General features: G+C 59.9%; 49 protein-coding genes (2 of these 49 cut by a window edge). 19 read left to right on the forward strand and 30 right to left on the reverse strand.

The genetic code is table 11. The features are described 5' to 3' along the window. The 4 genes from bioF to htpX form a co-directional block, all read left to right on the forward strand. A protein-coding gene (bioF, locus tag I6G90_RS01800; protein ID WP_197929479.1) for an 8-amino-7-oxononanoate synthase crosses the window boundary here: on the forward strand, window positions 1–773 show its 3' portion. 424 nt of this gene lie to the left of the window's left edge; 773 of the gene's 1,197 nt are visible here — the last part of the coding sequence; its start codon lies off the left edge, out of view; the stop codon is at window positions 771–773. Beyond that, window positions 766–1,581 (forward strand): malonyl-ACP O-methyltransferase BioC, encoded by an 816-nt coding sequence (gene bioC, locus I6G90_RS01805; protein WP_197929480.1) that lies wholly within the window; start codon window positions 766–768, stop codon window positions 1,579–1,581. The genes bioF and bioC overlap by 8 nt, the downstream gene beginning before the upstream one ends. Window positions 1,582–1,641: 60 nt before the next feature. Next, the gene (gene bioD / locus I6G90_RS01810; protein WP_197929481.1) at window positions 1,642–2,319 is read left to right on the forward strand and encodes a dethiobiotin synthase; all 678 of its coding nucleotides are present in this window, start codon (window positions 1,642–1,644) and stop codon (window positions 2,317–2,319) included. Window positions 2,320–2,432: 113 nt separating this feature from the next. After that, window positions 2,433–3,305 carry a protease HtpX gene (htpX, locus tag I6G90_RS01815; protein WP_005344374.1) on the forward strand — a complete coding sequence of 291 codons (873 nt, stop codon included), beginning with the start codon at window positions 2,433–2,435 and terminating at the stop codon, window positions 3,303–3,305. A 77-nt stretch (window positions 3,306–3,382) separates the two neighbouring features. Here htpX and I6G90_RS01820 read toward each other — a convergent pair whose 3' ends face one another. Together I6G90_RS01820 and I6G90_RS01825 are read right to left on the reverse strand one after the other, a co-directional pair. Next, a complete protein-coding gene (locus I6G90_RS01820; protein ID WP_197929482.1) occupies window positions 3,383–5,095 on the reverse strand; it encodes a methyl-accepting chemotaxis protein in 1,713 nt (570 codons plus the stop codon). A 221-nt stretch (window positions 5,096–5,316) separates the two neighbouring features. Continuing rightward, a complete protein-coding gene (locus I6G90_RS01825; RefSeq protein WP_197929483.1) occupies window positions 5,317–7,119 on the reverse strand; it encodes an MOSC N-terminal beta barrel domain-containing protein in 1,803 nt (600 codons plus the stop codon). A 126-nt stretch (window positions 7,120–7,245) separates the two neighbouring features. Here I6G90_RS01825 and I6G90_RS01830 point away from each other — a divergent pair, with 126 nt between their 5' ends. From I6G90_RS01830 to yciA, 6 genes are all read left to right on the forward strand, one after another. Then, the gene (locus I6G90_RS01830; RefSeq protein ID WP_197929484.1) at window positions 7,246–7,998 is read left to right on the forward strand and encodes a substrate-binding periplasmic protein; all 753 of its coding nucleotides are present in this window, start codon (window positions 7,246–7,248) and stop codon (window positions 7,996–7,998) included. A gap of 176 nt (window positions 7,999–8,174) precedes the next feature. Then, a complete protein-coding gene (locus I6G90_RS01835) occupies window positions 8,175–9,821 on the forward strand; it encodes an NAD(P)-binding protein (protein WP_197929485.1) in 1,647 nt (548 codons plus the stop codon). Beyond that, window positions 9,818–13,393: a pyruvate:ferredoxin (flavodoxin) oxidoreductase gene (gene nifJ, locus I6G90_RS01840; RefSeq protein ID WP_197929486.1), complete on the forward strand. Its 3,576-nt coding sequence runs from the start codon at window positions 9,818–9,820 to the stop codon at window positions 13,391–13,393. The genes I6G90_RS01835 and nifJ overlap by 4 nt, the downstream gene beginning before the upstream one ends. A 208-nt stretch (window positions 13,394–13,601) precedes the next feature. Continuing rightward, window positions 13,602–14,537, forward strand: coding sequence for a DUF2971 domain-containing protein (locus I6G90_RS01845; RefSeq protein WP_197929488.1), 936 nt, complete (start codon window positions 13,602–13,604; stop codon window positions 14,535–14,537). 168 nt (window positions 14,538–14,705) lie between these two features. Next, window positions 14,706–15,524, forward strand: a complete 819-nt coding sequence (locus I6G90_RS01850; RefSeq protein ID WP_197929490.1) for an NAD-dependent epimerase/dehydratase family protein — start codon at window positions 14,706–14,708, stop codon at window positions 15,522–15,524. 59 nt (window positions 15,525–15,583) lie between these two features. Further along, a complete protein-coding gene (gene yciA / locus I6G90_RS01855) occupies window positions 15,584–15,988 on the forward strand; it encodes an acyl-CoA thioester hydrolase YciA (protein WP_042061418.1) in 405 nt (134 codons plus the stop codon). Here the strand turns inward: yciA and I6G90_RS01860 are convergent, their stop codons facing one another. After that, window positions 15,989–16,213 (reverse strand): hypothetical protein, encoded by a 225-nt coding sequence (locus I6G90_RS01860; protein WP_042061420.1) that lies wholly within the window; start codon window positions 16,211–16,213, stop codon window positions 15,989–15,991. It lies immediately after the preceding gene. Between the two features lie 106 nt (window positions 16,214–16,319). Between I6G90_RS01860 and I6G90_RS01865 the strand changes: the two genes are divergently transcribed. Then, on the forward strand, window positions 16,320–17,165 hold the full coding sequence (locus I6G90_RS01865) for an endonuclease/exonuclease/phosphatase family protein (protein ID WP_075114512.1): 846 nt from the start codon (window positions 16,320–16,322) through the stop codon (window positions 17,163–17,165). Between the two features lie 105 nt (window positions 17,166–17,270). Here the strand turns inward: I6G90_RS01865 and I6G90_RS01870 are convergent, their stop codons facing one another. The 9 genes from I6G90_RS01870 to I6G90_RS01910 all read right to left on the reverse strand — a co-directional run bounded on the left by I6G90_RS01870 (window position 17,271) and on the right by I6G90_RS01910 (window position 28,217). Beyond that, window positions 17,271–17,534, reverse strand: coding sequence for a GrxA family glutaredoxin (locus I6G90_RS01870; RefSeq protein ID WP_005359380.1), 264 nt, complete (start codon window positions 17,532–17,534; stop codon window positions 17,271–17,273). Window positions 17,535–17,664: 130 nt separating this feature from the next. Next, window positions 17,665–19,101 carry a D-alanyl-D-alanine carboxypeptidase/D-alanyl-D-alanine endopeptidase gene (dacB, locus tag I6G90_RS01875; RefSeq protein WP_197929492.1) on the reverse strand — a complete coding sequence of 479 codons (1,437 nt, stop codon included), beginning with the start codon at window positions 19,099–19,101 and terminating at the stop codon, window positions 17,665–17,667. Window positions 19,102–19,220: 119 nt separating this feature from the next. Beyond that, window positions 19,221–20,981 (reverse strand): DEAD/DEAH box helicase, encoded by a 1,761-nt coding sequence (locus I6G90_RS01880; RefSeq protein ID WP_197931136.1) that lies wholly within the window; start codon window positions 20,979–20,981, stop codon window positions 19,221–19,223. Between the two features lie 114 nt (window positions 20,982–21,095). Beyond that, window positions 21,096–22,133, reverse strand: a complete 1,038-nt coding sequence (locus I6G90_RS01885; protein ID WP_197929494.1) for an HlyD family secretion protein — start codon at window positions 22,131–22,133, stop codon at window positions 21,096–21,098. A gap of 3 nt (window positions 22,134–22,136) precedes the next feature. Next, window positions 22,137–22,475: a DUF3302 domain-containing protein gene (locus I6G90_RS01890; protein ID WP_033138938.1), complete on the reverse strand. Its 339-nt coding sequence runs from the start codon at window positions 22,473–22,475 to the stop codon at window positions 22,137–22,139. A gap of 220 nt (window positions 22,476–22,695) precedes the next feature. Continuing rightward, on the reverse strand, window positions 22,696–24,117 hold the full coding sequence (locus I6G90_RS01895; RefSeq protein WP_139407531.1) for a carbon starvation CstA family protein: 1,422 nt from the start codon (window positions 24,115–24,117) through the stop codon (window positions 22,696–22,698). 139 nt (window positions 24,118–24,256) lie between these two features. Beyond that, window positions 24,257–24,961: a two-component system response regulator BtsR gene (gene btsR / locus I6G90_RS01900; protein WP_163128251.1), complete on the reverse strand. Its 705-nt coding sequence runs from the start codon at window positions 24,959–24,961 to the stop codon at window positions 24,257–24,259. Next, a complete protein-coding gene (locus I6G90_RS01905) occupies window positions 24,958–26,628 on the reverse strand; it encodes a sensor histidine kinase (RefSeq protein ID WP_197929496.1) in 1,671 nt (556 codons plus the stop codon). The genes btsR and I6G90_RS01905 overlap by 4 nt, the downstream gene beginning before the upstream one ends. 353 nt (window positions 26,629–26,981) lie before the next feature. Then, entirely contained in the window at window positions 26,982–28,217 is a 1,236-nt protein-coding gene (locus I6G90_RS01910) for an HD-GYP domain-containing protein (protein WP_139407535.1), read from the reverse strand. A 229-nt stretch (window positions 28,218–28,446) separates the two neighbouring features. On the opposite strand from I6G90_RS01910, the gene I6G90_RS01915 reads away from it, so the two are divergent. Then, window positions 28,447–30,072: a phosphoethanolamine transferase gene (locus I6G90_RS01915; protein ID WP_197929498.1), complete on the forward strand. Its 1,626-nt coding sequence runs from the start codon at window positions 28,447–28,449 to the stop codon at window positions 30,070–30,072. A 70-nt stretch (window positions 30,073–30,142) separates the two neighbouring features. Here the strand turns inward: I6G90_RS01915 and nagC are convergent, their stop codons facing one another. From nagC to nagB, 3 genes are read right to left on the reverse strand one after another with little or no spacing between them, the layout of a single operon-like run. After that, entirely contained in the window at window positions 30,143–31,357 is a 1,215-nt protein-coding gene (gene nagC / locus I6G90_RS01920) for a DNA-binding transcriptional regulator NagC (protein ID WP_042057499.1), read from the reverse strand. A 4-nt stretch (window positions 31,358–31,361) separates the two neighbouring features. Then, the gene (nagA, locus tag I6G90_RS01925; RefSeq protein ID WP_111806542.1) at window positions 31,362–32,507 is read right to left on the reverse strand and encodes an N-acetylglucosamine-6-phosphate deacetylase; all 1,146 of its coding nucleotides are present in this window, start codon (window positions 32,505–32,507) and stop codon (window positions 31,362–31,364) included. A gap of 9 nt (window positions 32,508–32,516) precedes the next feature. Continuing rightward, window positions 32,517–33,317 (reverse strand): glucosamine-6-phosphate deaminase, encoded by an 801-nt coding sequence (gene nagB, locus I6G90_RS01930; RefSeq protein ID WP_139709121.1) that lies wholly within the window; start codon window positions 33,315–33,317, stop codon window positions 32,517–32,519. Window positions 33,318–33,590: 273 nt separating this feature from the next. On the opposite strand from nagB, the gene nagE reads away from it, so the two are divergent. The 3 genes from nagE to glnS all read left to right on the forward strand — a co-directional run bounded on the left by nagE (window position 33,591) and on the right by glnS (window position 39,870). Further along, window positions 33,591–35,069 (forward strand): N-acetylglucosamine-specific PTS transporter subunit IIBC, encoded by a 1,479-nt coding sequence (nagE, locus tag I6G90_RS01935; RefSeq protein WP_197929500.1) that lies wholly within the window; start codon window positions 33,591–33,593, stop codon window positions 35,067–35,069. A gap of 122 nt (window positions 35,070–35,191) precedes the next feature. Next, the gene (locus I6G90_RS01940) at window positions 35,192–37,855 is read left to right on the forward strand and encodes a beta-N-acetylhexosaminidase (protein WP_197929502.1); all 2,664 of its coding nucleotides are present in this window, start codon (window positions 35,192–35,194) and stop codon (window positions 37,853–37,855) included. A 353-nt stretch (window positions 37,856–38,208) separates the two neighbouring features. After that, the gene (glnS, locus tag I6G90_RS01945) at window positions 38,209–39,870 is read left to right on the forward strand and encodes a glutamine--tRNA ligase (RefSeq protein ID WP_075112111.1); all 1,662 of its coding nucleotides are present in this window, start codon (window positions 38,209–38,211) and stop codon (window positions 39,868–39,870) included. A 117-nt stretch (window positions 39,871–39,987) separates the two neighbouring features. On the opposite strand, the gene fur is transcribed toward glnS, so the two are convergent. Continuing rightward, on the reverse strand, window positions 39,988–40,416 hold the full coding sequence (fur, locus tag I6G90_RS01950; protein ID WP_005334301.1) for a ferric iron uptake transcriptional regulator: 429 nt from the start codon (window positions 40,414–40,416) through the stop codon (window positions 39,988–39,990). 242 nt (window positions 40,417–40,658) lie between these two features. On the opposite strand from fur, the gene I6G90_RS01955 reads away from it, so the two are divergent. After that, on the forward strand, window positions 40,659–41,132 hold the full coding sequence (locus I6G90_RS01955) for a DUF4442 domain-containing protein (protein WP_197929504.1): 474 nt from the start codon (window positions 40,659–40,661) through the stop codon (window positions 41,130–41,132). Window positions 41,133–41,222: 90 nt separating this feature from the next. Here the strand turns inward: I6G90_RS01955 and fldA are convergent, their stop codons facing one another. The 4 genes from fldA to I6G90_RS01975 are packed head-to-tail and all read right to left on the reverse strand — an operon-like array spanning window position 41,223 to window position 43,163. Then, window positions 41,223–41,747 (reverse strand): flavodoxin FldA, encoded by a 525-nt coding sequence (fldA, locus tag I6G90_RS01960; protein ID WP_005334298.1) that lies wholly within the window; start codon window positions 41,745–41,747, stop codon window positions 41,223–41,225. A gap of 39 nt (window positions 41,748–41,786) precedes the next feature. After that, window positions 41,787–42,083: a LexA regulated protein gene (gene ybfE, locus I6G90_RS01965; protein ID WP_005334297.1), complete on the reverse strand. Its 297-nt coding sequence runs from the start codon at window positions 42,081–42,083 to the stop codon at window positions 41,787–41,789. A gap of 20 nt (window positions 42,084–42,103) precedes the next feature. Continuing rightward, window positions 42,104–42,325, reverse strand: a complete 222-nt coding sequence (locus I6G90_RS01970; protein WP_033138903.1) for a DUF2788 domain-containing protein — start codon at window positions 42,323–42,325, stop codon at window positions 42,104–42,106. Between the two features lie 55 nt (window positions 42,326–42,380). After that, on the reverse strand, window positions 42,381–43,163 hold the full coding sequence (locus I6G90_RS01975; RefSeq protein ID WP_232254399.1) for an alpha/beta fold hydrolase: 783 nt from the start codon (window positions 43,161–43,163) through the stop codon (window positions 42,381–42,383). 274 nt (window positions 43,164–43,437) lie between these two features. Between I6G90_RS01975 and seqA the strand changes: the two genes are divergently transcribed. After that, complete coding sequence (gene seqA, locus I6G90_RS01980) at window positions 43,438–43,947, forward strand: replication initiation negative regulator SeqA (protein ID WP_197929506.1); 510 nt, start codon at window positions 43,438–43,440, stop codon at window positions 43,945–43,947. Between the two features lie 58 nt (window positions 43,948–44,005). Then, on the forward strand, window positions 44,006–45,655 hold the full coding sequence (pgm, locus tag I6G90_RS01985; RefSeq protein WP_197929507.1) for a phosphoglucomutase (alpha-D-glucose-1,6-bisphosphate-dependent): 1,650 nt from the start codon (window positions 44,006–44,008) through the stop codon (window positions 45,653–45,655). Between the two features lie 102 nt (window positions 45,656–45,757). Here the strand turns inward: pgm and mltB are convergent, their stop codons facing one another. The 10 genes from mltB to I6G90_RS02035 form a co-directional block, all read right to left on the reverse strand. Beyond that, window positions 45,758–46,840, reverse strand: a complete 1,083-nt coding sequence (gene mltB, locus I6G90_RS01990) for a lytic murein transglycosylase B (RefSeq protein ID WP_139407548.1) — start codon at window positions 46,838–46,840, stop codon at window positions 45,758–45,760. Between the two features lie 132 nt (window positions 46,841–46,972). Then, window positions 46,973–47,587: a CDP-alcohol phosphatidyltransferase family protein gene (locus tag I6G90_RS01995; protein ID WP_197929508.1), complete on the reverse strand. Its 615-nt coding sequence runs from the start codon at window positions 47,585–47,587 to the stop codon at window positions 46,973–46,975. A 14-nt stretch (window positions 47,588–47,601) separates the two neighbouring features. Continuing rightward, complete coding sequence (locus I6G90_RS02000; protein ID WP_197929509.1) at window positions 47,602–48,252, reverse strand: ATP-binding cassette domain-containing protein; 651 nt, start codon at window positions 48,250–48,252, stop codon at window positions 47,602–47,604. A gap of 23 nt (window positions 48,253–48,275) precedes the next feature. Then, the gene (locus I6G90_RS02005) at window positions 48,276–49,910 is read right to left on the reverse strand and encodes an ABC transporter permease family protein (protein WP_197929510.1); all 1,635 of its coding nucleotides are present in this window, start codon (window positions 49,908–49,910) and stop codon (window positions 48,276–48,278) included. A 77-nt stretch (window positions 49,911–49,987) separates the two neighbouring features. Next, window positions 49,988–51,172 (reverse strand): ABC transporter substrate-binding protein, encoded by a 1,185-nt coding sequence (locus I6G90_RS02010; RefSeq protein WP_197929511.1) that lies wholly within the window; start codon window positions 51,170–51,172, stop codon window positions 49,988–49,990. Window positions 51,173–51,189: 17 nt separating this feature from the next. Next, window positions 51,190–53,343 carry an FAD-dependent oxidoreductase gene (locus I6G90_RS02015; RefSeq protein WP_197929512.1) on the reverse strand — a complete coding sequence of 718 codons (2,154 nt, stop codon included), beginning with the start codon at window positions 53,341–53,343 and terminating at the stop codon, window positions 51,190–51,192. Further along, a complete protein-coding gene (locus tag I6G90_RS02020; protein ID WP_197929513.1) occupies window positions 53,343–53,924 on the reverse strand; it encodes a carboxymuconolactone decarboxylase family protein in 582 nt (193 codons plus the stop codon). The genes I6G90_RS02015 and I6G90_RS02020 overlap by 1 nt, the downstream gene beginning before the upstream one ends. 25 nt (window positions 53,925–53,949) lie before the next feature. Continuing rightward, complete coding sequence (locus I6G90_RS02025; protein WP_197929514.1) at window positions 53,950–54,624, reverse strand: DUF1499 domain-containing protein; 675 nt, start codon at window positions 54,622–54,624, stop codon at window positions 53,950–53,952. 180 nt (window positions 54,625–54,804) lie between these two features. Next, entirely contained in the window at window positions 54,805–55,083 is a 279-nt protein-coding gene (locus I6G90_RS02030; protein WP_005334269.1) for a peptidylprolyl isomerase, read from the reverse strand. Window positions 55,084–55,213: 130 nt separating this feature from the next. Continuing rightward, window positions 55,214–55,591 carry a hypothetical protein gene (locus tag I6G90_RS02035; RefSeq protein WP_197929515.1) on the reverse strand — a complete coding sequence of 126 codons (378 nt, stop codon included), beginning with the start codon at window positions 55,589–55,591 and terminating at the stop codon, window positions 55,214–55,216. A 515-nt stretch (window positions 55,592–56,106) separates the two neighbouring features. On the opposite strand from I6G90_RS02035, the gene tamA reads away from it, so the two are divergent. Then, on the forward strand, window positions 56,107–57,671 hold the 5' portion of the coding sequence (gene tamA, locus I6G90_RS02040) for an autotransporter assembly complex protein TamA (protein ID WP_197929517.1). It continues 211 nt past the right edge of the window; 1,565 of the gene's 1,776 nt are visible here — the first part of the coding sequence; the start codon lies at window positions 56,107–56,109; its stop codon lies off the right edge, out of view.

Consider the following 57,671-nt stretch of genomic DNA (forward strand, 5'->3'; position numbering starts at 1 on the left):
AGGAGATGGGCAGCCAGCTGCCCTGCAAGATGAAGCGTTTTGGCCACAACGATATGGCGGCCCTTGAGCGGCAGCTTGAGCCGAATCGCGGGCTGATTGTCTCTGAAGGTGTGTTCAGCATGGACGGGGATCAGGCTCCCTGGCGCGAGCTCGCCGCCCTGGCTGCCCAAAGCGGCAACTGGCTGATGATCGACGATGCCCACGGTCTCGGCGTGCTGGGGTCCGAGGGGCGCGGCACCCTGGCGGCGCAAGGGGTTCCACCTGCCAGCGTACACATCCAGATGGGCACCTTTGGCAAGGCGCTCGGTGTGGCTGGCGCCTTTGTCGGCGGTAGTCGCGAGCTGGTGGAGTATCTGGTCAACTTCGCCCGCCACTATGTCTACAGCACCCATATGCCCGCCGCCCAGGCGTGCGCGGTCAGCACGAGTATCGAGCTGGTGCGCGCCGCCAACGAGGCCCGCGCTCATCTTGGCCAGCTGATCGACCGCTTTCGGCAAGGAGCAGAGGGGCTGGGTTGGCAACTCGGTGCGAGCGACACCCCGATCCAGCCGCTGCTGGTGGGGGAGAGCAGTGCAGCCCTGCAACTGGCCGAGCGGTTGCGCGAATGCGGCGTCTGGGTGAGCGCCATTCGCCCGCCCACGGTGCCGGTCGGTACCGCGCGACTGCGCATTACCTTGAGCGCGGCTCACCGCGAGCAGGATGTGGATCGCCTGCTCGATGCCCTCGGCCCCTGTTCGGGCAGTGCCACTTCGGAGGGCATTCATCATGGATGAGCGCTTCCAGTCGGTGGACAAGGCGCAGCTTGCTCGCCGTTTCGGCGCCGCCGCTCGTCATTACGATGCCCACGCCCGCTTTCAGCAGGAGGTGGGGCAGGCGCTGCTGGAATGGATGCCGGACAGGCCAGTTGGCACTGATCTGACGGTGAGCGGGCTGGATCTGGGCTGCGGCACCGGTTTTTTCTTGCCCCAACTGGCGAACCGCTGTCACCAGTTGGTGGGGCTGGATCTCGCCCCCGGCATGCTGGCGCAGGCCGCCCTGCGTGGCAGCGGCGCCCGCCTGCTCTGTGGCGATGCAGAGCAGCTTCCTTTTGCCGATAACGCGTTCGACTGGGTCTTCTCCAGTCTGGCGTTGCAGTGGTGCGAGCGTCCGGCTCACGCCTTTGGCGAGTTGCTGCGGGTGGTCAAACCGGGCGGCCAGATCTTTTTCTCGACCCTGCTCGATGAGTCGCTCTGGCAGTTGCGAGCCGCCTGGCAGCAGCTTGATGGTCGCGCCCATGTCAATCGCTTCCTCAGCCTGCCACAATTGGAGCAGGCGCTGGCTAGCGCCGGGGTATCTGCTGCCGAGCTGCGTTGTATCACCTGGGAACTCGCCTATCTTGAATTGCCGCAGCTGTTGCGCGATCTCAAGGGGATTGGGGCCAATCAGGTCAACGACAATCAGGGGCGCGTCGCCCCGGCCGGTCTGAGCGGTCGCGCCAGATTGCAGCAGCTGGCTCAGGCGTATGAGGCGTTTCGCCAGCCCGATGGCAGGCTGGTCGCCAGTTATCGAGTGTGCCTCGGCCGTCTCAGCAAGCCTCGCTGAGCGCCGGGAATCGCAGTATGTGCAGGGCAGTGTGCTACTCCCTGCCAAGGAGAGAACCGTATGAAATCATTCTTTATCACCGGCACCGATACCGATGTGGGCAAGACGCTGGTGGCGCGCACCCTGCTGCGCGAATTCAGCGCACAGGGGATCAAGTGCGCAGGCTACAAGCCGATCTCGGCGGGGTGTGCCCGCACTCCGGACGGGCTGCGCAACCTCGATGCCGTCCTGTTGCAGGAGGCGGCGAGCCTGCCGCTGCCCTACGAGGTGGTCAATCCGTTTGCCTACGAGCCACCGATTGCGCCCCACATCGCCGCCAGCGAGGCGCGTCAGCCCATCACCCTGGATGGGTTGAGCGATGGGCTGCGCAAGATAGAGCAGGCTGGCGCCGAGATCACGGTGGTGGAGGGGGCGGGGGGCTGGTATCTGCCGCTCGATCGCAAGCATCTGCTGTCAGACTGGGTCAAGCAGGAGAACATGGCGGTGATCATGGTGGTGGGGGCCAAGCTGGGTTGCCTTAACCATGCGCTGCTTACCTTTGCTGCCATTCGCAACGATCAGTTGCCGGTGGCGGGCTGGGTAATTAATCGACTCCATGGTTCCATGAGTCATTATCAGGAAAATCTGGACACCCTGAGGGGCTTGCTGCCAGCCCCCTTCCTCGGTGAAATTCCGTTTATAAACAATCCGCTTGAAGCCAATTTGCAGGGGCGTATCGATATCTCGCCGCTACTGTGACGGCATATTCAGCGAACATTCATCGAATCTCCCTAGAATGTCGACATTAACATGATCAGGTGGGGATCCCGAGTGGTCCCCGGTCATGTCCTTTATCTTCACAAGGAGTCTATATGAAGCGAATTATGCTATTCCTGGTGACCAACCTGGCCGTCATGCTGGTGCTGGGGGTGGTACTCAATATCCTGTTCTCGGTTCTGGGGATCAACAAGTCCAGCATTTCCGGGCTGTTGGTGTTCTGTGCCGTGTTCGGTTTTGGGGGTTCCTTTATCTCCTTGCTGATGTCCAAGTGGATGGCCAAGCGCAGCTATGGCGTCCAGGTCATCGAGCAACCCCGTAACGAGACCGAGCACTGGCTGGTGAGCACTGTGGCTCGTCAGGCCCGCGAAGCGGGTATCAAGATGCCGGAAGTGGGGATCTACGACTCGCCCGAGATGAACGCCTTTGCGACCGGTGCCCGCCGCGATGATTCGCTGGTGGCGGTCTCCTCCGGCCTGCTCTACAGCATGAGCCGTGACGAGGCGGAAGCCGTGCTGGCCCACGAAGTGAGCCACGTGGCTAACGGCGACATGGTGACCCTGACCCTGATCCAGGGGGTGGTGAACACCTTCGTGATGTTCTTCGCTCGCATCGTGGCTGGCGTTATCAGCAACTTCTTCAGCTCCAACAATGAGGAAGAGAGCAGCAGCAGCGGCGGTTTTGCCTACATGATCACCGTGTTTGTGCTGGAGATGCTGTTCGGTATTCTGGCCTCCATCATCGTCATGTGGTTCAGCCGTCAGCGCGAATTCCGTGCCGATGCCGGTGCCGCCAAGCTGGCCGGTCGTGACAAGATGATTGCCGCCCTTGAGCGCCTCTCTCGCGGTGCCGAGCCGCAGCTGGAAGGCTCCATGATGGCCTTTGGCATCAACGGCAAGCGCTCCATGAGCGAGCTGTTCATGAGCCACCCGCCCATTGAGCAGCGCATCGCCGCCCTGCGTGGTTGATAGATGCTGGATGACAGGGGATAACCCCGAATAAAAAAACGGCTGCCTTTTGGCAGCCGTTTTGCTTTGCAGCATGTTTAAAGTTTGAAGTGCCCCATCTCCTGGCGCAGCACCCGTGACAGCTGCTTGAGCTTGGCCGCCTCTTGCGACACGTGACGGGCGGCATCCCCCGATTGCTCGGAGAGAGAGGTGATGTTGCCGACGGTAGAGACCACCTCGTTGGCAGCGGTGGACTGCTCGCGCAGGGTGTGGCTGATCTCCCCCATCAGGCCGGTGAGGTTGGAGGCGTGGCTCTGGATGCTGGCGATCGCCTCGCCGGTCTGGTTGGCCAGCGTGACCCCGCGGGAGACGTTGTTGACCGTGTTCTCCATGCTGCGGATGGAGGCATCCGCCCCGCTCTGGATCTTGCTGATCATCCCGGTGATCTGCTGGGTTGACGCCGCCGAGCGACTGGCCAGATTGCGCACTTCGTCGGCCACCACCGCAAAGCCACGGCCCTGTTCACCCGCCCGCGCTGCCTCGATGGCGGCGTTGAGCGCCAGCAGGTTGGTCTGATCGGCAATGCCGCGGATCACTCCGATGATCTCTGAAATCTGCTGGGTATGACCGTTGAGCTCAGAGATGGTGCTGGCCGCTTCCCCTACCGTGGTGGAGATGTTCTCGATGCTGCCGAGGGTCTCCTTGATAACGCCGGATCCCTCCTCCAGGGTATTGGCGGAGACCTTGCTCAGCTCGTCGGCATGGGTGGCATTGTCGGAGAGGTGGCTGATGCTCACCACCAGCTCCTCGATGGCTGCGGCCATGGTCTGGGTACTGGTCTGCTGGGAGGTGGCGAACTGGGCGGTCTGTTCGGCGATCTGGGCGATGCTGTCGGCAGAGTCGGACAACTCTTCGGTGGAGTGGGAGACCTTGGCGATGATCCCTTTGAGGGTAGTCTGCATGCCGCCGAGCAGGCCGATCAGGCTCTCTTTCGAGCCTTGCGGCACCTTGATGGGGCGCGAGAAGTCCCCTTCCGCCAGCAGATGGAGATCGGTCTTGAGCTGTTCGACCGAGGTGCCCACCAGATCGAGCAGGGAGCGATAGGTGCGCCAGAGGCAGAACATCAACACCAGACCGAGGGCGATAAAGAGATAGCGCAACATATCGGTATGGGAGATGGCGCTCTCGACCCCCTCCTGGTTGCGCTGCTCCATCATCACGTAAAAGTCATCGATGGGGGACATGATGCGCCCCTTGTTCTGGTGATAGGCCTTGTCATGCATCATGGCGATGGCCTGTTGCTGGTTGGCGGAGAGATCGCCCTCGGTCTGCTGCACCAGCTTGAAGGCGGCCACCTCGGTGTTGACCAGCGCATCCGAGTTGTTTTTGGCTTCGTTGAGTTTGGCGAGCTCCCCGTCGGTAAAACCGGCATCCTTCATCAGGTCGATCAGGCCGCGGCGCTGGTTGCTATCGGGTCGGGGATTCTGACCGTTGGCGGCGACAAAGTCCCAGTAGATACGGTTGTAGCCTTCCGGCCTCGGTTGCTCGCCGTTGCGAATGGCCAGGATCCGCATGTACTGCTGCTCGTAGGCGGGATCCTTGGTGATGACATAGGTGCGACCGAGTCGGGTCAGATCATCGGAGGATTGGCGCAGCTCATCGGCCAGCAGGTAGGAGACATATTGTTGCCGATAGCTCTCTTCCAGCTGTTTCCCCGCCCAGCTGTAGGCGAAAAACACCAGTGACAGAAGGATCAGGGTAATAACGGATAGCAGCAGGTTGAGCTGAAAGGCGGGCTTGTTCTGTTCCATGGTGGAGCGTCCTTATTCTCATCAGGGAGCGTCTTGTGGCGCATTGCCAAGTCAATGGCTGGCAAGGCTTTTTGCTCTGTGATTATAGGAAGGGAAAGCTTGCTCCGAGGACGATGAACGGAAATAAGCAGAAACCGGGCGGTGGCATTGGCAAAAAAATGACCGGGGTCAATTCCCCGGTCATCTGAGTGAGAGTGAGTTAACGCGGCCCGATCACCAGATCACAAGATCTCCAGATCGGTCAGCGGCACGGCGCAGCAGGTGAGGATCTTGCCCTCGGCCCGTTCGGCGGCGGTGATGGCGGGGGCATCGGGGTGATCCACCTCGCCCGAGACCAGCGTCTGCTTGCAACTGCCGCAGATCCCGGCGCGGCAGCTCCAGGGCAGCTCTACGCCCTGTTTGTTGGCCTGATCCAGCACGGTACCCTGATTGTTGCCGGTGAAGGCCTGGGTTCCGATGCGCAGTTGCAGCGCCTGATGGGGGCGGGCTACCGAGAGAATGGCGCCGCCAAAACTCTCCTGGCGGATGCGCTCGGCCGGAACGCCGAGGGCCGCAACTTTGGCGGCAGCATCGGCCATAAAGCCGTGGGGGCCGCAGATAAAGACCTCTTTTGCGGCCAACCCGTTGATCCGTCTTAGATGCTCATCATTGAGTCGCCCTTGCAGCCCCTGCCAGTGATTGTCGGGCTGGCTCAGGATAATGGTCAGGGTCATCCCCTGCTGCGCCATGGCGTGCAGCTCGCTGGCGGCGGGAATGTCGGCTTCGCTGCGGCACAGGTGCATAAAGTGAACGTCTTCCAGCTCCCCGCGCAGGGCCAGGGTGCGGGCTATCGCCAGCATGGGGGTGACGCCTGAGCCTGCGGAGAGCAGCAGGAGATCGCGCTCGCGGCCCAGATGAAACTCGCCAGCAGGGGAGGCGGCCAGCAGCCGATCACCTACCTGCAACTGCTGGTGCAGCCAGTGGGAGATGTGGCCACCCGCCACCTTCTTGACGCTGATGCTGCAGCGTTCAGGCTTTTCCGGCGTGGAGCTCAGGGTATAGCGCCGCTGAACTCGCTCGTTTTTGATATCGATACTGATGGGCAGATGCTGGCCCGGCAGGTAGTCGGGCAGCGGCTCGCCATCGGCCGCCTCGAACCAGAAGGTCTCCAGATCCCGCGCCAGCGGTTCACGGGCCACGCAGACCAGCGCCCGCTTCTTCGGTGCGGCGTTGGGGTAGACAGGGGGGCGTGTCGTCTCCAGCACCTCGATCTCGCCGCCCGCCTCGATCCACCCTTCGTTCAGCGCCACCAGATTCTGGCCGAAGTAGACCTCGCCATCCTCGCCACGGCGGTAGCGGGTGAGGGTCGCCAGCGGCTCTTTCAGGGCGTTGAACCGATCGGTACCCGCTTCCACCGTGGTCATGATGCAGCGGCTGCAGGGCTTGACCACCTGAAACTCCACCTCGCCGATGCGGATACGCACCCAGCTGTCCTCCTCGAAAGGGCGGGTGCCGCTTGCCACCAGATTGGTGCGAAATTGACTCATCTGGTGCAGCGCATCGGAGCGCAGGTTGAGATCCTCGATGGAGGCCTGGCTTATCAGCAGCAGCGGATAACCGTCGGCAAAGCTGACCCGAGTACCGGTCTTTTCACGAAAACGATCAGAGGTTTCACCGAGCCACAGTAGTTGCACCGGTTCCCCTGTCACCCGGCTCAGCCAGCCATCGGCTTTTGGGTCGGTATGCAGGGCGGTGAAGCGGTCGCTCCAGACGCCGGTGGCCTGCGGGGCGCGGCTGAAGTCGGCCTCTTGCAGGGTGAGCGGTTCAAAGCCCGGATAGCGCAGTTGCAAACCGCCATCGATGGGGGTTGCGACGACCTGCTGCAGTTGGGGATGGGTGCGGGCGGTGATAAAGGTGCCGTCCGGCTTGACCACCATGTAGCGGCGATCCCCGGCGAGCCCCTCTTCGGTCACCCGGGCGCGAGCCAGTGGCATGCCTGCCGTCGATTTGATGGGGTAGAGGTGAATGCTGGCTAGCCTCGGCATGTCCGGATCCTTGTGAAGTGGCTGTTTTCGTTCGGGAAGGGGGCAACATAGCGGTTCCGTGGCGATCCGGCAATCCTTTCACGGCGGCAGTCTATAGTTGGAAAAACAGTACAAGAGGGCATCGGGATGAAAATGAGCTGGTTGCTGGCGGGGAGCCTTTTTTGCCACGGGCTCTGGGCGCAGGAGCTGACCCTGACCACGGGGGAGTATCCGCCCTACTGCTCCGAGACGCTGAAATATCAGGGGCTGATCCCCCATATAGTGAGCGAGGCATTCAAGAGTGAGGGGGTGAGCGTCAAGTTCCAGTTTTTGCCGTGGAAGCGGGCCTTTCGCTTGTCGGAGGAGGGGGTGGTGGATGGCACTGTCCACTGGTATGAGTCGAGCGAGCGGCGCAAAAGCCATCTCTACAGCGATCCCATCCTGAGCGAGACCTATGTCTGGTTCTATCTCAAGTCAGTTCCACTTGAATGGAATGAGTACCGGGATCTGGCAGAACGCAGGCTGGCTGCGGTCAGTGGCTATACCTACAATGCAGATTTTTTTGCAGCCATCGAACAGGTGCCGCTGCAGGTGCAGTTCGTCACCCGGCTGCGCCAGAGCTTCGATCTACTGCTTTCCGGCCGCGCCGACCTGACCCTGGAGAACATCGATGTCGGTTACTACTCCCTGCGTCAGTTCTACCCGGCCAGCACGGTCGATCTCTTTGCAACCCATTCAAAACCCGTGATGAAAGTCGAAGGTCACCTGCTGATCAGCCGCAAGCGCGAGAATGCTGACGAGCTGATCCAAACCTTCAATCGGGGGCTCGCCAAACTGAAAGCCAGCGGTCAGCTGGAGAAGATGTTACTTGAGTCACGTTCTGGTCTCTATGAACCATAAAGTGCAACATTTTTTGATCCTGATTCGCTAATCAGTACAAAAAAGCCGCCATTATCGACTCAGTTCCCAGTTTCTAACGCTTTCGCTTCTTCCCTCTCTGGCCACCGTCTGCTTCGGCTACACGGTATCAAGTGCTATCTGAGCGGGCCTGTTACCCAACAAGAAGAAAGCAATGTATGAGCAAACAACTGGACATGACCCCATTGCCGGATCTCTCCCTGAAAACGGGAACAGGCCCGGTGCGTACCCGGCTACCCGTCTGGCGGCCGGCCCTGCCACCCTGCAATCACGTCTGCCCGGCCGGAGAAAATATCCAGGCCTGGCTCTCTTTGGCGCAGGCCGGCCGTTTTGAGGCGGCCTGGCAGACCCTGATCGAAGAGAACCCCTTGCCCGCCATTCATGGCCGGGTCTGCTATCACCCCTGCGAGAGCGCCTGCAACCGCGGGCAAGTGGATGAATCCGTCTCTATCCACGCCATCGAGCGTTTCCTCGGCGACGAAGCGCTGGCCCGTGGCTGGCAGCCTGCGCCACCTGCCCCTGCCAGCGGCAAGAAGGTGCTGGTCATAGGCGCTGGTCCCTCCGGCCTCTCCTGTGCCTGGCACCTCAATCGGCTCGGCCATCAGGTGGAGATCCGCGAAGCGGGGCCGCTTGCTGGCGGCATGCTGCGCTTCGGTATTCCCGCTTACCGTCTGCCCCGCGACGTGCTGGATCAGGAGGTGGCCCGCATCGTAGCGGCTGGGGTGACCCTGACCCTCAACCACAAGGTGGAGGATGTGCTGCGCGAGCGTGATGAGGGGGGCTTTGACGCCGTCTTTATGGCCATCGGTGCCCATCTGGCCAAGCGGGTCGATATTCCGGCCCGCGAGGCGGGCAAGATCCTCGATGCGGTGAGTTTCCTCGAACAGGCCAGTCTGGCCGAAGAGCAGGGCTTGCCGCCCCCAAAATTGGGGCGGCGAGTGGCCATCTATGGCGGCGGCAATACCGCCATGGACGCGGCTCGCACCGCCCGCCGCCTCGGGGTTGAAGAGGCGATGATCATCTACCGCCGCGACAGGGATCATATGCCTGCCCACGCCTTCGAGGCCGATGAGGCCGAAGAGGAGGGGATCAAGATCAACTGGCTGCGCAGCATTCGCCAGCTCGACAACACCAGCATCGAAGTGGAGGTGATGGCGCTGGATACCGAGGGCAAGCCGGTGCCCACCGGCAAGTTTGAAACTCTCGAAGCGGATTCCCTCATTCTGGCGCTCGGTCAGGAGGTCGATCTCTCGGTGCTGGAGAGCATTCCCGGCGTGCGGGTCAACAAGGAAGGGGTCGTACAGGTGGCGGGCAACCTGATGACGGATGTGCCGGGTCTGTTTGCGGGCGGCGACATGGTGCCCTCCGAGCGCACCGTCACCATCGCCACCGGCCATGGCAAGAAGGCGGCGCGCCATATGGATGCCTGGCTGCGCGGTCGCCACTACCACAAGCCGCTCTCCTACCCGCTGGTGGGGCCGGAGCAGTTGCAGCTCTGGTTCCAGACCCACGCCCCGGCCAGTAGTCAGCCGGTCAAACCGGCGTGGGCGCGGGACGACTTTGGCGAGATCATCGGCGGGTTGGATGAGGTGGCCGCCCGCTACGAGGCGGCGCGCTGCTACTCCTGCGGCAACTGCTTCGAGTGCGACGGCTGCTATGGCAGTTGCCCCGAGCAGGCCATCGCCAAGCTGGGGCCGGGCAAAGGCTATCAGGTGGATGCAGCGCGCTGCACCGGCTGCGGTGCCTGTCACGATCAATGCCCTTGCCACGCCATCGAGCTGCGCCAACCGGAGGAGTCCCAATGAAACATGAACTGATCATGGTCGATGGCAACGAAGCCGCGGCCCGGGTGGCGTACCAGCTGAGCGAAGTGTGTGCCATCTATCCCATCACCCCGAGCTCGACCATGGCCGAGCTGGCCGATGCCTGGGCGGATGAGAAGCAGACCAACCTCTGGGGCAATATCCCCACCGTGGTGGAGATGCAGAGTGAAGGGGGGGCGGCCGGTACGGTACACGGCGCCCTGCAGGCGGGGGCGCTCGCCACCACCTTCACCGCCAGTCAGGGGCTGATGTTGATGCTGCCCAACATGTACAAGATCGCCGGTGAATTGACCGCGGCGGTGTTCCATGTGGCTGCACGCTCGCTGGCGGCGCAGGGGCTGTCGATTTTTGGCGACCATCAGGATGTGATGGCGGCACGTAGCACCGGCTTTGCCATGCTCGCCTCCGGTTCGGTGCAGGAGGCGCAGGACTTGGCCTTGATTGCCCACAGCGTCACCCTGCAGTGCCGGGTGCCCTTTATCCACTTCTTCGACGGCTTTCGTACCTCCCACGAGGTGAACAAGATCACCGCGCTACATCGGGATGAAATTCGCGCCCTTATCGACAACGACTGGGTACGGGCCCACCGCGCGCGGGCGCTGAACCCGGATCATCCGGTGATGCGTGGCACCGCCCAGAACCCGGACACCTATTTCCAGTCCCGCGAGAGCGTCAACCCCTTCTACGAAGCGGTACCGGCGCGGGTGCAGCAGTGCATGGACAACCTCGGCGAGCTGACCGGTCGCCACTATCGGCTGGTGGAGTATCACGGCGCGCCCGATGCCACCGATGTCATCGTGCTGATGGGCTCGGGGGCGGCCACCGCCCGCACGACTGTGGATTGGCTCAACCGGCAAGATCGCAAGACCGGGGTGCTGGTCATTCGTCTCTATCGCCCCTTCCCGGTACAGGCGCTACTCGATGCACTGCCCGCGAGCGTGCGCCGCATCGCAGTGCTGGATCGCACCAAGGAGCCGGGGGCGGGCGGCGAGCCGCTGTTGCTGGATGTGCAGAGCGCCCTCATCGACGGCTTACAGCGCGGTCTTATCAAGCGCCTGCCGTGGCTCAGTGGCGGTCGCTACGGCCTCTCTTCCAAAGAGTTCACCCCCGCCATGTGCGCGGCGGTGTTCGAGGAGTTGGCATCCGATGCGCCGCGCCCCCGCTTTACCGTGGGGATTGTCGATGACGTGTCGGGCCTCAGTCTGGCCTGGCACCCCATCGGCGATCTGGAGCCTGCCAGCCGGGTGCGGGCACTGTTCTTCGGTCTCGGTGCCGACGGCACAGTCGGCGCCAACAAGAACAGCATCAAGATCATCGGTGAGCTGGAGGGGTTCCACGCCCAGGGTTACTTCGTCTACGACTCCAAAAAGTCGGGCTCGCGCACCGTCTCCCACCTGCGCTTTGGCCCCGAGCCCATCGACGCCCCCTGGCTTATCGAGCAGGCGAGTTTTATCGGCTGCCACCAGTGGGGCTTTGTCGAATCGGTCGATCTGCTGGAGCACGCCGCGGAAGGGGCGACCCTGCTGCTCAATGCTCCCTACGAGGCTGACAAGGTGTGGGGTCAGCTGCCCGAGCGGCTGCGCGCCCGTATCCGCGCCCTCAATATCCAGCTCTACTGCATCGATGGCGATCGGGTGGCCGAGCAAAACGGCATGGGCAATCGCATCAACACTATTATGCAGACCTGCTTCTTCGCGCTGGCCGGGGTGTTGCCGCGGGACGAGGCGATTGCGCTGATCAAGGAGAGTATCGAGAAGAGCTATGCCCGCAAGGGGCCCGAGGTGGTGGCGCGCAACTTCGCGGCGGTGGACGACACCCTGGCCCACCTCCATCAGGTGGTCATCCCGGGCGGTGAGGAGCAGATCAGCGACTATCCGCTGCCACTGGCACCGGGCGGCAGCGAGTTTGTCCAGCGGGTCACCGGCGAGATGTTGGCGGGGCGCGGCGATCTGATCCCCGTTTCCATGCTGCCGGTGGATGGCACTTACCCCACCGCTACCAGCCGCTTCGAGAAGCGGGATATCGCCCGCGAGATCCCGCTCTGGCACTCCGATATCTGCATCCAGTGCGGTAACTGCGTCTTTGTCTGCCCCCACGCGGCGCTGCGGGCCAAGTTCTACCATCAGGACTGGCTGGCAACCGCCCCCGAGGCCGCCCAGTCGGTGCCCGTCACCGCCAAGGGCTTCCCCGACAGCCGTTACACATTGCAGCTCTATCCGGAGGATTGCACCGGCTGCGGTCAGTGTGTGCAGGCTTGTCCGGTGCGGGTCGGGGCGGATGAGGAACACGAGGGTGAACGCGCCATCACCATGATGGACAAGGCGCCGCACCTCGCTGGCCAGAAACAGGCGCTGCGCTGGTTCGAGAGCCTGCCCTGGCCTGCCCGCGAGCGGGTGGATTTCTCCACGGTGCGCGGTGCCCAGTTCCTCGAGCCGCTGTTCGAATTCTCCGGCGCCTGCGCCGGTTGTGGCGAGACCCCGTATCTCAAGCTGCTGACCCAGCTGTTTGGCGATCGCATGCTGGTGGCCAACGCCACCGGTTGCTCCTCCATCTATGGCGGCAACCTGCCGACCACGCCGTGGGCCAAGAACGCAGAAGGGAAGGGGCCCGCCTGGTCCAACTCCCTGTTCGAGGACAACGCTGAGTTCGGCTTTGGCTTCCGCCTCACCGCCGATCAGCATCACGGTCAGGCGGTGGCAGCCTTACAGGCGATGAAGGGGGAGCTGGGGGAGGCATTGGTCGATAGCCTGATCAATGCTCCGCAGCGGCTGGAGTCGGAGATCCGCGCTCAGCGCACCCGGGTAGCGCAAGTGCGCGAGCGGCTGGAGGAGGTGAAATCTGGCAAGGCCCGCGAGCTGCTCTCGCTTATCGACCAGCTGGTGCGCCGCTCGGTCTGGATCATCGGCGGCGACGGCTGGGCCTATGACATCGGCTCGGCGGGGCTCGATCATGTGCTCGCCTCCGGGCGCGATGTGAACGTGCTGGTGATGGATACCGAGGTCTACTCCAACACCGGCGGCCAGATGTCGAAATCGACCCCGCTCGGTGCTGTCGCCAAGTTCGCGGCGGGGGGCAAGACGCTGGCCAAGAAGGATGTGGCATTGCAGGCCATCTCCTACGGCAACGTCTATGTTGCCCGCATCGCCTTTGGTGCCAATCCGCAGCAGGCGCTGCAAGCCTTGCGTGAGGCGGAAGCCTATCCGGGCCCGTCGCTGATCATCGCCTACAGCCACTGCATCGCTCACGGCATCGATATGGAGTTGGGCCTGACCCAGCAAAAACGCGCCGTGGCCTCCGGCCACTGGCCGCTGATGCGCTACAACCCGGTACTGCGACAAGCGGGGCAGAACCCCTTCAGTCTCGACAGCCTGCGCCCCTCTATCCCCCTCGCTGAATATCGGCAGGAGGAGACCCGTTATCGGGTGCTGGCCCAGAGCCACCCTGAGGAGGCCGAGCGGCTGATGCTCGTAGCGCAAAAAGTGGCGTGGCAGAAGTGGGCCACCTACGAGGAGATGGCCACTCGCGAAGCCAGCCATTTCCATCCGCCGGTGTGAGTATGAAGTGAGTGACATATAACCAAGCGGGCCATTGGCCCGCTTTTTTAGGTTAAATAGAAAACAGGAAACCTACATATCCCTGAGTTGGGTTAGCAATAATGATTTTTAAAAATTGAAAACAAACAAAAACTGAATTAATGTGCTGGCATGATTGATAAAACCCTAGATAAAATAATTTTTATCTGTTTAGGTCATAGGGGGAAATATGGATTGGTTTCAAAAATATAAAAAGTTGGTGTTTTCTAATACCACATCTGTAGAGCTAATTAACAAAGCTATTTCTCTTAAATATGAACATATACCTAAAGTTCTTTATAAGTATCGCTCGGTAAATGATAACTCTATAAGGAATTTATTGGATGACACAATATGGTTATCAGACCCGAAAAACTTTAATGACCCTTATGATTGCTCATTTCATTACAATGTAGATTTAGATCCTGACGATAGGGATCTGATTTTATCAATGGTTCAAGGGAATGGTTTATTGAGTCGGTTCACTGAAGAGCAAATTCAATCAATTTCAGAAAACAGTCATCCAATGGTCAGACTTCTTGAACTTAGCTACCCAGATGAACCGGATTTAGGTCGTATGTATGGGGAGGCTATACGTAGTGTAATGAAAGATCGAGAAAAGTCACTTATTCGAGAAACTTCAGAAGGGTTCAAACAGGCATTCAAAATTTGTTGCTTTTCTGAAAACCCAAAATCCATTCTTATGTGGTCACATTATGCTGATTATCATAAGGGTTTTTGTATTGGTTATGATTTTAGTGAATTAGGAAATGAAGACTTAAGAACTAGATCGATTTATCCTGTCATTTACTCTGATGAAATGTTTGATGCTAGCAATGTTTTTGGTGAAAATAAAAGCATAAGCAATATACTTTATATTAATCAAGTTGCGCTTATGAAAAGTACAGAGTGGGCTTATGAAAAAGAATGGAGGCTTGTATTTAGCAATATGGCATTACCAAAAGAAATGCCTTATATTATGCCAAAGCCAAAACATGTTATTTTAGGTGCAAAAGTATCCTCGATTGATGAGGCCAGAATCAGAAAAATATGTGAAATTAAAGATATAGAAGTATTTAAAATGACTATGTCACATAACCAGTTTCTCTTAAATATTAAAAAGTGAACCTTATCAAATGTGTTTATTTTCGATTTAACTAATGAGCTGGTGCGAGATGTTGCATCTTGGCGGCATTTGTCTATCTGTAGGCAGTAGGAGAGTTGGCCAAGGCTTCCTTTTCCTACCAAGGCAGGTAAGCTGCGGGGCAAATAGCGTCAAGCAGGAGAAGGGACGATGACAGAGCAATATATCGCCGGGACGATCGGCATTCTGGGTGCGGGGTGGCTGGGGCTGCCGCTGGCGCGTGCCTTGTTGGCGGCAGGCAAGCCGGTGGCGGTGACGGTCAGCAGCGCCGAGAAGGCGGCCCGTCTGCAGGGGGAGGGGATCGCTGCCCATCCGCTGACGATTTCTGCCCATATGTCGGATGCATGGCCCATCCCCTGCGAGAGTCTGGTGATCTGCGTACCGCCCAGCAAGACCGATGACTACCCGCAGGCGGTGGCAAGGGCCTGCGCGTTGGCCAAAGCGAGCGGCACCCGGCGGGTATTGTTTGTCAGCGCCACCTCGGTGTGGGGCGCAGGGCAGCAGGAGGGTGAAGAGCCCAAACCGCGTCATGCCCGTGGCGAGCGGATGCTGGCGGCGGAGCAGGCGGTGCTGGCGGCCGGTTTCGAGGCGGTGATGATAGTGCGCCCCTCCGGCCTTTATGGCCCGGATCGCCATCCCGGCCGTTTTCTGGCGGGCAAGACCCTGGATGGCGGCGCCCAGTCGGTCAATCTGGTCCATCTGGACGATGTGGTGGCGGCTTGCATGCTGCTGCTTGAGCGGGGCAAGGACGGGGATGTCTTCAACCTGAGCGCGCCGGTGCATCCGCGCCGCGAGCAGTTCTACCCCTTTGCGGCGCGCCAGCAGGGGCTGCCCGCGCCCGTCTTTATCGAGCCTGCCGGTGAATTTCAGCCCATCGACGGTCAGCTGATTTGCCAGCAGATGGGATTCAACTATCGCTGGCCCGATCCGGCCCACTGGTTTGCCGAGCTGGCCGCCTCGGGCAATTGAGGTTTGCCAAGGGGGTGATCGCCCCCTATCATGCCGCCATCCATGAGAGAGAGGCGGTAATGATGGTAGATACAAAACGTCACCCCGATGGGGAGTTGTTGCTGAGAACCCTGGCAATGCCAGCCGATACCAACCCCAATGGCGACATCTTTGGTGGCTGGATCATGTCCCAGATGGATATAGGTGGGGGCATCATGGCCAAGGAGCTGGCAAAAGGACGTATTTGTACCGTATCCGTCGAAGGCATGACCTTTCACAGTCCGGTCAAGGTGGGCGATGTGGTCTGCTGCTACGGCCGCTGCATCAAGATCGGCCGCAGCTCCATGAAGCTGAAGCTGGAGGTGTGGGTCAAGCCGGTACTGCGGGAAAACGACGCCCAGCGTTACTGCGTGACCGAGGGGGTCTTTACCTATGTCGCCATCGACGACAACGGTAAATCCCGCCCGGTTCCGGTCAGCGTCTGATCAAATCAGCCGGGCATTGATGATGGATATTTCCTGCTCAAGCCCGGTTTTTTGCCGTATCATGCGTTCCAGCATCTCTTCTGAGCCCACATATTGCAGGGTGTCAAACAGGCAGAGATCGCATTGAGGGTCCCGTCTTATCTGATAGACGGTGGCCAGCTCCACTTGATGACAATTTCCTTGTTGATCATAAAACGTCACGCAGTACCGAAGTTCTCTCGCCATTGACAGGCTCCTTCTGGTTGGGTGGAACAGGGACTATCAGCTTAGTCGGCGTGGATGACGTTTGTGATGGTCGCAACAAAAAGCAAAGGCGGGCGGTTGTTAGCCAATGAAAAATAGTTATCGCATTCTTGGCACCTCCCTGCTGACCCTGGGGTTGGTAGGTTGTTTTGAGGTGCCGGATCAGAACCATCTGGTCACAGCTCAAGGGATTGTGCCGGGACTCGACTGCCAGCGTCCGCCGCTGGTAGCGTTGGCGACCACGGCGCTGCCCCGTGAATTCGGGGTGACGGTGTGGAATCTCTACAAGGGCCAGCGCAAGAACTGGCGCGAAGGGATGGACAGTTATGCCAAGGGGCAGGATCTGGTGTTGCTGCAAGAGTCGGCCACCCGTCCCGAGATGCTCGACTGGCTACGCGCCGGTGATTTCCAGTGGCAGCAACTGCAAGCCTTTACCCAGGGCGGCGTGTCGTTCGGGGTGATGACGGTGGCCAAGACCCCGCAGGCGTTTGTCTGTGGCGTGCGCTCCCCCGAGCCCTTGCTGCGCATTCCCAAATCCGGGCTGGTGAGCCTCTATCCGCTGCAGGGCGACCCTGACGGCGTGCTGGTGATCAACCTCCATGCGGTCAACTTCGAACTGGGGATGGCCACCTTCCGCGAGCAGCTCAACGATCTGACTGCCTTGGTACGCCGCCATCAGGGGCCGGTTATTCTGGCCGGTGATTTCAACACCTGGAGCGACAAGCGCCAGTTCTGGCTGAACAAACTGGTGGACGAGCTGGGCTTGCAAGAGGCCGTGCCGGTGCCTGATCTGCGCCGCACTGCGTTTGGCCGCCCGCTGGATCACCTCTACTACCGCAATCTGGACTTGGTCGAGGTGAGCTCACCGGCCACCGATTCCTCCGATCACAACCCCATCATTGCGCGCTTTGCCGCCCAGTCGGTGACCCCCTGATCGGGGATGATGTGCGCGTGTCGCTCATAAAAAATCCGGCGCCTGATGGCGCCGGATTTTTTTATACGCTCTGGCGGTTAACCCGCTCGGGCTGAGCCGCAGGCATTACTGGTAGAGACCCAGATTCTCTTTGGCGTAGGCTTCGAAATCGGTGCAGCCACCGATGTGCTGTTCGTCCAGGAAGATCTGTGGCACGGTATTGACCGGCTTGCCGGCGCTCTTGGCCAGATCTTCTTTGGTGATCCCTTCGGCATGGATATCCACGTAGCGGAATTTGAAGTCATCGCGCTGTTCGGTCAGCTGCTCGGCGATCTGTACGGCACGGACACAGTAGGGGCAACCCGGGCGACCAAAAATCACTGCAAACATATTTTCTCTCCGTTCTTTAAGCCGTTTTGCTATGGCCGTTGATATGAGGCAGGCAACAGCATAGCCCTGCCTCGTGGCGACTTGAAGCCGAAATTATCGATACCGTGATTCGAGTGGGCCTATTACGGCATCACTGCGGCTCGGCGATCTGGATCGGTTGCTGCTGATAGATGCTCTCCAGCACCCCCTTCTCGAATACGGTCCAGGGCCACGGTGCCTTGCTGGCACGGTAGCGCTCATGGGTGGCCGGATCTTGCGACAGACCGCGCTGGAACATCACGAACGCCTTGCGCTGGCCGCCAGCGGTGTCGATAAAGCCCACCAGATTGGAGGTGCCGGTGATGGTGCCTGTCTTGGCGTGGACCTTGTTCTTCATCATGGGGGCGGTGACACTGCGGCGCCACGCCAGAGTGCCATCCACCTGGGAGCTTGGCAGCAGCTTGATCAGGCCAAGCTCGGCATCATTTTTCTGGATGAAGTTGAGCACCGACAGCATCTGACGGGCGCTGATGAGATTGTGAGCAGAGAGGCCGGAGCCGTCGGCCAGGGTGGCGTTACCCAGATCGATACCGTTCTTGGTCAGAATGGCGCGTACCGCCATGGTGCCGCTGCGATAGCTGCCCGGCTTGTTGTAGTAGTGGCGCCCCACGGTTTTGAGGAAGGTATCGGCGTAGAGGTTGTCCGATTTCTTCAGCATTTTGGCGAGCATCACCGGCAGGGAGACCGAGTAGTGGGTGCCCAGTGTCTCGGCGCCGACCGGTGACTTGTGGGTGACTCGCAGCAGGCCATCATGCTTGATGCCCGCCCGGTTCATCGCCCAGCGGATATTGTCCCAGCCCCAGGCTTCCACATCGTGGATGGCAAAGCGCAGCCCCTGCGGCTCCTTGTTCGGGGTGATGCAGCCCTTGAGCTCGTAGAAGTTACCCTTGGCCATGTCCACTTCCAGCGCGCAGAACTGGCGCGCCATGTCGCCGTAGCTCATCACCTCCACGTTATCGGCTCCGATGCCGATGGGCACGCCGGTAGCCACGTTGCCCACTGCCGGTTTGCCAATCTGGGTGGCGGTGATGGTGCCGTAGGCGCAGTTCTTGTCGATGATGACCGACGAGACCGGTGCGGCGAAGCAGAGGGTCTGATCCCCCCACGACCAGCCGTTACCGCGCTCGTAGCCGTTGTAGGCGCCGGTGTTGACGTAGACATTGCCCTTGATGCTGCTGATGCCGAGCTGTTTGAACAGGGCCAGCAGATCCATGCGGGAGAGGGTGGGGTCACCGACGAAGTTGATCCAGATATCGCCGTTGATGGTGTCACCCTGTTTGGCGCCAGGCTGGGCCTGAATGTCGGTGGCGAAGCGGAAGTCGGCACCGAGCTCAAGGCGGGCTGCCAGTGCGGTGAGCACCTTCATGGTGGAGGCGGGGGCGATCATCTGATCCGCATGGCGGGCGAACTCCACGCCGTTATTGCCCTGCACTATGATGGCGTACTGGCCACCCTGAGGGGGCGTCAGCGGGGCGGCCTGAGCCGCCAGAGAAAAGAGAGCACAAAAACCAATCAACAGCCGCTGCATAACATCCTCTAACGTGACGAAGGGGCCCGGCAGTGGTGCCGACCCTGATAATTCAACCTGTCGATGCGGGATCGACGGGGGTAACGCAATTCATGGGATTGATGCCGGTCGCTTGGCCATCACGCCATCGAGTTGGCGGTGCGATAGCGACCCTCATAATCAAAAATCTTCTCTTTTATTTGCCAGAAGCGACCCGATTTGCGGGCGATGACAAAATCCGGATGACGGAACTGGCTTTCTGCCGCCAGCACGCTCGCCAGGGTGGTGAATTCGGGCTCCAGCCCCGGGGCGGGCCAATGATGACGCACAAAGTGCTGTTGAAACAAGCGTTGTGCGCCCGGGGAGTGAAAACCGAAGTATTCGCTGAGGGTCAGACCATCCTCATCGTGATAGGTCACCTCCAGCCGCTCCCCCTGTTTGCCGCGCCCGGCGGTGAGGGTCAGCCCCGCACAGCGGATCACCATGCAATCCTTGAGATTGAGCGCCTCTTTAAGCTTGTCGTCCGGATCCACCAGCAACTGATCGCAGCTCTGGCAGCGGCGGGCTGCAATGTCGTTCTCTGCGCCGCAGCCCGGGCAGATCTTGGCGCGAAAGCGGTAGTCGCACTCCTCGCGATTGCCCTCGTCATCTTCAAACAGCCCCTGACAGCGGCGGCCGTAGTGCTCGATCACCTTGCCATCCTCGTCGGTCTTGCCCCAGAAGGTGTTGGCAAAGCCGCAGGCGGGGCAGGGCACCTGCACCGGCTCGGTACCGGCGTGAGGGCGGGGTTCCCCCACTTCGGGGGCGAACAGGTTGAAGTTGTTGCCCGCATAGTCGAGCACCAGACAATCCTCCTTGCCGGGCGAGAGGCGCAGGCCCCGACCGACAATCTGCTGATAGAGCGACACCGACTCGGTGGGGCGCAGCATCACGATAAGATCGACATGGGGGGCATCGAAGCCGGTGGTGAGCACCGCCACGTTGACCAGAAACTTGATCTCCCGTGCCTTGAAGGCGCTGATAAGGGCATCGCGTTCCGGCCCCGGGGTCTCGCCAGTGATAAGGGCTGCACTCTGGGATTGGGCCTGCAACAGCCCCTGAATTTCCCGGGCGTGCTCGACGGTGGCGGCGAAGATCATCACCCCCTGCCGGTCGGCGGCATACTCCAGCACCTGACTCAGGATATGAGGGGTAACCCGCTGCTGGCGCTTGAGCTCGCCGTTAAGATCCGCCTCGCTGAACAGGCCGTTCTCCCGAGCCACCAGCTTGCTGAAGTCGTAGTGGACGATGGGGGCATCCACCATGCGCGGCGGCGTCAGGTAGCCGTTTTTCACCATGAAGCGCAGGGGCAGCTCGAACACGCAGTCGCCAAACAGTCGCTCGCCGTGGCTCTTGACCATGCCGTGGTAGTGGCGTCGGTAGATCCAGCCCAGCCCGAGCCGATAGGGGGTGGCGGTGAGGCCGAGGATCTTGAGGGCGGGATTGGCGGCCTTGAGGTGGTCGATTACCTGATGGTACTGGCTGTCGTCATTGAGCGAGACCCGGTGGCACTCATCGATGATCAGCAGCGAAAACGCCCCGTCGAAGGCCGCCAGATTGCGGGCTACCGACTGCACCGAGCCAAACACCACCTGGGCGTTTGCCTCCTTGCGATCCAGCCCTGCGGCGAAGATGTCGGCTTTGAGCCCCCACGCCTCGTATTTGGCGTGGTTCTGCTCCACCAGCTCCTTGACGTGGGCCAGCACCAGCACCCGACCGCGTGCCTTGCGGGCCAGTTCGGCGATCACCAGACTCTTGCCCGCACCGGTGGGCAGCACCACCACGGCGGGGTCCGGGTGTTTGCGAAAGTGGCTGATCACGGCGTTGACGGCGTCGGTTTGATAGGGTCTGAGAACGAACATGAGGGTGTGGCGTTTGGACATGGTGCGGCGCAGGATGGCGCCATTATAGGGATCTTGCCGCCACAAAAACAGCGGGCCGGCATGATGCCGGCCCGCTGGGAGGGATTGTGATGATTAATGGAACGGGAAGATGTAGTTCATCCAGCTTGCCATGCGCAGCAGTATTTTCCGCATCACCGAGACGTGATGGAAGTAGTGGGTATAGATAGCCGCCTGACCACTGGCACCGGCGATCACCTGATACTTGGGCCACTCGGGGTCAGTGATGGAGATCACTACCGGCAGACGACCCGGACGCACTGCTGTGGTCTGATCCAGCAGTCCCAGGTTGGCCTGTACGTTACCGGCGGCAATGGCCGGAACCACAGCCGTCACTTTGCCCTTGAAGATCTTGCCTGGGATGCCATCGATCACCACTTCAGCCTCGTCGCCCACCGCCAGACGCTGCATGCTGTTCTGCCAGAACCAACCGACATAGGCGGTATCGTTCTGGTGTATGAAGGTCATTACCGGACGGTACATGAAGGGGGTGGCGATCATGCCGGGGCGCAGGGCCAGCTGCACCACATGGCCATCACTCGGGGCATAGACCACGGTTTGGGCCAGCTGATACTTGGCTTCCAGCAGCTGAGCTTGCAGATCGTTCAGGGTGGCTTTCTGCTGGTCAATCTGGGCCACGATATCGTCTACGTTGGCCTGGCTGACATCCAGATCACGCTGTTTGCCGACACCACGTTGCATCAGCTCTTTGGCGCGATCCCTATCCAGTTTGGCAGAGCGCAATCTTGCTTCGATGGACTTGAGGTGCTCGCGGTTGGATTCGACCCGTGCGGTGAGGCTCTCCACTTTCAGGCGGAACGGCTCGTCATCGATGCGAAACAGCACATCCCCTTTTTTCACCGGCTGATTGGCTTGCACCGGGACTTCAACGACCCGGCCCTTGACCAGCGGCACGATCGGGGTGGAGACATAGTAGTTGCGCGCCATCTCGGAGTAGGGGTGGTTGTAGTTCATCAGCATGATCAGGGTGCCGATGAGCACCACGCCACCCAGTGCGGCGGTGGGGACGGTCCACTTGTTGAGCGGGATACGGAAGATTTTGAATACGGCCACACACAGTGCCGTATAGGTCAGGATCAGTAGCAGGTCCATGGTTTATCCCTGTTGCTCACTCTGTTCGATAGTGTTGATACGGCTCTTCAGATCCGCCAGCTCCTGCTTGAGGGCAGCCAGATCGTCTTCATCTTTTTGCAGGCGCTGGCTAAAGCCCCAGCCGCGATCGGGGCGATAGAGGGTTGCCCAGATCCAGAGGAAGGGCCACAGCACATGCAGGGTAAACAGGCTGACCCAACCCGCGACATGAATGGCATCCTGATGAGGGTGATTCCGGTGTTTGGCAATCTCGTAAGGAATATCGTGGATCACGATGACTCCATAAAAAATGACCAGCCCGACAAAGACGAGCAGGCCAAGTGCAAAATAATCAAGGGCCATTTATAACCTCCACTGGCTCGAAGCACAGCTTGAACGTTGGTTCCAACAAGAGCTAAAGCAATCAAGAATCACATATTTATCGCTAATTCGCACGGAATCTTAAGGTCTTTCGCTGTATTGAAGCTGAAGTGGTTCAATAGTTGTCTTATTAGTGTTTTTGTCATTAAAAAAGGCGCCTTGTGGCGCCTTTTAAGCTGTTTTTTACAGCACGTTTGCCGTATTACCCTTCACTGGCACGACTGACCAGCGGCTGGCGGAATTTTATCAGGAAAGCCACGGTAATCACTGCGGTAGCTGCCAGACCGATGATGGTGGAGATACCCATCTCCAGCCCGAACCCGATGGGGGCGTTGGCCAGATAGGTGAACACCACGGCGGTCATGAACATGGCAGGAAGGGTGCAGACCCAGTGCAGCTTGCCCTCTTTGATGAGGAAGGCGGCAGCGGCCCACAGCATGATGACGGCGGTTGTCTGGTTGGCCCAGCCGAAGTAGCGCCAGATCACCCCGAACTCGGCCTTGGAGATGATAAAACCAAGGATGAACATGGGGATGGCGATCAGCAGACGCTTGGCCAGCGGTTTCTGGGTCATCTTCAGGAAGTCCGCCACGATCAGGCGAGCACTGCGAAACGCGGTGTCACCGGAGGTGATGGGCAGGATCACCACGCCGAGGATGGCCAGAATGCCGCCCACGGTGCCGAGCAGGCTGGTGGAGACTTCGTGTACCACCGCGGCCGGGCCGCCGTTGGCCATGGTGGCGTTGAGCGCTTCGGTGCTATCGTAGAAGGAGAGGCCCAGGGTACACCAGATCAGGGCGATGATCCCTTCACCGATCATTGCACCGTAGAAAATGAAGCGGCCGGATTTCTCGTTTTGCATGCAGCGCGCCATCAGCGGTGACTGGGTGGCGTGGAAGCCCGATACCGCGCCACAGGCGATGGTGATAAACAGCAGCGGCCACAGCGGCAGCTCGGTCGGGTGCAGGTTGGAGAAGTCCATCCCGGTGTTGTAGAAGCCTTTGCCGGAGGCGATCAGACCGATGATGAGGCCGACCGACATGAACACCAGCAGGGCGCCAAAGATGGGGTAGAAGCGGCCAATGATCTTGTCGATGGGGACTATGGTCGCGAGGATGTAGTAGGCAAAGATCGCCACGATCCAGTAGACCAGATCGGTGGAGGTGAGGTTGGCGAGCAGCCCTGCCGGGCTCAGCACGAACACCACGCCCACCAGCATCAGCAGCACCACGGCAAACAGGTTCATGAAATGCTTGGCGGCGGTGCCCAGATGCTCACCGACCACGGTCGGTACCGAGGCGCCCTTGGCGCGCACCGACAGCATGCCGGAGAAGTAGTCGTGTACCGCACCGGCGAAGATGCAGCCAAAGACGATCCAGAGCATGGCGACCGGACCGTAGAGGGCACCGAGGATCGGGCCGAAGATGGGGCCAACGCCTGCGATGTTGAGCAGTTGCACCAGATAGACTTTTTTGTCCGACATGGGGACATAGTCCACCCCGTCAGCCATGGTAATGGCGGGGGTTTTTAGCTCGGGTTTTGGGCCAAATATCCGTTCGATGAACTTGCCATATATGAAGTAGCCGGCCACAAGCAAGCCGACACAGAGGAAGAACCAGATCATTGTTACGCTCCTGCATTGTTATTTTTTAGTGTGCAGAGCGAGTCTAAAACGGTTGCGCCTGTCTGGCAGGTGAAACCACCCGAGCGGCGTTTTGGCGCGCCGAGCGGTCGGCGGCTGTGATCAGGCGCACACTCTTGGCTCAGTCCAGTCCCAGCTGATCCTTGAGCTCCTTGAGATAGCGGCGGCTGACCGGCACCCGGGCGCCACTTGGGGTGACGATCTCCGCCAGCTGGTTATCCAGCAGCCGGATCTCGAAGATGGCATTGGGGGAGACCAGATACTGGCGGTGGCAGCGCAGCAGCGGGCTCTTTTCTTCCAGAGATTTGAGGGTGAGCTGGGTGTGGAACAGCTCGCCCTGACAGGCCACATGGACGCCACCGAGATCGGAGAAGGCATACTCCACCTGTGCGATGGGCAGCAACCTGACCCGATTGTGCAGATAGCCCGGAATGTGTTCGATGGTGGGGGCCAGCCGTTCGACCGGCTGCGGGGAGATATCCTGCTTGAGGCGAGCGAGGGTCTTGGCGAGGCGCGCGGGCTCCACCGGCTTGAGCAGGTAGTCGAAGGCGTTCTCTTCAAACGCCTGGATGGCGTACTCGTCAAAGGCGGTGACAAAGACGATGCGGGGCAGTGGGTCGAGCATGGCCACCAGTTCCATACCACTCAGCTTGGGCATCTGGATATCGAGGAACACCACGTCGGGCTTGAGCCGTTGAATAAGCGGCAGCGCCTCGATGGCGTTGGCCGCTTCCCCGACTATCTCGATGGCGGGATCGCAGGCAAGGAGCTGTTTCAGCTCCTCACGGGCGTAGAGTTCGTCATCGACAATCAGGGTGCGGATCATGGTTGCTCCTTGGGGATGGTGAACGAAACCCGGGTCCACTGCTCCGGCTCGCACGCAATGGTCACGCCGTAGCGCTCGCCAAAGGCACTCTTCAATCGCCGGTCGACGATGGTCATGCCCAGACCGTCGCCAGCGGGGCGCGCTTGCCAGGCACCGGCGTTGTCTTCCACATGGATGGTGACGCTGGCGGGCTGTTCCTCGGTCCAGAGGCGAATGCGCCCCTGCTCCAGCAGGGTCGAGATGCCGTGTTTGATCGCGTTTTCGATCAGCGGTTGCAGGGTGAAGCTGGGTAGCCGCAGGTTGGCCAGATGGGGTGGGATCTCGTTTATCACCGTCAGCCGATCGCCAAAGCGGGCCAGCTCGATCTCCAGATAGGATTGGCAGTGCTCCTGCTCCTCCTGCAGGGTGGCGAGACCGCTCTGGCGCTTGAGATTCTTGCGAAAAAAGAGCGACAGATGCAGCAGCAGATCCCGCGCCTTGTCCGGATCGCGCCGGGTGATGGCACTGATGGTGTTGAGGGTGTTGAACAGAAAATGGGGGTTGATCTGGGCCTGGATAAGTTTCAACTCGGACTGCACCAGCAGCCGCTGATGCTGCTCCAGCCGACCGGCCAGCAACTGCTGTGACAGCAGGTTGGCAATCCCTTCCCCCAGGGTGTGGTTGATCTTGAGAAACAGCCGCTTCTTCGGCTCGTAGAGCTTGATGGTGCCGATCACCCCCTTGTCTCCCTGCAGCGGGATCACCAGCACCGAGCCCAGCTGGCAAGCGGGGGAGAGGCTGCAGCGATAGGGCTGGCTGTTGCCATCGGCAAACAGCACCTTGTTGTGGGCGATGGCCTTCATGGTGATGCCCGACGCAATGGGGGTGCCCGGCAGATGGTGATCTTCACCGGTGCCGATAAAGGCGAGGATCTTCTCGGTGTCCGTGATGGCGACCGCCCCTACGCCGGTCTCTTCCTGAATGATGCGGGCAATCTTGCTGCTCGCCTCTGGCGTAAAGCCCTGACTCATGATCCCCACGGTGCGGTTGGCGATGTTGAGCGCCTTGGCGGAGAAGACCCGGGAGAACTTCTCATACATCCGCTGCTGGTCGCGGATCATGCTGATGAAGAGCGCCGCGCCACAGGAGTTGGCCAGGATCATCGGGGTGGCGATGGTGCGCACCAGCAGCAGGGATTTGTCGAACGGGGTGGCCACCAGCAGGATGATCACCATCTGCAGGATCTCGGCGTAGAGGGTGGTAAAGAAGGCGATGCGCGGTGCAAACAGGGCGTCCGTTCGTCCCGAGCGCATCAGCCGCCAGTGCACAATGCCCCCGAGCAACCCCTCGCAGGTGGTGGAGATGGCGCAGGCGAGATCGGTGAATCCCCCCAGCGTATAGCGGTGCAGACCGCCGGTCAGTCCCACCAGAAAGCCCACCAGCGGGCCCCCCAGCAGCCCTCCGAGCACGGCGCCGACCGCCCGAGTGTTGGCTATGGCATCGTCGATATCGAGGCCCACATAGGTGCCGAGGATACAAAAGCTGGAAAAGATGATGTATATCAGTATCTTGTGAGGTAGTCTCACCGAATAGTTGGCAAGCGGGCGCAGCAGCGGGCTCTTCGAGAAGAGATAGGCTATCACCAGGCTGACGCTCATCTGTTGCAGCAAGGAGAGGACCAACTGCATAAAAAACGCTCCTCATAAGCCAGCCGAAAAAATAGCCAGCTCGTGAATAAGTGTGATCAGGATCTTGTTCTGTTGGCCCACATGGCCGCAATCGGCGGTCAGTTTGCCAGAACAAGTGAATAAAACCATATTAAATCAGCACGTTAAATTGATATTTGTGTAAGCGACAGCGGGTTGATATTGATGGATGGAGCATGAATGTATCCGCTGGATACGCCACACGGAGGTGGCATGCTCCGCCCAGCCCCTTGGCTGGGCGTTTTTTATACATGGTCAGATGGCAACCTTCTGATGGGGGTTCGAGCAATTATTCCGGTTTGTCCAATGAGTTATCCCCAGCTTCTGGGGATAACTCAGAAGGCAAAGTAGTAGCAGAAGCGGCGAGTCAGGTTGAAGAACTGTCGTTGTCCCTCATCCAGCTCATCCTGTTTGATAAAGGAGGTGATGGTACGCTCGTCTTCCCGCAGATCGATCATGGCGACCGCTTCGGGCCGCTGCGCCTTGATATAGGGCAGGATCTTCGGTTTGAGGGGCATGGTGGGCTCGGTAGAGAGCACCAGCGCAATGCTCTCGTCCGAGAGTTTCACCAGTGATCCTGGCGGATAGACCCCCAGCACCTTGACCAGCAACTTGACCAGATTCTGGTCGAACTTCTTCTGGGATAATTTGTAGAGCTGGCTGATGGCCTGACTCGGCGCCGCCGGGGTGCCGCTGTTGCGGGGATGGAGCAGCTCGTCGTAGAAGTCGACCAGCCCGATCAGTCGGGCCAGCGGCGGGATCTCCCCACCCTTGATCCCGAGCGGATAGCCGCTGCCATCGAGTCGCTCGTGGTGCAGATGGGCGACCTGACGGATTTTCGGCTCAAAGGCGTTGAGCTGGGTCAGCATCTCCAGCCCGTACTGGGGATGCATATTGAGGAAGTTCTGCTCGGCCTTGCTGAGATCGCCACGTTTCTGGGTGATCTGACTCGGGATTTTCAGCTCGCCGATGTCGTGGATCAGCCCCGCAAGCCCGGCCTCCTCCAGTTCGATGGGGTTCATCCCCAGCTCGCGCGCCATCAGCATGGCGATAAAGGCAACGTTGAGGCTGTGCTGCAGCAAGATGTCGGTGTGGGGGCTGCGAATAAGGTGCAGTCCGAGGGGGCCTTCGTGCTGACTGAGGGTGAAGGCGGCATTGCGGACGATCTGCGCAGTATTGGCCAACCCTTCGTCCGGCTTGAGGTTAAGGGCACCAAGCGCATCGCGAAGTTCGCTCATGGATTGGCCAAAGGCTTTGTCGGCGGCGCGCATGGAGCGGCGAAAGGCTTTCTCATCAAAAGGGGGCGGGCCCGAGGCAATCAGCTCTTCCAACTCGTCCAGATCGGGCCCTGCATCGGGAATATCACCGCGCAGCAGCGGCTCGATGGGCAGATCGCTCTTGTCGGGGTCGACCATCAGCAGGGTGAGATCAAGGTGACGGATAATATCGAGCTGCTGCTGATCCTTGATCTTGAAGGTATTGAACATAAAAGGGTGGTTAGTCCATCCGGTGGGGAGATGGATATAGTGGCCTACTCTCAACTGCTCTATGGAAGCCTGGATCAGTGCCATCGGTTAACCTGCATTTCTGGAATGCCTACTCAACAAGCTAGCAAAATCCGATGGATAGACAACTAAAAATCCATTTTGGGGGCAGCGCGCACCTCGCGCTGTGATGGGGCGCACGAGCCCTCGGCTTTCCCTCTTAATTCGCTCTTAAGTTTTACTTCCTACGCTGGCCCCGTTGTTTTTGTTGGCTTGACCGGCCCCTGCGCAGCGGGCCGATATGTAGGAGTTGTTTATGCGTGTGACCCTCGGTGTACTGCAGACCAATCTGTTGCTGGTGCTCTTTTTTGCACTGGTGCTGAACTGGCCGATCTTTTTGCATTTCTACACGGCGCTCAGTGGCTTGTCTCATGTCAAAGTCGGGTTTGCCATCTCGATCCCACTGGTGCTTATCGCGGCGCTCAATGCCGTGTTTATTCCCTTCACGTTCCGGTTTGTGCTCAAGCCCTTTTTTACCCTGTTGCTTCTGAGCGGCTCCATCGTCAGCTACGCCATGCTCAAGTACGGCGTCATTTTTGATGCCGGTATGATGCAGAACATAATCGAAACCAACAGCGGTGAGGCGGGAGCCTATTTGAATGGCTCGGTGGCACTCTGGTTTCTGCTGACCGGGCTGCTGCCTGTTCTGGTACTCTGGTCGCTGCGGATCCGCTATCCGGCTCGCTGGTATCAGGGGCTGGCGTTGCGGGCCGGTGCACTGGCTATCTCCCTGCTGTTTATCGGGGGCGTCGCGGCACTTTACTATCAGGATTACGCCTCGGTCGGTCGCAACAACAAGTCGCTGGCAAAAGAGATTGTGCCCGCCAACTATGTGCACGGCCTCTACAAATATGGGCGGGATGTGCTGTTTGTCACCCCAATCCCCTATCAGCATCTGGGGACCGATGCCAAGGTGGTGGCCCGGGGGAAAAAGCCGACCCTGATGTTCCTGGTGGTGGGGGAGACGGCGCGCAGCCAGAACTACTCCCTGAACGGTTATGGCAAGGCGACCAACAGCTTTACGGCCAAAGAGCAGGGGGTGGTGTCGTTCAAAGATGTGCGCTCCTGCGGCACGGCCACGGCCGTGTCGGTGCCTTGCATGTTCTCCAACCTTACGCGGCGCAGCTACGATGATCAGCTCGCCAGCTCCCGTGACGGCCTGCTCGATGTGCTGCAGCATGCCGGGGTCTCGGTGCTGTGGAAAGAGAACGATGGCGGCTGCAAAGGGGTGTGCCGCAATGTACCGACCATCGAGATCCTCCCCAAATCCTATCCGGCGCTCTGTCAGGGAGAGTCCTGCTATGACGAGGTGCTGCTGGAGGGACTGGATCAGCAGATTGCCGGGATGACGGGCCAGCAGGGCAACAAGCTGGTGGCCTTTCACCTGATGGGCAGCCATGGCCCGACCTATTTCCGTCGTTACCCTGCCAGCGAGCGCGCCTTTATGCCGGACTGCCCGCGTAGCGACATCGAAAACTGCAGTAATGAAGAGCTGGTCAACACCTATGACAACACCATCCGTTACACCGACAAGGTGGTGGGGCGGCTGATCGACAAGCTCAAGTCGCTGGAGAGCCAGTACGATGTGGGACTGGTCTATCTCTCCGATCACGGCGAATCCCTTGGGGCCATGGGGCTCTATCTGCACGGTACTCCCTACAAGTTTGCGCCGGATGATCAGACCCGGGTGCCGCTGTTGACCTGGTTCTCGCCCCAGTTACAGGCCGCTCGCCAGCTGGATATGGGCTGTCTGGCGGCGGAGGCGGGCAGCCAGCGCTTCTCCCACGACAACCTCTTTCACTCCATGCTGGGCATCATGGATGTGCAGACCCGTGTTTACGACAACAAGCTGGATCTGTTCAAGCCGTGTCGGGCAGGCTAAATCTCCAATGAGCACACAATAGAAAACGGCAGCCACTGGCTGCCGTTTTGTTGTCTCGCAAGGCTGTGCCTTACTTCTGCTCCATGATGATCTGCAGCAGATCCCCTTCCAGCAGGGCGCGCTTGACCAGAGCAAAGCCGCCATAGGTCGGCTGGTTCTGGAAGCGGGCCTTCACGATGGGCAGGCCACGGTGGAAGCTCGGCAGGGATTGATGCTCGACGCAGCGACGGATGGCCGGGAAGAGGATCTCTTCGGCGGCGGTGATTTCGCCGGCGATCAGCACCTTCTGCGGGTTGAACAGGTTGACCGTAATGGCCACCGCCCGTCCCAGATGCTCACCCACGTTCTCGATGACGCTGCGGGCCAGTTCATCGCCGGCCATGGCGGCCTTGCACACTTCCTGAATGGTGATGTGCTTCTCCTGCAGCGCGCTCTGGTGGCCGCGGCTGATGAGTTCCTTCACCTTGTCGATGATCGCTTCGTTGGAGGCGATGGTCTCGAGGCAGCCGAAGTTGCCGCAGTGACAGCGCTTGCCGAGCGGTTCGACCTGGATATGGCCGATCTCGCCGACGTTGCGGTTCTGACCGAGGAACACCTGACCCTTGGTGATGATCCCGGAGCCGGTGCCCTGGTGGACACTCACCAGAATGGAGTCCATGCAGTCGCGGGACTCGCCGAAGAAGTGTTCGGCCAGTGCCAGCGAGCGGGTGTCGTTACCCACGTAGCAGGGGAGGTTAAAGTGGTTTTCCAACAGCTTCGCCAGTCCCAGATTGCGGATCTGGTACTTGGGGGTGTAGATGACCATACCGGATTCCGGGTTGACCAGACCCGGCATGGTCAGTGCGATGCTGATCAGGTTGCGGCTGCGTTCGCGGTTGGCATCGATAAAGGCGCCAATCTCCCGCAGCAGCATGTCGACCACGGGTTGCTGGTCGATCTCGGTCACCTGAGTGACGTGCTGGTCGAGCTCCTTGCCATCGAGGTCATAGAGACTCAGTTGCAGGTAGCCACGGCCCAGCTTGGCAGAGACAAACTGAAAGCGTTGTTTGATGGTGGTCAACGAGATGGCTCGCCGCCCGCCGGTAGAGGCTTGCGGTGAGGTCTCCTTGATCAGGCCATGCTCGATCAGTTGCCGGGTTATCTTGGTCACGCTGGCCGGGGCCAGCTGACTCAACTCGGCAATCTTGACCCGGGAGATGGGGCCTTGCAGGTCAATGAGCCGATATACAGCGGCACTGTTCACCTGCTTGATAAGATCTACGTTTGCTATTTGTCCGCCAGTCATGATGTCACTGTTGTGTGTAGTGTCCGTTAACCACGGTCCCACGGACCGTGAAGTCCTGATCGAAGACAGTGAGGTTGGCTACTTTACCGACCTGGATACTACCGAGACGTGAGTCCCATCCAATGGCGCGAGCGGGGTAGAGGCTGGCCATTCTCAGTGCTTCATCGAGCGGTAATCCGACCTGCTTGACCAGATTTTCCACCCCCTCAATCATGGTGAGGGAGGAACCGCCGAGTGTACCATTCTCGTCGACACACTGACCATCGCGTAAAAAGACGGTGGTGCCACAAAAATCAAATTTCTCAAAGCCTTCCGGCGCGCCGGCAGCGGCGGTGGCATCGGTGACCAGCACCAGTCGCTCACCCAGCACCTTGTGTGCCAGTCGTACGTTGGCCCAGTGAACGTGGTGACCATCGACGATGATGCCGGCATAGACATCCTTGCGATCATAGATGGCGCCCACCACGCCCGGCTCGCGACCGTTGAGGGTCGGGGTCATGGCGTTGTAGAGGTGGGTCGCAAAGCGGATCCCGTTATCGAACCCGGCCATCGCCTGATCGTAACTGGCGGCAGTGTGACCGGCAGAGACCAGAATACCCGCCTCCACCAGACGGCGGATATGGGCTGGCTCATTGCGCTCCGGTGCCAGGGTGATCTTGGTGATGGCATCCGCGTTGGCGCAGAAGAAGTCGATCATCTCGTCCGCTGGCTGGCGAATTTGCGCGGCAGGGTGGATCCCCTTGCGCTTGAGGTTGGTGTAGGGCCCTTCCAGGTGGACGCCCAGCACCTCGTTGGGGTTGGCCGCCATGTAGTCGCGGGTGACCGCAACGGCCTGCTTCATGTCGGCATCCGGACTGGTGATCAGGGTCGGCAGGAAGCTGGTGGTACCGGACTTGAGGTTGGCGGCCTGCATGGTCGCCAGGGTCTCGGTGGTGATGTCGGTGTTGAACATCACCCCGCCACAGCCGTTGAGCTGCACGTCGATAAAACCGGCGGTCAGGTTGGCACCCTTCAGGTCAATCTGCTCGATGCCCGCTGGCAGCTCGGCCAGGTGCGAGATGGCGACAATCTTGTCGCCCTCGACAAGCACCCCGTAGCCGGTCAGCACGCAGCTGCCGGTGTAGAGGGTGCAGTTGGTCAATGCGTACATGACGACTCCTTACAGACGGCCGATGTTGGCGGCTTCCAGCTGCTGGAAGTAGCGGACGGTCTTGACCTTGAGCTCCATGGTGGAGGGCTCGTCGCACACCATCATTCCCTTCGGATGCAGTTGCAGGGTGGAGATGGTCCACATGTGGTTGACACTGCCTTCCACGGCGGCTTGCAGGGCCAGTGCCTTGGCGTGACCGGTGACCAGGATCATGATCTCTTCGGCATCCATCAGGGTGCCGACACCCACGGTCAGCGCCAGCTTGGGCACCTGCTCCATGTCGCCGCCAAAGAAGCGGGAGTTGGCGATGCGGGTATCTTCGGTCAGGGTTTTGACCCGGGTGCGGGAGGAGAGGGAAGAGGCCGGTTCGTTGAATGCGATGTGGCCGTCGTTACCCACGCCACCCATGAACAGGTGGATCTTGCCGTAGGACTTGATCTTCTCTTCGTAGCGCTTGCACTCGGCCACCAGATCGTCGGCATTGCCGTTGAGGATGTTGATGTTTTCGGGGCGAATGTCGATGTGACAGAAGAAGTTGTTGTGCATGAAGCTGTGGTAGCTCTCCGGGTGATCTTCCGGCAGGCCGACGTACTCGTCCATGTTGAAGGTGACCACGTTCTGGAAGCTCACTTCACCGGCTTTGTGCAACTCGATCAGGCGCTTGTAGGTGTTGAGCGGAGTACCACCGGTCGGCAGACCCAGTACGAAGGGGCGATCCGCCGTCGGCTTGAACGCGTTGATGCGGTCAACGATGTAACGGGCAGACCAGAGGCCTACTTGGCTGGCAGATTTCAACGGGATCAGGCGCATGATGGATACCTCTGTTTCGGGTTGCGACCGGGTTGGCGGTGGCAATTGGCTAAGACGGATTCAAGTTGTTTTATAGCGTAAATAAAGATTGCGAACTAAGCCACATCTATCCACCACCTTTATCTTGTTTGGGTGATAACGATCACGATTATCGGTTTATTAATTTGCGCAGCGAAATAAAAGCCCTAGACTGCCAATCAAGCCTTGATGGCTTATGCGTCAAACGTGATAAGCACTTAATTTCTAGAAAAACATTAACTAAGGAGAGGAACCGTGAACATTCTCGGTTATTTGCAAAAGATCGGCCGTGCCCTGATGGTGCCGGTAGCGGTATTGCCTGCCGCAGCGATCCTGATGGGGGTTGGCTACTGGATTGACCCGAATGGTTGGGGTGGTGACAGCGCGCTGGCTGCCTTCCTGATTAAGGCGGGTTCGTCACTGATTGATAACATGTCCACCTTGTTTGCGGTGGGTGTCGCTTACGGTATGTCCAAGGATAAAGACGGTTCTGCTGCCCTGGCAGGTCTGGTCGGCTTCCTGGTCGTTACCACCCTGCTGAGCCCGGCGACTGTCTCTATGATCAAAGGGATACCACTTGATCAGGTGCCAGCTGCTTTCGGCAAAATTAACAACCAGTTCGTGGGTATCCTGTGCGGTGTTATCGCTGCTGAGTTGTACAACCGCTTCAGCAGTGTCGAGCTGCACAAGGCACTCTCCTTCTTCTCCGGTCGCCGTCTGGTACCGATCGTAACCTCCGTCGTGATGATCGTCGTCTCCTTCATCCTGATGGCGGTATGGCCGGTCATTTACGGTGGTCTGGTCTCCTTCGGTGAATCCATCGTGAGCCTGGGCTCTACCGGCGCCGGTATCTACGCCTTCTTCAACCGTCTGCTGATCCCGATTGGTCTGCACCACGCTCTGAACTCCGTGTTCTGGTTCAACGTGGCCGGTATCAACGACATCCCGAACTTCCTGGGTGGTCAGGCTACCATCGATGCCGCACTGGCCGCTGGCAAGAGTCTGGATCAGGTGAAAGGCGTGGTCGGTATGTACCAGGCTGGCTTCTTCCCCATCATGATGTTCGGTCTGCCGGGTGCCGCTCTGGCCATCTACCACTCCGCCAAGAAAGAGAACAAAGAGAAAGTTGCCTCCATCATGATCGCAGCTGCCTTTGCCTCCTTCTTCACCGGTGTCACCGAGCCGCTCGAGTTCTCCTTCATGTTCGTGGCGCCGGTACTGTATGTCATCCACGCCGTACTGACCGGTATCTCCGTGTTCATCGCTGCCTCCATGCACTGGATGGCTGGTTTCGGCTTCAGTGCTGGCCTGGTGGATATGGTGCTCTCCAGCCGTAACCCGCTGGCGACCAACTGGTACATGCTGCTTGCTCAGGGTCTGGTGTTCTTCGGTCTCTACTACGTGGTGTTCCGCGCAGTGATTGCCAAGCTGAACCTGAAAACCCCGGGTCGTGAGGAAGATGAGGACACAGCTCCGGCTGCCGCTCAATCTACCAACCGTACCGAGCTGGCCAAGCAATACCTGGAAGTGCTGGGTGGTCAAGAGAACCTGGTCTCCATCGATGCCTGCATCACCCGTCTGCGTCTGACTCTGAAAGATCGCAGCGTTGTCGATGAGCGCAAGCTGAAAGCCCTGGGTGCGGCCGGTGTGGTCAAACTCGGTGAGCAGAACCTGCAGGTGATTCTGGGCCCCTTGGCCGAAATCATCGCCGGTGAGATGAAAGCCCTGCGTTAATCGAGCCCCTCGCTCGCCTCAAGTCTAAGTCCATTGTTGACATAATTAAGGGCCCCGCTCCGGGGCCCAATATAAAAAAAGCCAAGAAATTCCAACCTTTACTTCAAATGAGAGCAGCAGTTATGAACTTGAAACATTCTCTGTTAGCCATTGCTATGTCTACTGTTTTTGCCGGCCCTGCGCTGGCAGCCGATGCCGCCAAGCAGGCCGTGGTCGACTCCCTCGCCAGCAACCTGGTGGTCAAGTATGAGCTGGTCACCAATGACGGTGCCGGTGCCGGCCTCGATTGCCAGGCGCTCGGTTCAGAGTGGGCGAGCTGCGGCGTTGCCAAGCTGCACCTGACCAACACCGGTGCTGATGTGACCTCCAAAGACTGGAGCATCTACGTCTCCTCCATCCGTCGTCTCCAGCGGGTGGATAACGACCAGTTCACCATCACCCACCTGACCGGCGATCTTTATCGTTTGACGCCAACCGAGAAGTTCCAGGGCTTTGCCAAGGACGCCACGGTCGAAGTGCCGCTGGTGGTGGAATACTGGACACTGTTCGAATCTGATGTGATGCCGAACTGGTATGTCGCCAGCGAAGGTGCCGAGCCGAAAGTGCTGGCCAGCATGAGCAACATCGACGATGCCAGCAGCTACCAGAAGCCGATGCCGGCCGATGGCTGGAAGCGCACCAAGGATGACAAGAACATCCTGATGAACAGCGAAACCCGTTTCGCGGCCAACCAGACCAGCGCGCTGCTGCCAGCTGGCAAGATTGACAATCAGATCCTGCCGACTCCGCAGAAGCAAGTGGTCAAGGCCGGCCCGCAGGTTGACTTCTCCACCATCAAACTCAATGCCCTGGACTTGCCAAGCGATCGCGCCGAGGCCCTGAAGGCTCAACTGACCAAGCTGGGTGTTACCCTCTCCGACACCGGCTACCCAGTGACAATCAAGCTCGGCAGCAAGCTCAAGCATGCTGAAGGCTATGACATGACCATCGGTCAGAAAGGCACCGTGATCCAGGGTCGCGACATCGACGGAGCATACTGGGGTGCCCAATCCCTGATCTCCCTGCTGGGTGTTGATGACAAACTGGTGAGCCCGATGACCGTCGAGGATGCGCCGCGCTTTGAATACCGTGGCATGCAGACCGACGTGGCCCGTCACTTCCGCAGCCTGGATACCATGAAGAAGCTGGTTGACCAGATGTCTGCCATGAAGCTCAACGTGTTGCATCTGGGGCTGACCAACGATGAAGGCTGGCGTCTGGAGATCCCGGGTCTGCCTGAGTTGACCCAGGTCGGTAGCCAGCGTTGCCACGACGAGTCCGAAACCAAGTGCCTGATGCCGCAACTGGGTTCCGGCCCGACCAGCGACAACCAGGGTTCCGGTTTCTACAGCAAGTCTGACTACGTGGATCTGGTGCGTTACGCCAAGGCCCGCGGTGTGACCGTGGTGCCCGAGATCAACATGCCTGCACACGCCCGTGCCGCCGTGGTCTCCATGGAAGCGCGCTACAAGCGTCTGATGGCGGAAGGCAAAGAGGCGGAAGCCAACCAGTTCCGTCTGACTGACCCGGCGGATACCTCCAACGTCACCTCGGTTCAGTACTACGACAAGATGTCCTTCATCAACCCTTGCCAGCCAGGTGCTGCCACCTTCGTGGCCAAGGTGATGGATGAAGTTGCCCAGATGCACCAGGCCGCCGGTCAGCCGCTGACCGCATGGCACTACGGTGGTGACGAGGCGAAGAACATCATGCAAGGTGCGGGATTCCAGGATCCGGCCGTCACCAAGAAAGAAGAGCTGGTCGCCTGGAAAGGCAACGTTGACTCCAGCAAGCAGGACAAGCCGTTTGGCAAGTCCCCGATGTGCCAGAAGATGATCGACGATGGCAAGATCAAAGAAGTGGGCGAGCTGCCGGTTTACTTCGCCAAGGAAGTGGGCCAGATGGTCAAAGACCGCGGCTTCTCTACCCTGCAGGCGTGGGAAGATGGCCTGAAGTACGCCAGCGGTGCCAAAGACTTCGCCACCGACAACACTCGAGTCAACTTCTGGGAAACCCTCTACTGGGGTGGCTTCAACGAAGCGATGAAGTGGGCGCACAAGGGTTACGAAGTGGTGCTGTCCAACCCGGATTACCTCTACTTCGACTTCCCGAACGAAGTACACCCGGCCGAGCGTGGCTACTACTGGGCAACCCGTTTCAACGACACTCGCAAGGTGTTCGCCTTCGCCCCGGAAAACCTGCCGCAGAACGCCGAAACCTCGGTTGACCGCGACGGCAACGCCTTCGTGGCCAAGGGTGACCAGGATCCGGTCAAGTTCAAGGGGATCTCCGGTCAGCAGTGGAGTGAAACCGTGCGTACCGATGCTCAGTACGAGTACATGGTCTACCCGCGTATCTTCTCCGTGGCCGAGCGTGCCTGGCACAAAGGTGGCTTCGAGCTGGATTACGTGAAGAACCGCGAGTTCTCCGGCGAGACCAAGCATGTCAACAAGGCCACCCTCAACAAAGAGTGGAATCAGTTTGCCAACGTCCTGGGTCAGCGCGTGCTGCCGAAACTGGATCAGGCCGGTGTTGAATACCGCCTCTCCGTACCGGGTGCCAAAGTGGTGAACGGTGTGCTGGAAGCGAACGTGGACCTGCCGGGTCTGCCCATCCAGTACAGCCTGGACGGCACCAACTGGAGTGCCTATGACGCCGCGGCCAAGCCGAGCGTGAATGGCAAGGTCTACCTGCGTACCACCAGCTTCGATGGCAAGCGCACCAGCCGCGTCACCGAACTGAACTGATAGCAGTCAACCGTTAATGCAAGGTGGGTCGCAAGACCCGCCTTTCCCAAGGGCGATGGCGCATCGGGTTTGGGAAAGGTTGACTGTGCGTGTGAGCCTTTGTTGTGTGTAATTGTCTGTTTTGTTTTTCATCACTTTCAGCCCCGCCTTGTGCGGGGCTTTTTTATCCATTTGCTGCGCAATGTGCCAACCCTGCCCGTTTTTAGTGGCGCAATGGCCGGGAAATGGCCCGGAAGTGCCAAATTCAGGTTGAGGCAGCGCCCGTAATGAGGGATCATACCCGGCTTGACGGCGGGGGGATGAGGGTGCCAGCCGGCACAACTTCCGCCAGTGACGCTTTTTTGAGGTGAGCCATGAGTCAGGCGAACAGCCCAACTAACTTTATTCGTCAGATCATTGATGAAGATCTGGCCAGCGGTAAGCACAGCAGCGTGCATACCCGTTTTCCGCCCGAGCCGAACGGTTATCTCCATATCGGCCACGCCAAGTCCATCTGCCTGAACTTCGGCATCGCTCGCGACTATCAGGGCCAGTGCAACCTGCGTTTCGATGACACCAACCCGGTGAAGGAAGATATCGAATACGTAGAGTCCATCAAGCAGGATGTGCAGTGGCTCGGCTTCCAGTGGAGCGGCGAGATCTGCTACTCCTCCGACTATTTCGACAAGCTGCACGGCTACGCCATCGAGCTGATTGAAAAGGGTCTGGCCTATGTGGACGAGCTGACGCCCGAGCAGATGCGCGAGTACCGTGGCACCCTGACTGAAGCCGGCAAGAACAGCCCGTTCCGCGATCGCAGCGTGGAAGAGAACCTGGCGCTGTTTGCCAAGATGAAGAACGGCGAGTTCGCCGAAGGCACCGCCTGCCTGCGCGCCAAGATCGACATGGCCTCTCCCTTCATGGTGATGCGCGATCCGGTGATCTACCGCATCAAGTTTGCCCACCACCACCAGACCGGTGACAAGTGGTGCATCTACCCGATGTATGACTTCACTCACTGCATCTCGGACGCGCTGGAAGGGATCACCCACTCCATCTGTACCCTGGAGTTCCAGGACAACCGTCGTCTGTACGACTGGGTGCTGGACAACATCACCATCGATTGCCACCCCCGTCAGTACGAGTTCTCTCGTCTGAACCTCGAATACACCGTCATGTCCAAGCGCAAGCTGAACCTGCTGGTGACCGAGAAGCACGTCGATGGTTGGGATGACCCGCGCATGCTGACCGTCTCCGGTCTGCGTCGTCGTGGTTACACCCCGGCCTCCATCCGCGAGTTCTGCAAGCGCATCGGCGTGACCAAGCAGGACAACATCGTCGAGATGAGCATGCTGGAAGCCTGCATCCGCGAAGACCTCAACGAGCATGCGCCGCGCGCCATGGCCGTGCTGCATCCGGTGAAAGTGGTCATCGAGAATCTGGCTGCCGATGAAGTGCTGACTGCCCCGGCCCACCCGAGCAACGCCGAGATGGGTACCCGCGAGCTGAACTTCACCCGCGAGATCTTCATCGATGAAGCGGACTTCAAAGAAGAGGCGAACAAGCAGTTCAAGCGTCTGGTGCTGGGCAAGGAAGTGCGTCTGCGCAATGCCTATGTGATCAAGGCCGAGCGCATCGAGAAAGATGCCGATGGCAAGGTCACCTGCATCTACTGCTCCTACGATCCCGAGACTCTGGGCAAGGATCCGGCCGATGGCCGCAAGGTGAAAGGGGTGATCCACTGGGTCAGCGCCACTCACTCCCTGCCGGCTGAAGTGCGTCTCTACGATCGTCTGTTCAAGGTACCGAACCCGGGTGCCGAGGATGACTTTGAAGCCGCGCTGAACCCGGATTCACTGGTGATCATCGAGGGTGCCCGTGTCGAGGCCTCCCTGAAGAGCGCCCAGCCGGAGCAGGCTTACCAGTTTGAGCGTGAAGGTTACTTCTGCGCCGACAACAAGCTCTCCAGCCCGGAGCATCTGGTGTTCAACCGCACCGTTGCCCTGCGCGACTCCTGGGGCAAGGTAGAAGGCTAAGCCGATGGGGCAGGGGAGACCCTGCCCTGTGTGATGCCAGACGGCCTGCGCCGGACGATAAAAAAGCCAGCATCAGCTGGCTTTTTTATCGTCCGTTATCTGCAAGTAGCGGCCGACTTATTCGTCGTGCTTGCACTCACCGGTGGCACAGTGACCGTAGAGGTAGAGGCTGTGGTTGGTGAGACGGATATTGAATTTCTTGGCGATCTCGCGCTGGCGCTGTTCGATCACCTCGTCGGAGAACTCGATCACCTTGCCACAGTCGAGGCAAACCAGGTGGTCGTGGTGCTCCTGAGTCGCCAGCTCGAATACCGACTTGCCACCTTCGAAGTGGTGACGGGTAACGATACCGGCATCATCAAACTGGTTGAGAACGCGATAGACGGTAGCGAGACCAATCTCTTCACCCAGGTCGATCAGTCGTTTATAGAGATCTTCGGCGCTGGTGTGCTGGCAATCCGGCTGTTGCAGGATTTCCAGGATTTTGACCCGGGGCAGGGTGATCTTGAGCCCGGCCTTTTTTAACGCTTGGTTGTTGTCTGCCATATTCTACTTATTCGCATTCTCGAAGGTGGGGTTATTCTGATGGACTGCCGCAGGAATGGCAACCTTGAACTCGCTTGGCCTGTCATTATAGGTCGTAGCCTCCCTAAAAATAAACCCAGTAATTCAAGGGGTTTAGCCCTAAATGGCCGATTGGATTGAAATAATCAATCGTGTCGTCCGACTTGCCGGCATGGCAGATGTTGATAAGATGTAACTTTCATATTTCTGGTCGGATGAGATCCATGGATTGGCTTTTTGGCAATGCGGCCTGGGTGCGTCGCGCACTCAACGCCTGGCCCCCCTTCTGGGGCGCCGGTATCAAGATAGAGACCCTGAGCGATGACTTTCGCTACTGTCGGGTCACCCTGAAATCCCGCTGGTGGAACAAGAATGCCAACCGCACCCAGTTTGGCGGCAGCATGTTTGCCATGACGGATCCCATCTATCCGCTGATGCTGATGGGCTACTTCAAGAACCGCTATTACGTCTGGGACAAGGCGGGCAGCATCAACTACATCAAGCCGGGCAAGGGCAAGCTGGTGGCCGAGTTCAACCTGACCGAGGGCAAGCTGGCCGAAATCGTGGCGGCGACTGAAGGTGGCAACAAACACTTCCCAGAATTCGAGGTCACGGTACAGGACAAGAGCGGCGAGCTGGTGGCTCAGGTCAAGCGCACCCTCTATGTGCGAGCCAAACCGGAGCACAGAGGTGAATAACAGGGGTGAATAAAGGCAGGCATCGCCACTTGCAGATACAACAAGGGCCCCGTCGGGGCCCTTGTTGTCAGAGGTATGAGGGGAAGCGGATTACTCCAGCTCGCCCAGGCACATCTCTTCGTGCAGCTGCTTGCACCAGCCCTTGACGCGCTCGGCGGTCAGCTCCGGCTGGCGATCTTCATCGATACCCAGACCGACAAAGTGCTTGTCATCGACCAGCGCTTTGGAGGCTTCAAACTCGTAGCCGGCTGTCGGCCAGTGACCGATGATGATGGCGCCTTTGGCTTCGACGATGTCACGCAGGGTGCCCATGGCGTCGAGGAAGTACTCGGAGTAGTCTTCCTGATCACCGCAACCGAAGATGGCGACCAGCTTGTTGGTGAAGTCGATTTCGCCCAGATCAGGGAAGAAGTCGTCCCAGTCGGCCTGGGCTTCGCCATAGTACCAAGTCGGGATGCCGAACATCAGCAGGTCAAAGCTCTCGATGTCGGCCTTGCTGCTCTTGGCGATGTCGCGGACTTCAATCAGGTTTTTGCCCAGCTCTTTCTGGATCATCTTGGCGACAGCTTCGGTGTTACCGGTATCGCTGCCAAAAAACAGACCTACACTTGCCATAGTGTTTAGTTACCCGTATTTGGTGTTAATGCTCAACGCTCAGACTGCAATGTCCACCGCAAAGGCGGACTCAATCTGTTGTTTCAGAATAGATTGGATCAGCTCGGCTCGGCTGATGTTCTGTTGTAACGCAAGTTGGTTCAGGCGCTCCAGCAACTCGGCCTCCACCTTTAACTCTACCCGCTTCAGCCCATTTTCCCGATCGCGCTTAAGCTGGTTACGCTTGTTGATCTTGAGCTGGGTCTCGCGGGGGAGTGGATTGGTCTTTGGCCTGCCGGGGCGCTTCTCATTTGCGAACAGATCCAGTGTTGTTCGATCAGTTTGCTGTTTGGCCATACATCACAGATGAAAATAAGTTAGCCGAGTCCTGAGCCTTCCCAGCCCAGTTCGATCAGCCCCTTGGCGACAAAACCCGCACAACCCAGAAACAGTACCAACCAGACGATAAAACGGCCGAAACGGGGCACATTGCCGCGTTTGAGCACGTCATGAATGGCAAGACCAATCAAGATGAAAATCGCCAGAAAAAATAATTTCAGGCCCAAACTTTCGATCAGGTCGATATGTTCACTTAGCATGGATTGCGCACACTCCTTATGACGGGCGCACTATATCACAAAGGATTTGAAACTGTTAACCGCCTGTCGACAGGAAATCCACAACCAATTTGTTGAACAGAGCCGGTTTTTCCGCATGCAGCCAGTGGCCGGTGCCGGCGATGACACGCACCTTTGCCGCCGGGAATTGGACCAGTGCCGCCTCGCTGTATTGCGGTTGCATATAGTCAGAATCCCCCCCCTTGATAAAGAGCACCGGCCCCTCGAAGCTACGTTCATCTTCTGGCCAGCCCATGATGTTGGCGTAGTTTTGCTCAAGCGCAGGCACATTGAAGCGCCACCCCCAGCCATGCTCGCCTTTGGCGAAGGATTTGAGCAGGAACTGGCGCACCCCGGCGATCTCGATATGTTCGGCCAACATGGCTTCCGCTTCGCTGCGGTTTTTTGGCGGCGTGTGCAGGGTGGCATTCAGTCCGGCGAACACATTCTGGTGGCGGGAGTGGGGATAGGCGACCGGCGCCATATCGGCGACGACTAGACGGCTTACACGTGCAGGCGCCAGCTTGGCAACCTGCATCGCCACTTTGCCGCCCATCGAGTGGCCAATCAGGGTGGCGTCGGCAATATTCAGCCGATCCATCAGGGTCAGGATATCGGCCGCCTGCGCCGGATAGCTCATCTCGCTGCCATGGAAGGAGGCGCCGTGGTTGCGCAGATCGACGCTGATAACCCTGTATTGCTCGCAGAGGGCACGGGCCAGCAGGCCGAGGTTGTCGAGGCTGCCAAACAGGCCGTGGATCAGAATGACTGCCGGGCCCTGACCCTGCTCCTTGAAGTTCAATATGCTGTTTTGTTGCAAAATGACACCTTGTCGGTCGTGAGTGCGTATCGCTGTTTTATTTAACGCACTGGAAAGAAAAGGATTTCGTCCAACGGATGGGAAATAAATGTGGTTTTTTTTCTAAAAAATCCCGTCCGGATCGGCTATCAGTGCGGCTGATCACACACTTGGCCCGCTATTATGCCGTATTCTCGATGAGATTCATGTACATCTGCCAGCCCCTTGCTTGGGCTGTCGGGTTTGCCTATGTATAATCGCCGCATCCGAATTTCGACGAGTCCAGCGCATCCCTATGAAAACCATCGAGCTTGATGACGATCTCTACTTCTATATCGCCAGCCAGACCCGGCACATTGGTGAGAGTGCCTCCGATATCCTGCGCCGTCTGCTGGAACAACCTGCTCACCAACGTATGCCGGTTACCGAGCACGTTGCCGTTGCGCAGCCCAGTGCGGTAGCCACCCGGCAAGGGCTGCAAGCCCTGCTCGATTCCGGTGAGCTGCAAAAAGAAGAGAAGTCCATCAACCGCTTCATGCAGGTGCTGAGTACCCTCTACCGGGACGATCCGGTCGGGTTTACCCAGGCCACCGAAATCAAGGGGCGCAAGCGCGTCTATTTCTCACGGGATCCCGAGGCTCTGCGTGCCAGTGGTAGCACCACCAAGCCCAAGCCGGTACCGGAGACCCCGTTCTGGGTGATCACCAACACCAACACCAGCCGCAAGCAGAATATGGTGGCCCAGCTGATGGCCAGCATGGGCTATGGCGAAGAGGTGATCGCGCAGGTGTGTGGCGCCATTTAACGGTTTATCAAGACTCAGGCCTTGCCCGGCAAGGCCGCCATTACGCAAGGAAAACGCCATGGCTCAGCATTCCCACGCCGGTCAGCCGGCCCGTTTAAGCGACCTGACCAACATCCCCCGTCTGGTCAGTGCCTACTACCTCAACAAGCCGGACATGAGCCGCCCCGAGCAGCGAGTTGCCTTCGGTACTTCCGGCCACCGTGGCAGCGCCCTGCACAGCGCCTTTACCGAATCCCATATTCTGGCGGTGACCCAGGCCCTTGTGGAGTATCGCCAGCAGGCCGGCATCACTGGCCCGCTGTTTGTCGGCATGGATACTCACGCCCTGTCCGAATCCGCCTTTGCCAGCGCAGTCGAAGTGCTGGCGGCCAACGGCGTTGAAACCCGCATTCAGGCTGGTATGGGCTTTACGCCGACCCCGGTCATCTCTCACGCCATCCTGCGCCACAATGCAGGCAAACCGGCTGCACGCGCTGACGGCGTGGTGATCACCCCGTCTCACAACCCGCCGGAAGATGGTGGCTTCAAATACAACCCGCCACACGGAGGCCCCGCCGAAGGGGAGATCACCAAGTGGGTGGAAGACCGTGCCAACGCCATTCTGGAAGCGGGTCTGGCCGGCGTGAAACGGATGCCGTTCGCCGAAGCGCTCAAGAGCCCGTTCGTGGTGGAGCACGACTATGTCACCCCCTATGTGGATGATCTGAAGAATGTGCTGGACATGGATGCCATCAAGAACGCGGGCATCAAGATCGGTGTCGATCCGCTGGGTGGCTCCGGCGTCGCCTACTGGGATGTCATCGCCAAGACCTATGGCCTGAATATCGAGGTGGTGAACTACAAGGTCGACCCGACCTTCTCCTTCATGACCCTGGATAAAGACGGCAAGATCCGGATGGACTGCTCCAGCCCGTTCGCCATGGCGAGCCTGATTGCCCTTAAAGACAAGTTCGACATCGCCCTTGGCAACGACCCCGACTATGACCGTCACGGCATCGTCACCAAGTCCGGCCTGATGAACCCGAACCACTATCTGGCGGTGGCAATCCAGTATCTGTTTACCCATCGTACCGGCTGGTCCAAAGAGTCTGCGGTCGGCAAAACGCTGGTATCCTCTTCGATGATCGACCGGGTTGCCGGCGAGATTGGCCGCACCCTCAAAGAGGTGCCGGTCGGCTTCAAGTGGTTCGTGGATGGCCTCTACAGCGGCGAGTTCGGCTTTGGTGGCGAGGAGAGCGCTGGCGCCTCCTTCCTGCGCAAAGATGGCACCGTCTGGACCACCGACAAGGATGGTTTCATTCTGGCGCTGCTGGCCGCCGAGATCCTGGCCGTGACCGGCAAGGATCCCCAGGCCCACTACGACGCGCTGGAAGCCAAGTTCGGTCGCTCCAGCTATCGCCGCATCGACGCCCCGGCCAACAGCGCCCAGAAAGCGGTGCTCTCCAAGCTGGATCCGGCGCTGGTAGAAGCCTCAACTCTGGCCGGTGAGCCCATTATCGCCAAGCTGACCAAGGCGCCGGGCAACGATGCCGCCATCGGTGGCCTCAAGGTGGTGACCGAGAACGGCTGGTTCGCGGCGCGCCCCTCCGGCACCGAGTCCATCTACAAGATCTACATGGAGAGCTTCAAGGGTGAGGCACACCTGGATCTGATCCAGCAGGAAGCCCAGCAGATCGTCTCTGCTGCGCTGGCCAAGGCAGGCGTCTAAATCAGGTAGCCATCCTTGAGCCCCTGATGGGGTTGAACGTTGGATATAAAAAAGGAGCCATGATGGCTCCTTTTTTATTGTCTGTTTTATACCAGCGAGTTGTCAGCGTGCCGCCTTCACCGCCAGACCCAGCTGCCACACCGCCATGGCGTAGTGGGTGCTGTGGTTGTAGCGGGTGATGGTGTAGAAGTTGGGCAGGCCGTACCAGTATTGGTAGCCGGTGCCCACATCTAGGCGCAGCAGGCTCGACTCGCTGTGATTTCCGAGGGTGCTGGTGGGGGTGAGCCCTGCGCGTCGCAGGGTGGCGACCGGGTAGCGGGTCTGGAAGCCGTGCTCATAGCCGGGCAGCTGGCCCTGACCGCGCACCGCCACCGGTTGGCCTTTCTCCCAGCCGTGGGCCTTGAAGTAGTTGGCGACGCTGCCGATGGCATCCACCGGATCCCACAAATTGGTGTGGCCGTTGCCGTCAAAGTCCACCGCATAGCGCTGGAAGCTGGAGGGCATGAACTGGCCATAGCCCATGGCCCCGGCGTAGGAGCCCTTGGGTTCTGCAGGATCCATCCCTTCATCGCGAGTCATCACCAGGAAGGCTTCCAGCTCGCTGGTGAAGAACTCGGCGCGGCGCGGGTAGTCAAATGCCAAGGTGGCCAGCGCATCCAGAATGCGGGTCTTGCCCATCACTCGGCCCCAGCGGGTCTCGACCCCGATAATGCCGACGATGATCTCCGGCGGCACCCCGTAGATCTGCTCCGCCCGGTTGAGCTCGCTTGCGTATTCACGCCAGAAGTTGACGCCGTTTTGCACGTTGTCGGGGGTGATGAACTTGGCGCGATAGCGGTTCCAGGCACCGGTCGGGCCGGTGGGCTTGGCGGTGGTCGGTGCCTGGGCATCCATCAGGCGGATGATCCAGTCGTAGCGCTCTGCCTGAGCCAGCACCTGATGCAACTGGGCGCTGTCAAAACCGTGCTTCTCGACCATCTTCTGGACGAATCGGTCCACATTGGGGCGATTGGCGAAATCCCCCTTGCTAACCCCTTGTGTGTAAACGGGTTTGCTCGATGGCGCCTGATTGATAAAGGCACTGTTGGGTTGAGGTTTGACCACGGGCTTGGGGGCCGGGGCGCTGCTGCAGCCACCGAGCAGGGGGAATAACGACAGAGTGAGAAGAGAGGCAAGGCGACGCATAGGGTTCTCAAAGAGACTGACAAAAGTGTCGTCATGGTAAAACATTGTCATCCGCGTGCAAGTGTTCCGTGCGCCTCGTTGGCCACCAATTCATCGTACGATAGATTAGCCCTCCGGTGAGGGCTGCGCTGTTTAGCGCGGGGTGTGACGCAGGGTGTGGTAACCGCTCCAGAGCCGGGTCAGGGTGGTGATGGCGCAGAGCAGGGCAAAGCCGTAGGCGAGCGGGGCGAAGGCGGCGGGCCACAGGCACATCAGCATAAAGAGGGCTATGGTTTCGCTCCCCTCGGTGAGGCCGCCCAGATAGTAGAGTGACTTGTGGTGATAGACCGGATTGTCGATGCCCCGCTTGCCCGCCATGATGGCAAACGCCAGAAAGCTCGACCCTGTGCCCATAAAGGCAAACAGCAGGGTGGCGGCGGGCAGCGCATTGGCGGGGGCGGCGAGGGCAAAGCCCAGCACGACGGCGGCGTAGAAAATAAAGTCGAGCGTGATGTCGAGAAAGCCGCCGCAGTCGGTGATGCCGGTTTCCCGCGCCACGGCGCCATCGAGCCCGTCCAGCAGTCGGTTGAGCAGGATGGCCACCAGTGCCCATTGATAGCAGCCAAAGGCCAGCAGCGGCAACGCCAGCATGCCGATGGCAAAGCCGGTGAGGCTCACCTGATTGGCACTGATCCCTGCCCGGCAGAGCGGCTTGGCGAGTTGGGTGAGGGGGCTGCGGATCACGGGGATCAGGTGGCGGTCAAACAAAGTGAACTCCTCGGTTAAAAACAGGATTCGGTGAGATTGAGTATGGTGCCCGGCGCATCCTCTTCGTCGTGGGTCACCAGGATGGCGGGGATGGCCAACGCCTTGATCTGGGCGAACACCAGCTCGCGAAAGGCGGCCCGCAGCGGCCTGTCGAGGCGGGAGAAGGGCTCGTCCAGCAGCAGGGCGTCGGGTTCCGCCAACAGCGCCCGCAGCAGGCTGACCCGCGCCCGCTGACCCCCCGATAGCAGCGGCGGCAGCTTGTCAGCCTGATCCGCCAGCGCGACCTGTGCCAATGCGGCCAGTGCCTTTTCCCGCCGCGCGCGTTTTCCCTTGATGGTCGCCGGCATGCCGAACATCAGGTTCTCCGCCACCGTCAGATGGTCAAACAGCAAGTCATCCTGAAACAGCATGCCGATGCGCCGCGCTTGCGGTGGCAAGGTGTTGAGTAACCGCTCGCCGAGCCTTATATCCCCCTCCAGCCGGATGGGGCCGCTATCTGTCAGCGCACCCGGCAGTACTCCGGCGAGCCCTGCCAGCAGGGAGCTTTTACCACAACCGCTGGGGCCCATCAGGGTCAACACCTCGCCGGGGACCACCTGGAGGGCGGGCAGCGAGAGCAGCAGATTTTCATCCAGATAGAGTCGAAGAGGCGTGGTGCTCAGCATATGGCGATTTCCATCATGAGAGTTCATCGTGAGCCGCCCCCCTTGAGCGCCGGATTGATCCGCGCCGGCAGCCAAAGCGCCAGCAGATAGATAACGAGCGGCAGCAGCAGTTGCAGCAGGCCGTAGAGCCCCGCCAGCCGCCGGTTGAGGCCACTGCCGATGGCCACCGCTTCGGTGGTGATGGTGACCACCCTGCCTGCACCAAAGAGCAGGGTCGGCAGATACTGGGCCAAACTCACCGCCGCCCCGACGCCGAAGGCAAACAGCAGCGGGCGCGCCAGCAGCGGTGCTTTCACCTGCCACCAGGCTCGCCATGGCGTTGCCCCCAGCAGCAGGGCGCTTTGGGTGATCCGCGGATCGAACTGGCGATAGGGGCCGTGCAGGCACAAATAGACATAGGGAAAGACAAACAGCAGCTGGCTCCAGAGCACCCAGCCCCAGCCAATGCCGCTGCTTATCGAGTCGTGTGCAAGCCAGTCCAACCCGAGCCGGATACCAAATAGCAGGCTCGCCTGCGGCAGCAACAGCGGCAGGCAGACAAGCCAAAGTGGCCAGCGGCGGCGCCCGGCTTGCACCTCCAGACTACACACCGCCATCACCAGCGCCAGCAAGCCACTCGCCAGCGCCAACAGCGCGCTGGTTGCCAGCAGCGGCAGCAGGGTTGGCAGCAGATCCAGCCAGTAGTGACCACTCCACTGACTGGGCCAGAGGGCGGGAAAGGGCCAGCGGCGCGCCAGCGACCAGAGCAGCAGCGCCGCCAGCACCGCCAGATTGAGGGTGATCAGAGTGAATGCAGAGCCTGCTGCGAGCCGGTTGCCAAAGAAGTGGGGCGCCGCTCGTTTGCCATCGAGCCAGCAACCTTTGCCCATCTCTTTATGAAGCCACTCCAGTAATCTGAGCAGAGCGATGAGCAACGCCGTGATGGCGAGCAAAAGCAGGGCGCCGCTGGCGGTGGCTCCGCGCCAGAGCAGGTCCGGATCCTGATACCAGAGCCACAACCGTACCGCTAGCGGGGCGGGGGCGTCGGGCCCGAGCAACTGGGCGAGATCCACCACCGCCACACCATAGGCTGCCACCGCATAGATGGGTAGGCGCAGGGCGGGCCAGAGCGCTGGCAGCAGCAGGCGCCACCAGATCTGGGGGGCGCTGAAGCCGAGGCTCGCCCCCAGCCACTGCTGGCGTGCCAGCTGGATGGGGTGTTGCGCGGCCATGGCCATCAGCAGCAGAAAGGGGGTCTCCTTGAAAACGAGCAGTGCAATCAGCCCGAGCCCTAGAGGGTCGCGAATGGTTTGCCAGTCGGGGGGGAGATCAAAACCCGTCAGAGCTGGCGAGATGAGCCGCAGCAGCCAGCCGGAGGGGGCGAGCAGAAAGGCAAAACCGATGGCAAAGGCGACGTGGGGCATGGCCAGCATGGGCGAGAGCAGACGACGGAGCAGCCTGAAAGCCCGGCTGTCGCTGTGAGCCAGCAGCAGGGCGGTTAACAGCAGAGTGCAGAGGGTCGAGGCGGCGCCAATCCACAGACTCAGTGCAGCGGAGTGCCAAAGGCCAGGCTGGGCCAGCAGCAAGGCAAGATGAGAGCTGGTCATCCCCTCCATCAGCAGTTGCCACAGCCCCGCCAGTAGGGGGATGACGAAGAGCGCCAGATAAATGACCGCCATCCCCGTACTCATACTGGAGTGGCGTGTCAACCGGCGCCATGGCCGGGAGCGGGCAAGCGGGTGACCAGCGGCACTCATCAGTGGCCGTAACGCTCGGCCCAGGCCGCTTCCAGTTTGAGCTGCCAGCTGGGATGGGGCTCTGACACTGATTTGAAGCGCAATGCCGGTTGCCCCTTGGCGGAGTCAGGCAGGGCATCGGCCCGCAGCACGCTGGGATCACCCCAAAACGCCGGATTGGCCTTGCGCGCCTGCGCCGCCGGGCTTAACAGAAAGTTGGCCACCACTTTAGCTCCCGCACGGGCGCTGGCATTGAAGGGTATGGCGAGAAAATGGCTGTTGGTGAGCGCCCCTTTCTCCATGGCGACCGCCTCCACGCTGGGGGGCAGGGCGCCAATCTGGGCGGCACTTTGCGCCTCCTGCGGGTTGAAGCTGATGGCCATGGCCAGCTCGCCATCATCGAGCAGCTGGCGGGTTTCGGCGGCGCTGGTAGGGAACAGTTTGCCCTTGCGCCAGAGTGCCGGATGCAGTTCATCGAGCCAGGCCCAGAGCGGGGTGGTGAGCTTGGCAAAGTCGCTCTCGGTTGCCTCCCGATAGAGGGGGGCGGGGTCTGGCGTCAACTCCAGCAGGATCTGCTTGAGAAAGCTGGAGCCATGGAACTGGGGCGGCTTGGGATAGGTAAAGCGGCCGGGATGGGCCTTGGCCCACGCCAGCAGGGCTGCTGCCGAGGTGGGCGCTCTGGTGACCTCTTCGGTATCGACCATCAGGTTGAGCTGGCCGATGCCCCAGGGGGCTTCCAGCCCTTCCACTGGCAGGGTGAAGTCCTCACTCACCGGCAGGCTGCTGTCTACCAGCGCCATGTTGGGCAGCTCAGCGGTAAAGGGAGCGCCAAGCAGCCCCTGCTCCTTGAGCGCCTTGAAGTTCTCGCCGTTGACCCAGAGCAGATCGATGGGGCCGCCCGCTTGCTTGCCCGCCTGCTTGTTGGCCAGCAGCTGGCTGACGCTCTGGGCGATGTCATCTACCTTCACCTGCACCAGCTTGACCTGATAGTCGCGCGCCAGCTCCTGCCCGGCCCACACCAGATAGGCGTTGATCTCCGGGCTGCCGCCCCAGGCGTTGAAGTAGACGGTCTGCCCCTTCGCCTCCTCAAGGGTCTGTTGCCAGTTGTTATCTGAATTGGCTAACAGTGGGCCGCTGGCGAGCAGTGGCAGGGTGCACAGCAGGGCGTTGAGCCGCTGTTTGAGCTGTGAGAATGGCTTGAGCATAAAAGTTTCCCTGATTGTCAGGCGCCACGGCGCCAGCGGTGATAACGGGCCAGCAACGCCAGCACCCGGGTGGGCTGGTGGGCCCGTTTCCATTCACCTGCCACATATTTGTTCCCCTCCATCAGGGTGGGATAGGCGTGAATGGTGCCGAGGATCTTGCCAAGGCCGAGGCGGTGACGCATGGCGAGCACGAACTCGGCAATCCGCTCACCGGCGTGAGTGCCCACTATGGTGGCGCCCAGGATAGTATCCTTGCCCGGTACGGTCAGCACCTCGACAAAACCCTGGCGCTCCCCATCGGCAATGGCGCGATCCAGCTCGGCCAGCTCGAAGCGGGTCGCCTCGAAGGCAATCCCCTGCGCCTCTGCCTCCTTGCGATTGAGGCCAACCCGGGCAATCTCCGGCGTGGTGTAGGTGGCCGCCGGAATGACCCGATAGTCGGCCCGAAAGCGCTTGAACTGGCCAAACAGGGCATTGACCGCCGCATACCAGGCCTGATGGGCGGCGAAGTGGGTGAACTGGTAAGGGCCCGCTACGTCTCCCACCGCCAGTATGCTGGGGAAGTTGGTGGCAAGAAAGCCATCGACCGCTATGGTGCCGCGGGGGGCAAGCTCAACCCCCAACGCTTCGAGCCCGAAGCCGCTGACGTTGGCGACCCGACCCAGTGCCAGCAGCAGTTGATCCCCTTCCACCACCTGTGTCTCATCGCCCTGGCGCAGTTGCAGCCGGATGGGGAGATCCCCCTTGGCTGCGGGCAGATAGTCGGCTCGCTCGGCGCGCCAGCCGGTGAATAGCTGCACGCCATCGCGGCTCATCTGCCCGGCCAGCGCGTCGGCTACCTCTCTATCTTCGCGGGGCAGCAGTTGCTCCGAGAGTTCCACCAACGTAACGGGAATGCCGAGCAGGGCGAAGCTCTGGGCCAGCTCGCAGCCGATGGGGCCGCCGCCCAGCACCAGCAGGCGGCGCGGCGGGGTGCGCAGTTGCCAGAGGCTATCCGAGGTGAGGTAAGGCACCTGATCCAGCCCCGGCAGCTTGGGCACCAACGGCCGGGCGCCGGTGGCGATAACGATATGGCGGCTGGCAAGGCGCTGGCCATTGACTTCGACCTCCCAGGGGGAGACCAGCCGCGCCTCTCCTTCGATGCACTCGACCCCAAGCCCCTGATAGCGCTCGATGGAATCGTGGGGCTCGACCTCCTTGATAACCTCAGTCACCCGCTCCATCACGGCGGTAAAATCGGCGCGGGAGTGGCTTGGGCTAAAGCCCAGCTCACTGGCCTTGCGCTGCTCGGCGGCAAAGCGGGCGCTGCGGATCAATGCCTTGGAGGGAACGCAGCCACTGTTGAGGCAATCGCCCCCCATCTTGTGTTTCTCGATGAGCGCCACCTTGGCCTTCACCGCTGCCGCGATATAGCTGGTAACCAACCCACCTGCACCGGCACCTATCACCAGCAGGTTGTAGTCATAGCGAGCGGGTTTGCGGTAGGGGGCGAGCAGGCGCCGTTGGGCGAGGTATGCGGTCAATTTCTTGACCAGCCAGGGCATCAGCCCCAGCAGGGTCAGCGCGACCATCAGGCCGGGGGAGAGGATATTGCCGGTGCTGGTTAACTGGCCAAGCTCGCTGCCCGCCAGCACGTAGACGAAGGTGCCGGGCAGCATGCCAAGCTGGCTCACCCAGTAGTAGGTGCTGACTCTGATGGGGGTGAGCCCCATCAGCAGGTTGACCAGAAAGAAGGGGAAGATGGGGATGAGGCGCAGGCTCAGCAGATAGAAAGCCCCCTCCTTCGCCATTCCGGACTGAAAGGTGGTCAGCTTGTCGCCAAAGCGGGTTGTGACCCAGTCGCGCAGCAGAAAACGGGCGCTGAGAAAGGCCAGGGTCGCACCGATGGAGCTGGCAAAGGAGACCAGCAGCAATCCCCAGGCTACGCCGAACACAGCGCTGCCACCCAGGGTGAGCAGGCTGGCGCCGGGCAGGGAGAGGGCGGTGCTCAGCACATATATGATGACAAATAGCAGGCTGGCCGAGACAAAGTGGTTGTCGACCCATTGCGCCAGTGCTGCCTGCTGGGCCTGCAAGGCGTCCAGACTGAGGTAACGGCCAAGATCGAGGGCAAAAAAAGTGCCGATAAGGCTCCCCATCACCAGCGCAAGCAGCAGGCGGGTCCGGTTCATCAGGCGTCCTTGCTGTCTGGCTGGGCAGGGCGTTCCGGTTGCACCGGCAGCTGGCAGAAGCCCTGCGGCGCGATATCGAGGGCGGCGTTAAACTTGGCCGACATGTTCTGGAAGGCGATAAGGCCGGTCAGCTCCACCATGGCGTCGTCGTCGAACCAGGGCTTGAGGCGGGCAGCCTGCTCATCGCTCACCCCATCGAGGCCAGTCATCGCCTCGGTATAGTCGAGCACCGCTTTCTCCCGCTCGTCAAACAAGGGGCTTTGGCGCCAGTTGGCCAGCGCCTCCACCTTCTCGCTGGAGCCCGCTCGCTTGATCAGGGTCATGGCGTTGATGTCGACACAGAAGCGGCACCAGTTGAGCTGGGAGACCCGCACCGTCACCAGCGAGCGCAGCACGGGGTCGATTGGGGAGTGTTTACGGTTGATGACGCCATAGAGGGTGGCCACGGCGGCAAACAGGCGCGGCGAGCGGCCCCAGCACTTGCCCGGAATAAGCACCTGACCATAGTTGCGTTTTTGCAGCCAGAAAAAGGGGCGGATAAACCAGGCATATTCCCGGTCGGGTTTGACCTCAACGCGCATCAGTTACCTTCTTGTTGTTTCACACTTACGGTTTCAAATTGGGTTTGTAGGCTTGGCCGAGGCGCTCGTTCAGGCGGATCAGGAAATCCTCGATCCGCGCCCGGTTGGTGCCCAAGTCGCTCTGCCCCTGACGGGAGGCCGATCGCATATCGATGCGAGTCTCTTTCGGGCCGGCAAAGACCCGCAGCGCCACATCATCCTGAAAGCCGAACCAGCCGGTGGTGACCACTGCATCCAGACCATCCGGGCTTGGTCGCACCTGCCAGCCCAGCTCCTGCATCAGTTCGTTGGCTTCAATCACCACTTCGGCAGGGGAGGCCCTGGTAAAGAGAGGACCGGGTTTTGCCTCAACTGCTTTCAGCGGGGCGCTATTTATTGGCAGATCCTGCGCGGTTCTAAGCTCTGCCGCCCAGCGCAGCAGGGGGGGATTGTAGGGATCGGTACTCACATCGTTGATCAGCGGCATCCGCAGCGCTTGCACCACAAAGAGCAGCGGCAGCAGCAGTGGCAAGGCGCCAAGGCCGCTGGCGTAGCGGTTACGGCTCCAGGGCAGGCACACCAGCAAGATCAGGGAGACAAGGGCTCCGATGAAACAGATCGCAAAACCGATCCACCAGGGCCAGAGATGAAAGCGGCTGCCGAGGGCGCCAGCGAGCGGGAGTAACCAGGCCAGCAGGGGCCACAAGCAAGAGCGGGGCATAGCACGGGATCCATCGTCGAATGTGGACAATGCCGAGAAGGATAAACTTAATTGCCTGATAACGTTAGTAAATTGATGCGAGTTTGGCGTTGTTTTGGCCAGTTTTGCGAGGGAGGATGAAGAGGTCGGTGAAGCCCGCCTGACGGGAGCTTCACCGAGAGAATGGTCAGTGGCGATGGTTTAATTGCGATAGAGCACTTTGATCAGATGAAAGCCGAACTTGGTGCGCACCGGTCCCAGCACCTTGAGCAGTTCGCCCTTGAAGACGGCATCGTCAAAGGGCTTGACCATATCCCCTTTGTTGAACTCCCCCAGATCGCCGCTGCGTTTTGCAGAGGCGCAGGTGGAGAAGCGTTTGGCCATCTGGCCGAAGTCGGCTCCCTTCTCGATCTTCTCCTTGATCTCCAGACACTGTTTTTCGGTCTTGACCAGAATGTGCTGGGCACAGGCTTTTTTCATCGGGGCGCTCCTGGGAGTGATGGCGAAGGTTGTTAATGCCAAGTGTGGTGGCAAATGGGGGCGCAAGAGTACCCCAATTTGCCACCGGCGTCAGCCCTCACAGCCCGCCGTTTACCGGCGCTTGTCAGCCCTATTGTTGGCGAGCGCGGGTGGCCAGCACGGCGCGGGGGCGAGCTTGCCAGATGATCTCCAACCCGATCAGGGCGTAGAGGCTCCAGATGGCCAGCGGATTGAGCCACTCGCCCCCCAGTTGCAGGGTCATCAGGGCGCAACCTGCCAGCAGCAAGGTGATCCCCGGCAGTCGCCAGTGGGCGGGCAGCGGGGCCAGCATTGCCATCGCCAGCAGAATACCGAGGCCAAACGGCAGGTTCAGGGCGGTAAAGGCCAGCGCCTGTTGGCCACTCATGCCGGTCAGCAGGGCCAGCAGGGCGCTGCAACAGGCGAGAAAGGTGATGAACTCGAGACGATCGGCAATATAGTCAGCCATCTGTTCGCTACGTGCATGCATGATGTGTCTCCTTCAGTTGATGGTTCAAGTGTGAGGGAGGGGCGCTTGCAAAGGCAGCGGGATAATTCGATTGCGCTGAACGAGCAATTCTTAATCACCACGTACGGCGGGCTTTGGCGCGTGCCGGGCCTGTTAAACGGTGAGGGTAGTGTGATGCCGACAAACCCTGTCGTGGTGGATGGTTAGTTGTAAGGGGAGGGGGAGAGGTGACAAATGGTGCCTGATGACGGGGTGAGCCATGTTCAGGGCGGGTCAGTTCGCCCCCATCGGAAAAGCGGAGCGTCGTAATTGTCACCCAAATGTGTGATTTGTGGTCAACCTCTTAAAAGATATGGCGAATTTGCCAATGGCGCCGCGCTGTCGCTGGCCGATGCCTATGTTAGGATAAGGTTCGCCATTTTTCTGGCGCGCCTTTTTGTGTCACGGCCATGCACTGCATGGCGTGCTGCGCTGCTTTCGGGTTTGGCCCGAAAGGGCGTTGGTTTCCTTCACCACAGATTCAGGAATATTGACCTTTGACAGGATGCATTTCATCCCTGCTGGCAGGGCGTTCACTGTCCGGCCCTGCGTTTCGCCGCGGCCTGTTGGTACTGGGGGTAGGCCTGTTGCTGTCGCTGGTGGCCTCGCCGGTGTTTGCCGCCAAGCTCACCTATCAGATCAAGGGGTTGAAAGGGGACAATAAGGATAACGTCGAAGCCTACCTCAATGCCCTGCCGGTCTATCAGGAGCGGCAATACCGCCCGGCCCGCGCCAGGATCACCGAGAGCGTGCAAAAAGCGCTGCAGGTTTATGGTTACTACCAGCCGAAAATCACCCTGAGTCGCGATAAGAAGACCCCGTCCAAAGTGGTGATCGAGGTGGATAAAGGGGAGCCGGTCATCGTCTCTCGCCTCGATATTCTGCTGGAGGGGGATGCGGGCAGCGATGAGCTCTACAGCACCCTGCTGGACAAGTTGCCGCTGAAAGAGGGGGAGCCTCTCAACCACGCCAAATATGAATCGATCAAGGCGGATCTCGGTAGCCTCGGGCTGGCCCGGGGTTACTTTGATGCCAAGCTGAGCAGGAGTCAGGTCAAGGTGTTCCCGGACAAGGGGACGGCGGAGATCTTCATTCTGTTCGAATCGGGCCATCGCTACCGTTTCGGCGAGATCCGCTACGATGCCACTCCCGAAGCGCTCCACCTTATTCGCCCGCTCATCAACATCCAGAGCGGTGACCCCTATCTCGCCATCCGGCTGGCCGAAATGTCGCAGGATGTCTCCTCCACCAAGCTGTTCCGTCAGGTCGATATCAAGCCGGTATTGAGCGAGGCGAGCAACTATCGGGTGCCCATCGCGGTGACGCTGGATAACCGGGTCGATCACGAAATCGAGACCGGTATCGGTTACGCCACCGACGTGGGGCCAAGATTGAGTGCCACCTGGGAGAAACCCTGGGTCAACCGCTATGGTCACCGCCTCTTTGCCACTGCCAAGGTGTCGGCGCCGGAGTCCGAGCTTAGTTTCGATTACCAGATCCCGGTGGGCAACCCGCTGCGGGATTACTACTCCATCCAGACTGGTTACCAGTACAAGGACAACAACGATACCCGCTCCGACCTGACGACTATCGGTGTGCACCGCTGGACGCGGCGACCGGAGAGCTGGGATCGGGACGTCTTTATCCGGCTGGAGAATGAGATCTATACCCAGGGCGCCGATGAGGGGAACAGCTTGCTGCTGATCCCGGGGGTCTCCTGGTCCCGGCTGCGGATGCGCGGCGGACTGGTGCCGGACTGGGGCGATCGCCAGCAGCTGACGCTGGAGTTCTCCGATCCCAGATGGGGTTCCGACATCAGCTTTATGCGGGTGTGGGGGCGCAGCAAGTGGCTGCGTACCCTCGGCGATAACCACAGATTCCTGATGCGGGCCGAGCAGGGGGCCATCATAGGTGACAGCTTCTCGCTGGTACCGCCGTCGTTGCGTTTCTTTACCGGTGGCGATCAGACGGTGCGCGGCTTTGATTACGAGACCATCTCCCCCACCGGGCCGGATGGCAAGCTGACCGGTGGCCGCTATACCAGCGTGGCGAGTCTGGAATA

Origin of the sequence: Aeromonas allosaccharophila (genome assembly GCF_016026615.1) — a bacterium.
Lineage (GTDB): Bacteria > Pseudomonadota > Gammaproteobacteria > Enterobacterales > Aeromonadaceae > Aeromonas > Aeromonas allosaccharophila.

Coding starts and splice junctions, on each gene's coding strand:
- nagA (WP_111806542.1), bottom strand. CDS start 32,507: ATGTACGCATTGACCAACTGCACCCTCTACACCGGCAGCTGCGTGCTG.
- I6G90_RS01830 (WP_197929484.1), top strand. CDS start 7,246: ATGAAAATGAGCTGGTTGCTGGCGGGGAGCCTTTTTTGCCACGGGCTC.
- I6G90_RS01850 (WP_197929490.1), top strand. CDS start 14,706: ATGACAGAGCAATATATCGCCGGGACGATCGGCATTCTGGGTGCGGGG.
- I6G90_RS01860 (WP_042061420.1), bottom strand. CDS start 16,213: ATGGCGAGAGAACTTCGGTACTGCGTGACGTTTTATGATCAACAAGGA.
- pgm (WP_197929507.1), top strand. CDS start 44,006: ATGGCTCAGCATTCCCACGCCGGTCAGCCGGCCCGTTTAAGCGACCTG.
- I6G90_RS01825 (WP_197929483.1), bottom strand. CDS start 7,119: ATGCCGAGGCTAGCCAGCATTCACCTCTACCCCATCAAATCGACGGCA.
- I6G90_RS01915 (WP_197929498.1), top strand. CDS start 28,447: ATGCGTGTGACCCTCGGTGTACTGCAGACCAATCTGTTGCTGGTGCTC.
- fldA (WP_005334298.1), bottom strand. CDS start 41,747: ATGGCAAGTGTAGGTCTGTTTTTTGGCAGCGATACCGGTAACACCGAA.
- yciA (WP_042061418.1), top strand. CDS start 15,584: ATGATGGTAGATACAAAACGTCACCCCGATGGGGAGTTGTTGCTGAGA.
- I6G90_RS02035 (WP_197929515.1), bottom strand. CDS start 55,591: ATGCATGCACGTAGCGAACAGATGGCTGACTATATTGCCGATCGTCTC.
- I6G90_RS02000 (WP_197929509.1), bottom strand. CDS start 48,252: ATGCTGAGCACCACGCCTCTTCGACTCTATCTGGATGAAAATCTGCTG.
- I6G90_RS01820 (WP_197929482.1), bottom strand. CDS start 5,095: ATGGAACAGAACAAGCCCGCCTTTCAGCTCAACCTGCTGCTATCCGTT.
- I6G90_RS01885 (WP_197929494.1), bottom strand. CDS start 22,133: ATGGACCTGCTACTGATCCTGACCTATACGGCACTGTGTGTGGCCGTA.
- I6G90_RS01970 (WP_033138903.1), bottom strand. CDS start 42,325: ATGCTAAGTGAACATATCGACCTGATCGAAAGTTTGGGCCTGAAATTA.
- I6G90_RS02010 (WP_197929511.1), bottom strand. CDS start 51,172: ATGCTCAAGCCATTCTCACAGCTCAAACAGCGGCTCAACGCCCTGCTG.
- I6G90_RS02015 (WP_197929512.1), bottom strand. CDS start 53,343: ATGAACCGGACCCGCCTGCTGCTTGCGCTGGTGATGGGGAGCCTTATC.
- I6G90_RS01890 (WP_033138938.1), bottom strand. CDS start 22,475: ATGGCCCTTGATTATTTTGCACTTGGCCTGCTCGTCTTTGTCGGGCTG.
- mltB (WP_139407548.1), bottom strand. CDS start 46,840: ATGCGTCGCCTTGCCTCTCTTCTCACTCTGTCGTTATTCCCCCTGCTC.
- I6G90_RS01955 (WP_197929504.1), top strand. CDS start 40,659: ATGGATTGGCTTTTTGGCAATGCGGCCTGGGTGCGTCGCGCACTCAAC.
- htpX (WP_005344374.1), top strand. CDS start 2,433: ATGAAGCGAATTATGCTATTCCTGGTGACCAACCTGGCCGTCATGCTG.
- I6G90_RS01910 (WP_139407535.1), bottom strand. CDS start 28,217: ATGGCACTGATCCAGGCTTCCATAGAGCAGTTGAGAGTAGGCCACTAT.
- glnS (WP_075112111.1), top strand. CDS start 38,209: ATGAGTCAGGCGAACAGCCCAACTAACTTTATTCGTCAGATCATTGAT.
- I6G90_RS01880 (WP_197931136.1), bottom strand. CDS start 20,981: ATGTTCGTTCTCAGACCCTATCAAACCGACGCCGTCAACGCCGTGATC.
- I6G90_RS01865 (WP_075114512.1), top strand. CDS start 16,320: ATGAAAAATAGTTATCGCATTCTTGGCACCTCCCTGCTGACCCTGGGG.
- I6G90_RS01895 (WP_139407531.1), bottom strand. CDS start 24,117: ATGATCTGGTTCTTCCTCTGTGTCGGCTTGCTTGTGGCCGGCTACTTC.
- seqA (WP_197929506.1), top strand. CDS start 43,438: ATGAAAACCATCGAGCTTGATGACGATCTCTACTTCTATATCGCCAGC.
- I6G90_RS01845 (WP_197929488.1), top strand. CDS start 13,602: ATGGATTGGTTTCAAAAATATAAAAAGTTGGTGTTTTCTAATACCACA.
- dacB (WP_197929492.1), bottom strand. CDS start 19,101: ATGCAGCGGCTGTTGATTGGTTTTTGTGCTCTCTTTTCTCTGGCGGCT.
- I6G90_RS02030 (WP_005334269.1), bottom strand. CDS start 55,083: ATGAAAAAAGCCTGTGCCCAGCACATTCTGGTCAAGACCGAAAAACAG.
- I6G90_RS02005 (WP_197929510.1), bottom strand. CDS start 49,910: ATGGCGGTCATTTATCTGGCGCTCTTCGTCATCCCCCTACTGGCGGGG.
- bioD (WP_197929481.1), top strand. CDS start 1,642: ATGAAATCATTCTTTATCACCGGCACCGATACCGATGTGGGCAAGACG.
- I6G90_RS02020 (WP_197929513.1), bottom strand. CDS start 53,924: ATGCGCGTTGAGGTCAAACCCGACCGGGAATATGCCTGGTTTATCCGC.
- I6G90_RS02025 (WP_197929514.1), bottom strand. CDS start 54,624: ATGCCCCGCTCTTGCTTGTGGCCCCTGCTGGCCTGGTTACTCCCGCTC.
- I6G90_RS01905 (WP_197929496.1), bottom strand. CDS start 26,628: ATGCAGTTGGTCCTCTCCTTGCTGCAACAGATGAGCGTCAGCCTGGTG.
- ybfE (WP_005334297.1), bottom strand. CDS start 42,083: ATGGCCAAACAGCAAACTGATCGAACAACACTGGATCTGTTCGCAAAT.
- nifJ (WP_197929486.1), top strand. CDS start 9,818: ATGAAACATGAACTGATCATGGTCGATGGCAACGAAGCCGCGGCCCGG.
- bioC (WP_197929480.1), top strand. CDS start 766: ATGGATGAGCGCTTCCAGTCGGTGGACAAGGCGCAGCTTGCTCGCCGT.
- nagC (WP_042057499.1), bottom strand. CDS start 31,357: ATGACTGGCGGACAAATAGCAAACGTAGATCTTATCAAGCAGGTGAAC.
- fur (WP_005334301.1), bottom strand. CDS start 40,416: ATGGCAGACAACAACCAAGCGTTAAAAAAGGCCGGGCTCAAGATCACC.
- I6G90_RS01835 (WP_197929485.1), top strand. CDS start 8,175: ATGAGCAAACAACTGGACATGACCCCATTGCCGGATCTCTCCCTGAAA.
- btsR (WP_163128251.1), bottom strand. CDS start 24,961: ATGATCCGCACCCTGATTGTCGATGACGAACTCTACGCCCGTGAGGAG.
- I6G90_RS01870 (WP_005359380.1), bottom strand. CDS start 17,534: ATGTTTGCAGTGATTTTTGGTCGCCCGGGTTGCCCCTACTGTGTCCGT.
- nagB (WP_139709121.1), bottom strand. CDS start 33,317: ATGCGCCTGATCCCGTTGAAATCTGCCAGCCAAGTAGGCCTCTGGTCT.
- I6G90_RS01940 (WP_197929502.1), top strand. CDS start 35,192: ATGAACTTGAAACATTCTCTGTTAGCCATTGCTATGTCTACTGTTTTT.